The 57,671-nt window shown below is 34.8% G+C and carries 39 protein-coding genes (1 of these 39 running past the window's edge); 8 read left to right on the forward strand and 31 right to left on the reverse strand.

Annotation, left to right across the window (positions count from 1 at the left end; genetic code table 11):
* Positions 1-96 precede the first annotated feature (96 nt).
* From VB776_RS20455 to VB776_RS20485, 7 genes are all read right to left on the reverse strand, one after another.
* On the reverse strand, positions 97-891 hold the full coding sequence (locus VB776_RS20455) for a hypothetical protein (RefSeq protein ID WP_323698728.1): 795 nt from the start codon (positions 889-891) through the stop codon (positions 97-99).
* A 79-nt stretch (positions 892-970) separates the two neighbouring features.
* Positions 971-1,447, reverse strand: coding sequence for a hypothetical protein (locus VB776_RS20460; RefSeq protein WP_323698729.1), 477 nt, complete (start codon positions 1,445-1,447; stop codon positions 971-973).
* Between the two features lie 413 nt (positions 1,448-1,860).
* Positions 1,861-2,559, reverse strand: a complete 699-nt coding sequence (locus VB776_RS20465; protein ID WP_323698730.1) for an SH3 domain-containing protein — start codon at positions 2,557-2,559, stop codon at positions 1,861-1,863.
* Positions 2,560-2,697: 138 nt separating this feature from the next.
* Positions 2,698-3,231, reverse strand: coding sequence for a hypothetical protein (locus tag VB776_RS20470; RefSeq protein WP_323698731.1), 534 nt, complete (start codon positions 3,229-3,231; stop codon positions 2,698-2,700).
* A gap of 51 nt (positions 3,232-3,282) precedes the next feature.
* A complete protein-coding gene (locus tag VB776_RS20475) occupies positions 3,283-3,744 on the reverse strand; it encodes a hypothetical protein (RefSeq protein ID WP_323698732.1) in 462 nt (153 codons plus the stop codon).
* A gap of 396 nt (positions 3,745-4,140) precedes the next feature.
* On the reverse strand, positions 4,141-4,311 hold the full coding sequence (locus VB776_RS20480) for a hypothetical protein (protein WP_323698733.1): 171 nt from the start codon (positions 4,309-4,311) through the stop codon (positions 4,141-4,143).
* Between the two features lie 21 nt (positions 4,312-4,332).
* Positions 4,333-4,731 carry a hypothetical protein gene (locus VB776_RS20485; RefSeq protein WP_323698734.1) on the reverse strand — a complete coding sequence of 133 codons (399 nt, stop codon included), beginning with the start codon at positions 4,729-4,731 and terminating at the stop codon, positions 4,333-4,335.
* A gap of 142 nt (positions 4,732-4,873) precedes the next feature.
* Between VB776_RS20485 and VB776_RS20490 the strand changes: the two genes are divergently transcribed.
* On the forward strand, positions 4,874-5,350 hold the full coding sequence (locus tag VB776_RS20490; protein WP_323698735.1) for a YdeI/OmpD-associated family protein: 477 nt from the start codon (positions 4,874-4,876) through the stop codon (positions 5,348-5,350).
* A 77-nt stretch (positions 5,351-5,427) separates the two neighbouring features.
* A complete protein-coding gene (locus tag VB776_RS20495; RefSeq protein ID WP_323698736.1) occupies positions 5,428-5,982 on the forward strand; it encodes an NADPH-dependent FMN reductase in 555 nt (184 codons plus the stop codon).
* Between the two features lie 49 nt (positions 5,983-6,031).
* Here the strand turns inward: VB776_RS20495 and VB776_RS20500 are convergent, their stop codons facing one another.
* From VB776_RS20500 to VB776_RS20600, 21 genes are all read right to left on the reverse strand, one after another.
* Positions 6,032-6,286, reverse strand: a complete 255-nt coding sequence (locus VB776_RS20500) for a SemiSWEET transporter (RefSeq protein WP_323698737.1) — start codon at positions 6,284-6,286, stop codon at positions 6,032-6,034.
* A 294-nt stretch (positions 6,287-6,580) separates the two neighbouring features.
* Positions 6,581-7,528 (reverse strand): phosphatase PAP2 family protein, encoded by a 948-nt coding sequence (locus VB776_RS20505; RefSeq protein WP_323698738.1) that lies wholly within the window; start codon positions 7,526-7,528, stop codon positions 6,581-6,583.
* On the reverse strand, positions 7,509-8,045 hold the full coding sequence (locus VB776_RS20510; protein WP_323698739.1) for a DUF4833 domain-containing protein: 537 nt from the start codon (positions 8,043-8,045) through the stop codon (positions 7,509-7,511). The genes VB776_RS20505 and VB776_RS20510 overlap by 20 nt, the downstream gene beginning before the upstream one ends.
* Complete coding sequence (locus tag VB776_RS20515) at positions 8,035-8,739, reverse strand: CDP-alcohol phosphatidyltransferase family protein (protein WP_323698740.1); 705 nt, start codon at positions 8,737-8,739, stop codon at positions 8,035-8,037. The genes VB776_RS20510 and VB776_RS20515 overlap by 11 nt, the downstream gene beginning before the upstream one ends.
* A gap of 27 nt (positions 8,740-8,766) precedes the next feature.
* A complete protein-coding gene (locus tag VB776_RS20520) occupies positions 8,767-11,379 on the reverse strand; it encodes a DUF5686 and carboxypeptidase-like regulatory domain-containing protein (RefSeq protein ID WP_323698741.1) in 2,613 nt (870 codons plus the stop codon).
* A complete protein-coding gene (locus VB776_RS20525) occupies positions 11,360-11,773 on the reverse strand; it encodes a GtrA family protein (protein WP_323698742.1) in 414 nt (137 codons plus the stop codon). Before VB776_RS20525 ends, VB776_RS20520 begins: the two co-directional genes overlap by 20 nt.
* A gap of 3 nt (positions 11,774-11,776) precedes the next feature.
* Positions 11,777-12,238, reverse strand: a complete 462-nt coding sequence (locus VB776_RS20530; protein WP_323698743.1) for a phosphatidylglycerophosphatase A family protein — start codon at positions 12,236-12,238, stop codon at positions 11,777-11,779.
* A 59-nt stretch (positions 12,239-12,297) separates the two neighbouring features.
* On the reverse strand, positions 12,298-13,632 hold the full coding sequence (locus VB776_RS20535; RefSeq protein ID WP_323698744.1) for an inositol-3-phosphate synthase: 1,335 nt from the start codon (positions 13,630-13,632) through the stop codon (positions 12,298-12,300).
* Positions 13,633-14,133: 501 nt separating this feature from the next.
* Positions 14,134-17,277, reverse strand: coding sequence for an efflux RND transporter permease subunit (locus VB776_RS20540; protein WP_323698745.1), 3,144 nt, complete (start codon positions 17,275-17,277; stop codon positions 14,134-14,136).
* A 15-nt stretch (positions 17,278-17,292) separates the two neighbouring features.
* Positions 17,293-18,342, reverse strand: a complete 1,050-nt coding sequence (locus tag VB776_RS20545) for an efflux RND transporter periplasmic adaptor subunit (RefSeq protein WP_323698746.1) — start codon at positions 18,340-18,342, stop codon at positions 17,293-17,295.
* 31 nt (positions 18,343-18,373) lie between these two features.
* Positions 18,374-19,696, reverse strand: coding sequence for a TolC family protein (locus VB776_RS20550; protein WP_323698747.1), 1,323 nt, complete (start codon positions 19,694-19,696; stop codon positions 18,374-18,376).
* Positions 19,697-19,775: 79 nt separating this feature from the next.
* The gene (locus tag VB776_RS20555; protein WP_323698748.1) at positions 19,776-20,393 is read right to left on the reverse strand and encodes a TetR/AcrR family transcriptional regulator; all 618 of its coding nucleotides are present in this window, start codon (positions 20,391-20,393) and stop codon (positions 19,776-19,778) included.
* Between the two features lie 140 nt (positions 20,394-20,533).
* The gene (locus VB776_RS20560; RefSeq protein WP_323698749.1) at positions 20,534-22,699 is read right to left on the reverse strand and encodes a fibronectin type III domain-containing protein; all 2,166 of its coding nucleotides are present in this window, start codon (positions 22,697-22,699) and stop codon (positions 20,534-20,536) included.
* A gap of 112 nt (positions 22,700-22,811) precedes the next feature.
* Positions 22,812-29,048 carry a hypothetical protein gene (locus tag VB776_RS20565; protein ID WP_323698751.1) on the reverse strand — a complete coding sequence of 2,079 codons (6,237 nt, stop codon included), beginning with the start codon at positions 29,046-29,048 and terminating at the stop codon, positions 22,812-22,814.
* 19 nt (positions 29,049-29,067) lie between these two features.
* The gene (locus tag VB776_RS20570; RefSeq protein ID WP_323698752.1) at positions 29,068-30,759 is read right to left on the reverse strand and encodes a hypothetical protein; all 1,692 of its coding nucleotides are present in this window, start codon (positions 30,757-30,759) and stop codon (positions 29,068-29,070) included.
* A gap of 126 nt (positions 30,760-30,885) precedes the next feature.
* Positions 30,886-31,518 carry a response regulator transcription factor gene (locus VB776_RS20575; protein ID WP_323698753.1) on the reverse strand — a complete coding sequence of 211 codons (633 nt, stop codon included), beginning with the start codon at positions 31,516-31,518 and terminating at the stop codon, positions 30,886-30,888.
* A 133-nt stretch (positions 31,519-31,651) separates the two neighbouring features.
* Positions 31,652-34,585: a sensor histidine kinase gene (locus VB776_RS20580; RefSeq protein WP_323698754.1), complete on the reverse strand. Its 2,934-nt coding sequence runs from the start codon at positions 34,583-34,585 to the stop codon at positions 31,652-31,654.
* Positions 34,586-34,655: 70 nt separating this feature from the next.
* Positions 34,656-35,558: a carbon-nitrogen hydrolase family protein gene (locus tag VB776_RS20585; protein WP_323698755.1), complete on the reverse strand. Its 903-nt coding sequence runs from the start codon at positions 35,556-35,558 to the stop codon at positions 34,656-34,658.
* A gap of 10 nt (positions 35,559-35,568) precedes the next feature.
* Positions 35,569-36,162, reverse strand: a complete 594-nt coding sequence (locus VB776_RS20590; RefSeq protein WP_323698756.1) for a GNAT family N-acetyltransferase — start codon at positions 36,160-36,162, stop codon at positions 35,569-35,571.
* 11 nt (positions 36,163-36,173) lie between these two features.
* A complete protein-coding gene (locus VB776_RS20595) occupies positions 36,174-36,575 on the reverse strand; it encodes a nuclear transport factor 2 family protein (protein ID WP_323698757.1) in 402 nt (133 codons plus the stop codon).
* Positions 36,576-36,656: 81 nt separating this feature from the next.
* Positions 36,657-37,160, reverse strand: a complete 504-nt coding sequence (locus tag VB776_RS20600; RefSeq protein WP_323698758.1) for a rhodanese-like domain-containing protein — start codon at positions 37,158-37,160, stop codon at positions 36,657-36,659.
* Positions 37,161-37,340: 180 nt separating this feature from the next.
* On the opposite strand from VB776_RS20600, the gene VB776_RS20605 reads away from it, so the two are divergent.
* The 4 genes from VB776_RS20605 to VB776_RS20620 all read left to right on the forward strand — a co-directional run bounded on the left by VB776_RS20605 (position 37,341) and on the right by VB776_RS20620 (position 42,626).
* Positions 37,341-38,405, forward strand: a complete 1,065-nt coding sequence (locus VB776_RS20605) for a phosphatidylinositol-specific phospholipase C1-like protein (RefSeq protein ID WP_323698759.1) — start codon at positions 37,341-37,343, stop codon at positions 38,403-38,405.
* 401 nt (positions 38,406-38,806) lie between these two features.
* Entirely contained in the window at positions 38,807-40,615 is a 1,809-nt protein-coding gene (locus VB776_RS20610; protein WP_323698760.1) for a PAS domain-containing sensor histidine kinase, read from the forward strand.
* 405 nt (positions 40,616-41,020) lie between these two features.
* Complete coding sequence (locus tag VB776_RS20615) at positions 41,021-41,437, forward strand: response regulator (RefSeq protein WP_323698761.1); 417 nt, start codon at positions 41,021-41,023, stop codon at positions 41,435-41,437.
* 94 nt (positions 41,438-41,531) lie between these two features.
* Positions 41,532-42,626 carry a hybrid sensor histidine kinase/response regulator gene (locus tag VB776_RS20620; RefSeq protein WP_323698762.1) on the forward strand — a complete coding sequence of 365 codons (1,095 nt, stop codon included), beginning with the start codon at positions 41,532-41,534 and terminating at the stop codon, positions 42,624-42,626.
* Positions 42,627-42,695: 69 nt separating this feature from the next.
* Here the strand turns inward: VB776_RS20620 and VB776_RS20625 are convergent, their stop codons facing one another.
* The 3 genes from VB776_RS20625 to VB776_RS20635 all read right to left on the reverse strand — a co-directional run bounded on the left by VB776_RS20625 (position 42,696) and on the right by VB776_RS20635 (position 55,725).
* Positions 42,696-45,110, reverse strand: coding sequence for a carboxypeptidase regulatory-like domain-containing protein (locus tag VB776_RS20625; protein ID WP_323698763.1), 2,415 nt, complete (start codon positions 45,108-45,110; stop codon positions 42,696-42,698).
* A gap of 84 nt (positions 45,111-45,194) precedes the next feature.
* Positions 45,195-46,181 (reverse strand): PorP/SprF family type IX secretion system membrane protein, encoded by a 987-nt coding sequence (locus VB776_RS20630; RefSeq protein WP_323698764.1) that lies wholly within the window; start codon positions 46,179-46,181, stop codon positions 45,195-45,197.
* A 112-nt stretch (positions 46,182-46,293) separates the two neighbouring features.
* Positions 46,294-55,725, reverse strand: coding sequence for an Ig-like domain-containing protein (locus VB776_RS20635; protein ID WP_323698765.1), 9,432 nt, complete (start codon positions 55,723-55,725; stop codon positions 46,294-46,296).
* Between the two features lie 642 nt (positions 55,726-56,367).
* On the opposite strand from VB776_RS20635, the gene VB776_RS20640 reads away from it, so the two are divergent.
* A complete protein-coding gene (locus VB776_RS20640; protein ID WP_323254933.1) occupies positions 56,368-56,904 on the forward strand; it encodes an RNA polymerase sigma factor in 537 nt (178 codons plus the stop codon).
* A 133-nt stretch (positions 56,905-57,037) separates the two neighbouring features.
* On the forward strand, positions 57,038-57,671 hold the 5' portion of the coding sequence (locus VB776_RS20645) for a hypothetical protein (protein WP_323698766.1). Its footprint extends 572 nt past the window's final position; only the first 634 of its 1,206 coding nucleotides appear in the window; the start codon lies at positions 57,038-57,040; the stop codon falls past the right edge of the window.

Raw genomic sequence — 57,671 nt, forward strand, 5'->3', positions numbered from 1 at the left:
TTTTAGCAGAAACAAAATACAGAAAAACCCCGAAAATTGCCAGTATTGACACTTTCCCGGGGTTATTTTATTGGTAATATATTGATTATTAAATATTTACAAGATTAAAGGGAAGCCTACTATATCTTCTTTCCTTAGCCACCCTTCTATTTTATTAATTTTAGTTATTTTAGGGTCAGGATAAAATATAATCTGAACATATTTCCCTTCCTCATTAACGACTCTAGCTGCATCACCTTTAACAAGATATTTTTTAGTTTTCACATCTCTACTTTGGTATATGTATGCTTTAGGCACTTGAACATGCGCATATAAAACTTCTTTATATACTACATTTCGTAAATCTCCGAATAGTTTTTCAAAACTTGCTTCCGAAAAAGGTATGCGTTCTTTGGTAGGATAAAGTATTTGACGAACTAATTTTTTACGCTCAAAATCCTCCCCTTTTTCATAATAAGCTCTATAAACCTCTTGCTTACTAAGCAACCACTCATGGTTCTCTTCGGCATAAGTAAAATAACTATAATATCGGTTCCAATCTTGCTTAGTTGGTTCATTGATTACAAGAAATGTATTATTATCAATTGATTTGATTAGATTATATGTTAGCGATAAAAGTTTTTTATTGATAGCTTGAAATTGATAGTAATTATTGCCTTTGTTCACATACAAAGCCAAACTTCGAGCTACTTCTCCCGCAGGAACAGGATTGTTTTTATAAGATTTGTATTTCAATACTAATAAAACATCCTCTAATTTGTCATTATTAATATCCATGAATAAGGTATCAACAATTCTTGCGTTTGAAGCATTGGGAATAGAATCTAGTTTTATCTGTGAAAAGGCATTAATGCTAGTCAGCAAAAAAATTATATATACTTGAATCTTCATAATTTTATTTTAGCAATAACTTTATATCCCCCAGCGAGTCGTAGGCTTGTTACTAAGCCCTGTTGCAGATGACTCCCATCTATTGCATATTATAAATTTGGTATTTACCATTACGATAGAATACTATTTCACGGTTATTGCTAATCTTGGGGTCTCCGTAAATACGTATTTCTTTGATACTCTTACCATTGACAATAACCTCTGGAGCAGGTACAGACCTAGTAGGTACATATTCCTCTAGGATATTTCCAACTACCTTATCTATCTCTTCCAGTACTCCACTACTTCCTTTCAAAAAGTGAGAATTCAACTCTACAATAAATAAAACACCGTCTAAATAAAAGTACCCAGCCAAAGGATTCCCTGAGTACTTGTAGTAATTAGTCGGCGTAGTATATAATGAAAAACAATGATTGAGTAAACTATCTTTTTTCAAAGAATGCTCTTCCTCTCTTAGTACAACTATAAATTTCCCGTTAACTAAATTAGTGCTGTGATTTAAAGTTCCTAAATATTTTCTCAAAGCCTCTGTTCTTACCGAGTCTTTGATTGTCATTTCAAACTTTCCTATTTGAGCATTGATAGCGATACTTGAAATAAATGATAGAAATATCACTAATGATAGAATTGTTTTGTTTTTCATGTTGCGTTAATAATGTCGAAATTATTCTTACTTTAAAGTTTGGGGGTAATAAAAATAGCTTCCCCATAAATTCTACTTAACACCACATCAATGTTGATACTTTATTTTTCTATCCTTAGTTAGGTATAAAGTGTTACTTATCATATATACCCCCTCAAGTATATCTCCTTCTTTTTTGAAATACTTGATAGAGCTTTTGATAAAGGCAATCATAGAAGTGTCTTTTACCACCAACTGGGGTAAATCTGGTAATGAATCTGTTTGTGCTTTGCTTTGGCTTATACAAAACACAAAAAGTAAGAATATTATAAGGTGTTTTTCATGAATTATGTTTTTTTAATATTCCAGTAAGTTGGTTCAGCACTTTTATTTGTAAGCTGTTCAGCTTTAACCCAACCTTCTAATAATGCTTTTCCCCAATAGCGAACTTTCACCCACCCTTTCCGTCGAAATAAAACCTCTACTTCTTCATCCTTTTTTAGGGAATTAAATGAAGGTACATTGGGTGTAGTATTCAAATTGACATTATCTTCTTTACAAAAAAGATATTCCGATTTATCTCTTTCCAATAAAAACATTGTTTGGTCAATTCCGACTTTCAAATATTTTTGTGTTAACAAAAGCTGAAGAGAAAGGTAAGGCAAAGGCAGTCTTGGTGAGCGAAATTGATAAATCCCCATCCATGGCTGAGGATAAACTCCTGATTTTTGCAAAGCAATAGAATCTCTTTTATCTGTTGCACATATAAAACAGTTACCTCCATTACTTTCTAAGGTAGCTATGTTGAGACTAAGGTTTTCATACATTCCCATAAAGTTTCCATAAACTCTAGTTCCTTGTATATGAATTTTATGTCCTTGTTCTGGATAAGTTTTCGCTAATTCCTCTTTTGTAAAATCTGGATTTACTGCCATCTTAAAAACCCAATGCCCTTGAAATTGTTGGAGGGTATCTAGCTGTGTATGCTGCCCAATTACAGTATATGTAGTTAGTAGAATTAGCATTATAGTTTTTTTAATTTCCATCACATTCTGTATTAGGTATTGAAAAATTCACTCATTAATGTGGCTCAAACCTCTTACCACTGTTTATGTCTTCACAAACAATTAGACCGCTTTCCACTTAGTTGTTCGTGAGACACGAATAACGACAAAAATCATGTTCTAGTCCATTGATGATTCCTCTGTATGGATTTGAGCTGACTGTAAAAGTTTCTTTTCCTCTATTTCCTCTTTTATTCGCATGATATATTGAACTAGATAAACAGCAAAGAAGTTAAAACCCAAGGTTATTAGTTCTTTGTCAGTATTTATGTTGATTTGAAATCCTGAAAACGAGAATCTGGTATCAAATTTAAAATCATTGGTGTAATCAATACCAACTCCAAGATAAAGCCCTGCTACAAATTTGAAGGCGAAACCCATTAATGCAAAACTAAATATTTGTAAAGACTGATTGATAGTTGATAGTTTCAATCCTAGTTCATATTCTCCTTTCAGCAAAAGCCGTCCACAATAAATTGAAAATGAGTAAAGTCCGACTGCTAACAAATAAATTAGCAATACAAGTCCTGTTATTGTAACAGTTTGTGCTATTAGGTAAATTGTCAAAACAATACCTATTATCCCACCAGCAATTTGATAATATGCTAGTCGCTTTAATTTTGTTTTTAGTTTGTTCGGTAGTTTGATATTCATTGTATAGACTAGTGGGGAAGCTTTACTTAACACTTGAACAAGTAAGATAATTTAACCATCAATTAAAATTTCTTTAGCATCAAAGTCAGACATTGTCAACGTAAACGTATGATTTCTGTCGTGGTCTGTTTCAAAAGCAATCTCCCAAATTATTGGTTTGTCTTCACATCTTGGAAGTCCCAAATAAACTGCTTCAAACTCATTTTGAAAATTTTCTATTTTAAAACCTTCTTTCCAATTTCCAAATTCGTCCTCAATTAATGGTGTAATTGATTTAGTTATTACGGAATAATTAGTTTCAATACTTTTGAAAAAGTCAATTTGTTTTTGCGTTGGTCCAGTTTCATTTCCTTTAATTCCAATTTCTATAATCTTGTCAGTAGGTGTAAAATATCGTCTGCATTCATAATAACTTTTAAGAGGGTCTTTTTTGTCTATTAGAAAAAGCATTGTTCCAAAAAAGTCATTATTAATTTTTGTCGATTTACCGAAAATAAAATCTAAAATTCCCATTTTATGTGTTGTTTTTATAATTGGTAGCAGCCCACTATTACATGAAAGTAAAGTACTCCTTCTTCTATTTTCTAAATCTATTAAATCTCTTACCATTTTTTGTTCGTGAGACACGAACAATGGCAGACGTTTCAAATTATTTTCCTTCTATTAAAATCTATTAGTTACCTTAAAAACTCTCTAATCAATTCACTCCACAAACTACCATTTTCCCTTACATTTCCCAAACCTTCAACTAATTCATTTTCAAAAACTTATTAAACGGTATTTTATTTTTATCTTGTGATAAATTTATAAGGCTAGTTATTGTGTTTTCTGGCTTAATTGAGGCATTTTGCTATACCCTAAACTTATCTTTACTCTCATTACTTTAACGCCAATCCACTTATGGCTCAATCAATCTTTATTAGCTATTTTTTCAATTTCTTTTGGCACTATTTTAGAAGTACCTAAGCTTTTTACAAAAACATTTGAGTGCTTTGCAGGATTCTTTCCTGTCTTTGCTCCATCATTAGCGGGCTTCACAAAATATTTTCCCGTAATTTCAAAAACATTTGAGTGCTTCACAAAACTCTTTGCTATCTTTGCTCAATCATTAGCGTGCTTCACAAAATATTTTCCCATCATTTCAAAAATATTTGAGTACGTTGCAGGATTCTTTCCCACACTTGCTTTATCATTAGCGGGCTTCACAAGTTCACTTCCTACTCTTCCTTCATTATTAGCGGACTTCACAAGATTATTTCCTGTTCTTGCTTCATCATTAGCGGGCTTCACAAATTTACTTCCCACTCTTCCTTCATCATTAGCGGGCTTTGCAGGATTCTTTCTCACTCTTGCTTTATCATTAGCAGACTTCACAAGATTATTTCCCGCTCTTCCTTCATCATTAGCGGGCTTTGCAAGATTCTTTCCCACTCTTGCTTTATCATCAGCGGGCTTTGCAAGATTCTTTCCCACTCTTGCTTTATCATCAGCGGGCTTCACAAGATTACTTCCCGCTCTTGTTTTATCATTTGTAGGCTTTGTTTTGTTCTTTTCTCTATAAATTATTTAACCTTGCTGAATTTGCTTTTTGATACATTCATTAATAGCTTTATTTGTTCAATTTTATTAACCATCAAGCGTCTTGGAAAAGCCTTTAATTGATAAAAAATATTTACTTGAGAAGTTCCCAGGAAAAGGTGGATGGACTTATGCGGTTATTCCTGAGGTTTTACAGGATAAACATTCACATTTTGGTTGGGTGAAGGTTAAAGGCTTTATTGATGATTTCGAATTGAAAAGTTATCGTTTAATGCCTATGGGCAATGGGATGCTTTTTTTGCCTGTTAGGGCTGAAATCCGTAAAAAGATTGGGAAAAAAGAGGGCGATTGGGTACATGTAAAACTCTTTGCTGATAATGATGTACTAGAAATTCCTAAAGAATTGATGCTTTGTTTAGAAGATGAACCTCAAGCCTTAAAAAACTTTTTGACATATACAGAAAGTGAACAAAAAGCCTATATTGATTGGATATTAGGGGCTAAAAAAGAAGAGACAAGAATAGAACGTATGGCAGAAACCGTCAATAAAGTATTAAAAGGATTAAAATTCAGAGATTAATTGCTTAAAAATTTGTTATCAGGCTATAACAACAGCTCATTAACAATATTTACAGTGTCTAAAAGACATTTAATCTGATGAAAATTAAACATAATATTTTAGCCATTTCTGGTAGTACCCGAAGTAATTCCTCTAATCATCACCTTATCAACGCTTTCGCAAGTCTATTCGCTGATTCACTGATTGTTAACACATTTGATGGGATTGATAAGCTTCCTCATTTTAATCCAGATACAAAAACGGAAGATATTGATAGTATTGTTACTGATTTTAGAAGTCAAATTAACAAAGCAGATGGCGTTATTATTTGTACACCAGAATATGCACATGGAATTCCTGGCAGTTTAAAAAATGCAATTGACTGGACGGTAGGTTCAGGTGAATTTTCAGGAAAACCTACAGCTTTAATCACAGCATCAACCGATGGAACAATTGGGCATCAGGCACTTTTAGAAGTATTAAGAGTAATTGAAGCAAAAAATATTGAACAATTGCATTTGTTAATACAATTTATCAGAACAAAGATTAGTCAAGAAGGAGAGATAATTGATAAAGATACTTTATCTGCCGTGAAAGCATTAGGACAAAGATTTATTGAGACAATCGCAGCGTCTATTGCAGAGAAAGGATAATCAAAAAAACCTTTAAACACCTTTCTTATGAAGGTCGTTTAAAGGTTTTTTACATTGATTTTCTGTATTTATATTTAAAAAACAGAATTAATAAAGATAGCATTAAGGTAATAGCATTGGCAGCAATCACTGGTACAGCTTTTGTACTAATTCCATATACTAACCAAAAAGTAACGCCCAAAGTAAACAAAAGAAACATTGCTAAAGAGATGTCTTTTGCAGATTTAGTTTTATAAATCTGTATTACTTGTGGCACGAAGGCGATGGTAGTTAATATACCAGCGAAATAACCTACAGTTTCCATGTTTGTAATGATTTAATTTTAGTTCTACAACACAAACATAACGGAATTATTATATATATCGTTCACAATAGGCTTATTTTCTTCAAATAATACAATTATTCATTTTTTAAATTTAGCTTTTTTTTGTTTGTTAGACTTATTGCTGGAAGGTGGAGATGGATTTTCTTTGTTTTGAAACCTCACCCCCTGCCCCTCTCCTGTTGAGAGGGGAGCTTTCGACGCAAAAAAAGCCCCTTCTCAACAGGAGAAGGGGTTGGGGATGAGGTTATTATTCTTGTTTTCACCGCAATATCGCTACAGTGGTAGTATATACTTAATCATGGGTTTTCTAACAAAAAGGTTAAATAACACTATTCCAAGAACAGCACAAGTAATCCCAGCTAATACATCAATTACATAATGATGATTTGAATATACTGCCGAACACCATATTCCTACACAAAAAATAACGAAGAATACAATAAAATATCCTACTCTTTTCTTGGCTGCAAAGTATAAAACAATCAAAGGATAAGCAGAATGCAATGAAGGCATGGCGGCAAAAACATTGGCATTCTTCTCATAAATTCCTTTGAAGATTGGTGCACCTACGAGTGCATCAAAATGCTTTAAGTTTCCTACATTTCCCATAATGTTAAAATGCTCTATGAAACCATATTCTGCAACATACCAAGGCGGAGCAGCAGGATAAGTATAATAAACCACAAATCCGATTAGGTTTACAAAAAGGAAACAGTAGGTGAAGCTATAAATAAGGGCTTTGTCTTTCCAAAAAGCATAAATGCCAAATAAAAAAGGTACTGGTACCCAATTGATATAAAATAGACCCGAAAGTAAATCTAAAAAGGGCGTATGATACTTTGTAAAATACTCATTCAGCGTAAGTCTTACACCATTATCATTTACTCCGAATAAATACTTCTCAATCTCATAAGGTTGTTTGATATGCACAGGATTAACGGCATAATTGGGAATAATTCTCAGAGAATCATACAGTATCCAGAAGATGACAAAGGGTAACATCGCTTTGACGAAGCTACGAGTTACCCCATTGAGATAAAATAAAATAAGGATTAAAAAGTAAAGTGTTGAATGTTCAGGGCGATACGGCACTACCTGACTAAACCAAATAAAGTAAATAACCGAAATGGATAAAGCTAGGACAATATTTTGCTTGGTAAACCTTAAAAAATTCTGATTCTCTTCTATTGCCCAAAAACGATTAAGGTTTAATTTTTTCATAAATATCATCTCCAGTACTCAAATCTTTGCCAAATACTTCCACATAAAGTACTTTAGGACGAAGGTTACTTCCTTCTGTTTTCACAAAAACATGGTCTAGTTTTGCTTGTTTGTGGTTAATTTCTAATTGTGCAAATGGCTTTTTGTGTTTGTCAAAAGCGATTCTCAATTTCTTCTTTTTATAAGAAACTAACCAAGCCTCAAAATCATTTTCTCGGTTAGTTTCTTTAGAACTGATGCCGTAAGCAAGGAAACTCTGAATCCAAGTAAGCTCCTTTTTTTGCCCTTGTTCTTGATAACGCAACCAATATACGCTTACAGGATTTTCTTTGTCAAAATCCCCATTCGGCAATAAGTTTGCATCATACACAATGGTATTAGTGTTGGCACTTCTTTGGATATAAAATAATCTTACTGGTGAATCAGGTACTTTGGGATAGTTACTTGGTGAAAAGCTTGTTGATAAAGTGAATATTAAGCCAAGTATAAAGTAATTTAGCAATCGTCTATTTTCCATTTTCCTCCAAAGCCTTTTTGGTATGTTCTATTCTTTGTAAAGCAGTATAATTTGATAAAATTGCTACCAAAGTTAATGGAATTGTAAAGATTGAAATAGTTTCAAACCAAGGAATTCGTGGTGAAAAACCTTCTATTCTAAAATCATTTCCAATAATTGGTGCTAAAATGCCACATATCAATGCAGAACCACCAATGATGACGATTCTTTCTGGGCGTTGCATCCAACCAATATCACATTTCACACCTAAACCTTCAGCTCTTGAACGAGTATAACTTACCATTGAAGAACCAATCAAAGCCAAAAATGCGAAAAACGAACTGAATAAGTAATGATGAGAAATCAGGTAATAACAAATTCCTAGAAACATAAACATTTCGCTGTATCTGTCTAAAACGGAATCGTAAAAAGCACCAAATTTACTTGACATATTGCCTACACGAGCCAGCCTTCCGTCAATCATATCAAATACTCCTGCGAATAAAATCATCGCTCCACCCCAACCGATATAACTAAAGTCGCCTCTGAAAGATGCTTCAGCGGCATACACAAAAATACCAGCCGCCGCAATATTCAATACTAAACCAACTGTTGTAATAATATTGGGAGTTACTTTTAACGCAATTAATAGTTTTATAAAGGGATTAATAATTTGATAAATTACTTGTTGTCCCGCAGATTTTAATGTGTACATAGCTTTATGAGATTATTTTTGTTAGCATTAAAAATCAAACTTAAATCTACCACGAATACCATACTCAGATACATTAGGATTATCTAAATATGAAAGACGTTTCACTAAGTCTATTCTAAAGATTTTGAATATATTAGATACGCCAACGCTAGCTTCCATATAAGGCCCATTCGCCAATGAATTCGTTAAGATAGTACCATCTGCCGCTTGTGGAAAACGATACAAACTTAAATTATTCTCTGGTAAATTATTAGCACTTATTCCACCCCAAAGCCCTTTGAAAGTAATTACTTCTCTAAGCTTTAGTTTTTTAATTAAAGGTAATTTATTGAAAATAAAACCATTAAAGTAATGATCTACAAAAATCGCTGCATATTTATCTGAAGCAAATTCCAAAAAGTTCATTAAGTTATAAGATTCTAACTGATAAGAATACGATTGGTTAGCTCTGTGAATCATCAATAATGGATATGGCACTGTTCCAAAAATTTTTCCTCCTTCTGCCGTAATATCTGTATAACCAATAGGCGAAACAAAGAAACGTTTGTTGGCTCTGAAAGTAATATTATGATAATTATAATCGCCTTTCAAGAAATTGGCAATGCCTAAACTATAGCGCAATTGGAAAATCGGATACTTGTTGATAATCGGAATTCTATAGTTTTTACCTTGGTAGAATTGCTCGTTCGGAGCAAACTTTAAGTTGACCGATACTTCAGAACTTGTTAAATCTTTCTCATTATACAATTGCGTATCAGGCGAAGGAATTGAAGTATTATATCTTTCAAATTTCAAAGAACCTGCCGCTTCTTGTGTTAGATTTTTATAACCTAATTCATAACTGATACCATTTCTAGATTCATGACGATAATCCAAACGGAAAATCTTGTTATAAGTCATTTTATCGTTTACTCCTCTTTTGAAAGAAAGTAACACGTTATCTTCTTGAATAAACTGTAATTCCTGACCCGGAATCCTTACTTCTTCTTGATATGACGCTCTTATATAATGGTTTGGAAATTCATAAATCGAATTCTTTCCTAAATTATAGGTTGCTCCTAAATACCCTTTCCAACGTTCGTCTTTAAAACCATAAGCGGCGTAAGTTTCCAAATATAATTTTGGATTCAATTTTGCCATCGTTCTACCACCAAAACGTAAACGGAAGCCTTCAACAGGGTTGAAGCTATAAAATGCGTTAGCTGGTCCAATCTCAAAATCACCAAAATCTTTATAACCAAACAATACCAAACCTGCTACGGTCATCAATCTTTTGAAAGCAGGTACTTGTTGGATACTATCAGCCATTTTGTAAATGCCTTGTTCTACATTGTTCAAGCCTTGGTGCCTCGCATTTGCCCAGAAATCATCGCCTTGGTTTAAAGCCATATCCATCAAGATATTCTTTTGAATCGGCTTGAAAATACTGTTTTCAATTGGTTTGTTTAAAACATAGTTTTGATAGGAAACCGATCGTTTCCCTAAAATTCCTCTTTTGTTTTCTTTCTTGCTAAAACCAAAATCAATTGAAATTTCATCTTTAGTAAGCATCAATTTGTTATCTTCTACTGGGGCAAATTCTTGCTCTACTAAAAGCTCGTTCACGAAGTTTAGGTTGATACTTCTTGGTACGCCTAATTTTACTTTTCTAACTGAAAAATTAGAATCCAAGGAAATATACATATTGCCTACAAAAGCGAAGTCTGTTGGATTTCTTGGTGAAAAACCTAAATTCACACATTTCATATTTTGGAATTGAAGTGTATCCAAAATAACAAAACGATAAAAAGTAGGTGATAAATTAGAAATCGGGCTAATAAACTGGTTGGTCAATAAACTGATATTGCTATCGTAAATATTGATGTCTTCGTACAAACGATTGATGTATGAGGCAATACCGTTGTTATCAATATATTGGTCTAAACCAATTTTCTTTTCTCCTTTAATATATACTTTCTCTTCTTGTGGATTTTTTCTGAAATACACATCAGCAACAGTTTCTTTTAAATAAAGTGGTAAAGAAACATTGCCTGTTGTTTTTGAAGTATCAAGATTATCGAAGATAAATTGAAAGTTTTTAAAAGCTTTCTTCTTCTTATAATCTTCATCAATATTGTTAAGGTTTAATTGAATCTTCTCGTATTTCTCATATTGATAAAAAGCCATTCCTTCTTTGCGGTTTTCATCACGATGGGCAATTACCTTTCTAATTAAAACTACCGCTGGATTGTCTTTATTACGATACTTATCTTTTTTGGCTTTTACCGTTATTTCTGATAAATTTTGAGATTGAGGAATAAGTTTAATGGAAATAGTTTGGCTAATATCTTTTTTGAAAGTTTTTACTTCTGTTTTGTAGCCTATTGAAGAATATTGGATTTTTGTAGCTTGGCTATCTTGAATATCCATGGTATAGTTACCATTAATATCCGATTGAATTCCTTGCTTGGTACCCAATACAATAATGTTAACAAAGGGAACTGCTTCATTGGTTTTACTGTCAATGATTTTCCCTTTTACTTTAGTTTGTTGTCCAAATACGGGCGTCATCGCAACGACGCTGATGAATAAATAACAAACCACTCGTAAAGTATTACTAATGTTCTGATTTGTTATTTTATTAAATAGATATTTTTTCATGATTTCTTGCATTAAACACGAACCATCTGTTCAATCCATAACTATATACTACGAATACGAACGTTCCTACCAATGCTCTTATGATTAGATAATCTGCTGTTATAACTTTACTAAGGCCTAAAACACCGAGGGTATTCATCAATGAATTCCCGGCAGCTACAAGTATATATTTTATTAATTGCCAACGACTTTTCTCAGTTTTTGAATCTTGAAAAACCCAAAATCTCGACAATATAAAACCTACGATTCCACCTAAAAAATTGCCGAATACGGTAGCCCAAACATTTGAAAAACTTAAATAGTGGAACACTAAATAAGATGCCCCAAAATCTACAAAGGTTGCTAGACCTGAAACTGGAATAAAGCGAAAAAAAGGTTTAAAGAAGTTGGACATGGTTTAAAGGAAAAAGATGATAACCTGTAAACATCCATTTGCCCAAATTCCTGCCATTACATCGTCTAGCATTACTCCCCATCCATTATTATATTTTTCAAAACTGCGAATATTGAATGGTTTATAAATATCAAAGAATCTGAATAAGATAAATGCTAAGAGTAGATTTTGCCATGAAAATGGAATAAAGCAAATACTTAAACACATCCCAGCTACTTCGTCGATTACGATTTTAGAGGAGTCTTCGCCCCAATGGCTTTCCATCACAGCAGACGACCACCTTCCTACCAAAGTAAATACGATTGTTAACAGGATTAAGATTGAATGGTAATAAAAGACATCGTTCACCAATCCAAAAATGCCTGCAATCAAACCACAAGCTAACAATGCTCCAAAAGTTCCCGAACCTTTTGGGATAAATCCTAATCCGAGTGCGGAAGCAAAGATTTTATGAAAATTCAACATGATAGAAAAATGGCTCTTGAGATATTTAAAGCAAGAGCCATCTTTTATGGAGTCTGAAATTAGAGTTCTACTTCTGCATCAACATCTTCGTAGTAATCCATACCAAGATTGGTGATTAACTCTTCGCCCATGATATAACGAAGTGTGTTTTCTAATTTTTCCAATTGCTTGAAAATATCATGGATAGGTTCTAATTCTGGTAATGTTTGTGGAGCTTTCCAGTAGAAAGATAACCATTCTTGAATACCTGAGAATTGAGATCTTTTAGCAAGATCCATAAACAAAGCTAAATCAAGTACAATCGGAGCAGCTAAGATAGAGTCACGACATAAGAAATTGATTTTGATTTGCATTTGGTAACCCAACCATCCAAAGATGTCGATATTATCCCAACCTTCTTTGTTATCACCAAGTGGTGGATAATATTCAATTCTTACTTTGTGGTGAATATCGCCATAAAGTTCAGGATTGATGCTAGCATCTAAAATTCCGTCTAATACGTTTCCTTTAGATACTTCTTTCGTTTTGAAGTTCTCAGGAGCATCCAATACTAAACCATCTCTGTTTCCTAAGATGTTTGTAGAGAACCAACCTCTTACGCCTAAAGCTCTTGCTCTAAGACCTGGCGCAACGATGGTTTTCATCAACGTTTGTCCAGTTTTAAAGTCTTTACCAGCGATTGGCGTTTCCGTTAATTTTGCTAATTCTTCTAAAGCAGGAATATCCAAACATAGGTTAGGAGCACCCATTGCGAAAGGAACATTTGATTTCAACGCTGCATAAGCATACATCATTGAAGGAGCAATATCTGGGTCGTTGTTTAAAAGACCAGCTTCGAAGTTTTCTAAAGATGCGTGTACTTCTTTAGCTTCATGATAAATTTCAGTTGAACCACACCAAACCATTACAAGGCGTTCGCAGTCGTTGGCAATTTTGAAATTATCAATATCTTCAATCAAAGCATCTACTAAATCTTGTTTAGTTGCGCCAGTTTTTACGTTTGTGCCATCAAGGTTTTTCACATAACGCTTATCGAAAACCGCTTTCATTGGTTTAATCAATTCAAGTTCATCCTTCACTTGTTCGATTAACCCTCTTTCCAATACTCCTGCATTCACAGCAGCATCGTACATACTATCAGCATAAACATCCCATCCTCCAAATACTAAATCATTCAAATTTGCTAGAGGCACAAAATCTTTAATCTTTGGATTTCTATTTTCTGTGCGTTTTCCTAAACGGATGTTGGCTGTTTGTGTTAGAGATCCTGTTGGCTGAGCAATCCCCTTGCGACTCGCAAGAACGCCAGCAACAAAAGTCGTCGCAACAGCTCCCATCCCTGGCATTAAAATTCCTAGTTTGCCTGTGGCTGGTTGTACAATAATGTCTTTCATAAGATTGAAAATTTAAAATGCTACGAAGAAATTTCAAAAAAGCATACTGGCATAATCCTAACTCTTCGAATTATAACATTAACTATATATTATTAAAAAAAAGTATTTAGATAAATTATTACCCTATTTGGAATAAACTATGGAAACTTTCAAAAGGTTCAAAGTTTTTAAACTTTGAATTAAGATTTTTTTGACCTAAAAAATCAACTACTAAAAAATGGAATAATACAAAATACTCAGATTACCTAAAATTCAATTTTGAACATGCAAATTTATAAAACACATATCCGAAAAAATATAACTAAAGTTAATATTTAAGTAAAAATAAATTTGTATGATTTTACTTTCAAATAAACATTACAGCAGAACATCATTAAAAAAACTAATTAAACCTTATTATAACTCATTCATGTAAAGCACATTAATTTGTCATAATGTTAAAAAAACTATGCCAGCTGACTTAGACAAATAAATAATAATAAGGTTTAATTAAAAAATAAATTATTCTACAAGTTGTACAGCAGGTACTTCTTTTGAAGACTTCATTCTAAACTTAGTCCAACTCTCTTTTGTCCTATCTACTAGATAATATACCATTGGTACAAGATAGACTGTCAGAAGCATTGAACTGGTTAAACCACCAATCAATACCCAAGCTAAAGAGTTCTTCCATTCTGCTCCTGCACCCGTTGCAGTAGCAATTGGAATCATACCAATTACCATGGCAATCGTCGTCATTAAGATAGGTCTCAGACGTTCTTCTCCTGCATACAAAATAGCTTTTCTGTAAGGTACACCTTCAGCTTTTTGCTGATTGGCAAAGTCAACAATAAGAATAGCATTTTTCACAACTAAACCCATCAACATCAACATTCCTAGCATTGCAAATATCCCAATATTCGAACTTGAAAGTGCCAAAGCAAGTAAGGCTCCGATAATGGCAACTGGAATAGAAAGTAATACAACTAATGGGTAAATGAAGCTATCGTACAACAATACCATGATGAAATACACCAAAATCAAAGCGGCTAACATCGCCAAACCTAATGAACCAAAACCTTCATCCTGATTTTTCGCATCGCCACCCCAAGTTACAGTTACTCCTTCTGGAAGTGGATTTTTAATTAAATCAGCTTTGATGGTTGCAATTAATGTTCCTGAACCAATTCCTAAAGTATTTGCGGTTACTGTAACAGACGAGCGTCTGTTTTTTCTTTCTAAAACTGATGGCCCTGTACTTAAAGATACATTCGCAAATTCGGCTAAACGCACTGGACGTTTGGCTTGTGGACTATAAAAATTGATATTCTTTACGTCTTCAGGATTTTTACGGTCAAAAGCATCTAACATTACTCTGATGTCATAATCTTCTGAACCATCCTTGAACTGAGAGTCGTCGTTACCAGCAAAAGCATTTTGCAAAGTAGCTCCAACTGTCTGAATATCAAGACCTAATTTAGCCATTTTCTCACGATTTACTTGTACTTGTACTTCAGGATTTCCATCATCTACCGAAACATTTACGTCATTTGCACCAGGAGTAACTCTTAAACGATTACTTAAATCTTTCGCAGAAACTAATAATTGTTGTAGATTCTCTCCTCCAAGAAATATTTCAATCGGAGCAGTTCCTGAATTTACCATACCTATGATAGACGAATTAAATTCTACTCCTGCAAATTTCTGACCTAATACTTTACGTAAATCAATCATGAAATTCTCTGTTGCTAAATGATTTTCTCTTTCTTCAACTGGAACTAACTCAACTGTCAACTCACTTCTATTTGTTTCGCCTTGACCAGTACTATTCAAACCGGTACTTGCTCCACCAACGTTTGAGAAAATTGTTTTTACCGCTGGATTCTTGCGTAAAAAATTCTCTACTTCTCTTACTTTCAAGTTGTTTTGTTGTAGCGAGGCACTTTTATCTAATTTCATTGTCAGCAAAAACTTACCTTGGTCGCCTTGTGCTACGAATTCTTGTCCGATAATTCCAAGTGACATCACCCAACCTGTTGCTACAAAAAGTGAAACTAAAATAGCAGTAAATACAATCTTGTGTGTAAGTACCCATTCCAAGCTTCCGTGATACCATTTTATCAAAGCAGTTAAGCCACCTTCAAACCAAAGTAAAAATGCTTGGAAAGGATTTTTAGCATCTAAATGTTCCAGTCTTGCCAAACGTGAGGTCATCCAAGGGGTAAGTGTAAAACTTACCAATAAACTGACCATTGTTGCAAAAGCAACTGTTAATGAAAACTGACGAAGTAAATCGGCAATTACTGAACTCACGAAGGTAATTGGCACGAAAACCACCACAATTACAAGCGTAATAGCGACAGCGGCAAAACCAATTTCACTCATACCATCTAAAGTAGCTTCCCAGCGATTTTTGCCCATTTCTAAGTGTCTTTGAATATTTTCCAAAACCACGATTGAGTCATCCACCAAAATCCCGATTACTAAGGAAAGTGCCAATAAAGTCATTAAATTAAGCGAATAGCCCATTACAAACATGAACAAAAAGGCTGAAATTAAGGATGCTGGCACCGAAACCATTACAATAAAGGCATTTCTAAGACTATGCAAAAACAAAAGCATTACCACACCCACCAATATAATCGCTAAAAATAAATCGTGCGTTACAGCTTCCACAGAAGCCAAAGTAAAAATACTGCTGTCGAAAGCGATGGCGAATTTTACCTTATCTTTTGCATTTGCTTTTTCGATAACAGCTAATTTTTCTTGCACTAATCTGCTGATTTCTACGGCATTGGCATCAGACTGTTTTTTGATAAATAAACCAATTCCATTTGTTCCGTTATAACGGCTAATACTTTCAGTTTCACCTAAACCATCAGTAATATTGGCAACGTCTCCTACACGAATTGGGCTTCCGTTTGGTGGAGTGCTAATAACTAAATTACGAATTTCATCCAATGAAGTAAATTTACCTGCCAAACGCAAAGTCATGTTTTCAGCTTTACTTTTTACTTTTCCTGTAGGAAAATCTAAGTTGGCTTGACCAATTGCTTGCGTTACTTGGAGTAATGATAAACCATAATAATTCAATTTATCATCATCCACATTCACACGAATTTCACGTTTCTCCCCTCCAACCATCGTGATTTCGGCAACACCTTCAATCTGCTGAAGAACAGGCAAATACTTATCTTCTACTTGTTGATAAAAAACTGAATTTGGCAAACTTGACGTAGCCAACAATTGCATAATTGGCTGGTCGCTCGGTGAAATTTTTGAGAGTGATGGCGTTTTGGCATCCTCTGGCAAATCACTAATTACATTATTAACATCCCTTTGTGCATCTTCCAAAGCCTTATCCATATCGGTTCCAGCTTTGAATTGAACAATCACGATTGAGGCACTTTCTAAAGATTTTGAAGTAACAATGTCAATATTATCAAGCCCTGAAATAGCATCTTCAATCTTTTTACTTACTTCCGACTCCACTTCTGTGGGAGCGGCTCCCGGATAAATCGTTGTAATGGTAAGTGTTCCTACCGAAAATTCAGGCAATAACACATAACTCAACTTATTATACGATACAATCCCTCCTAATACTAACACGGCAAATAGCACAATGATAACAGAAGGGCGTTTTATGATGGTTTCTACGAATTTCATAATCTTATTTTAGATTTATTGAGCCACTACTGGTGTGCCATTTTGTAAGTTGATTTGTCCACTTACCACTACTTGGTCACCAGCTTTAATGCCTTGAGTAATTTCATAATATTCATTATTTGCTACACCAATTGTTACATCTTTCAAAATAGCTTTACCATTTTCAACCACATATACTTGTGCTTTTTTGGTAGAACCTACAATTGCTTGACGAGGTACTGATAATGATTGTGCTTTCAACTGATTATCATTTACAATCGAACCGTACATTCCTGCTTTCAGTGGATTTGTACTTCTGTTCTGAACAAGAATTTCAACTGGATAATTATGAGACGCATCGCCTGATACACCAACCATATTTACCTTACCGTTGAAATATACGTTAGGATATACTTGTGTTTCAATCGGAATCGTTTGTCCAACTTTAAATTGGTTAATAGATTTTTCAGGAATATTAACCACCAATTTCAAAGCAGCAATATCAGTAATGGTAGCAATCGGAGCACCTACAGAAACTACTGAACCTTTTTCAATCAATTTTGAAGTAACAATACCAGCAAACGGAGCAGTAACAGTTGTATTCTCTAATTGTTTCTTCAATTGTTTGATTTGTGCTTGCGTTCCTCTGATACTCAATTGTGTTCTTTCTAAATTCACTGCTGGCACGGCATCGCCTTTCACCAATACTTCATAACGTTTTAAATCGTTTTGGTAGCCTTCTAAAGTTACTTGTAGTGCTTCAATTTGGAAACGAATCTGTTCGTCATCCAATTTGGCAATCAATTGTCCAGCTCTAACGCCTTGTCCTTCATTAATTGGTAATTGAATTACTTCACCACCAGCCAAAGGCTTAATTTCGATTTCACGATTGGGTGTAAACGAACCCAAAAATTCATTTTCTTGAGATAAATTTCTCAATGCGGCCACCGAAGTAGTTACACCAACTTTTAGATTGACATCTGGTTGATAAACTTTCTTTTCAACTTTTTCTTTATTAGTAGATAATTTCCATGCCGTTAAACCAAGTGTGGCAAGAAGGGCGAATATGATAGTAAGACGTTTCATTGTTTGATATGTTGATTTTTATAAATGAAATTTATTGTTTAGGAATAATTGTTCCAGAGGCTTTTTTCCAATTCAAATCAGCCGAACGGAGGTTAATTAAAGTATTCAGATAGTTATTCTGAGCATCTTGTACTGCATTTTCTGCTTGAATTACTTCTGTCAAAGCAGTTGTTCCTTCTTTGAATTGTAACTGAGTTTGGGTATAAACTTTTTCCGCCAAAGCTACTTGTTCACGACTAGCAATAAGATTTTTCTGTTCTACATAAAACTTGGTACGAGCATTAGCAATGTCCATCGAGATATTTTCTTTGGTTTGGTCTGATTGAATCGACAATTTCTGACTTTCAATTTTTTGCTGAACCAGTTTCGATTTTCTAGCAGAACCATCATAAATATTCCAGTTTAGTTGCAAACCGACCCAATAACCCGGAACGTTTTTCAACACGCTATTTTCGCCATCTTTTCCAAAAAAAGTAGAATTAGCTACACCATAAGCCGAAAGTGTTGGTAAAAAACTGGCTTTTGTATTCAAGGTACTTTGTTCGTTTAAAGCTTTCTGACGTTCCAAAATCAAAATATCAGTTCTATTCACGGCATCATTAGCAATCAAAGCAGGTACAGAAGCATTTTGGTCGATGTCAATCTTTACACTTAGTGGTTCTGACTGCGACGTTCCTGTAAGATATTTCAAAGCATTAATTAATTCTTGATATGAACCTTGAAGTGACTCTAATTGCGTTTGCGACTGTGTACGATTGATTCTCAAACGGTCAACATCAATTCCTTGCGATAATTTATTCTTGTATAATAAATCTGTTACTTGAATCAGTCTGTCCAACGAAGAAATGTTACTTCTCAGAAATGCCATTTGTTGGGCGACGGTCTGCAAATTATAGTAAGTATTAGAAACACTGTAAGCTACTTCTTCTTGAGTTTTCAAAGTTTGTAAGCTTGCTAAGTCAACACTCAATTTGGCAGCTTTTAAACCGATATTAATTGAAGGACTGTAAAGAGCTTGCGAAACCTGAACCGAAGTAGATAAATTATAAGGCAAACCCAAAGCTAATACTTGATAACTTCCTTCGGCGCCCCCAAAAGTTGAAGCTGGAACTACTTGACCCGGAATTTTCAAATAACGTTTGTAGTCGCCAGTTAAATTTACTTGTGGTCTGGCTCTGGCTTTTACTTCACTGATTTGAGCATCTGTTTGTTTTTCATTCAGTCTTGACAATTGAACTTGTTGGTTGTTTTTTAAAGCTTGGTCAACTAATTGGTCGAGAGTAAGATCTTGAGCTTTCGTTCCTGATGCCAACAACATCATAACAAAAATGAAAGACCATTTTGCATGTATCATGATTTAATCGTTTAGTTTATCGTTTTGATTTATTGATTTGATTTAATCAATTGATTAAATTTTGAGCAAAAAAAATGCTCTATTTTTCAGAGACAAATAAGTACTGAATAATCATTTCTTTAATAATTACTTTATGATTTTCAGCAAACTCTTCAAATTGCGAATCATTCATATTCCAAATCTTACAAGTCATTACTTTACCTTGAAATACAAATTGTATATTCGATTTGATTAAAAGCAGAACATGTTCTATTTTAATTTCCCTAATCTCTTTACTTTCAACTGCAAGTTTCAACTGCTGAGCAAATACAGAATGAACTAATACTTTATCAAAGGAAATTACACTAAAGAAACGGTCTGGATTTCGGTGTAGCTCGTTAATAATAAAATTAGCTAAATCTGGTTTTGTTTTGAACATATCAAAATCATGATCAATAACAGCCGAAATTTTCTCTTTTAAGGATATTGGTCTATTCAAAACTTCAAGAAGTCCTTTAAAAAACAATTGAAGCATTTCCTCAAAAACACTTGAAAATAGTTTTTCCTTACTTCTAAAATAGTAATTCATCAAAGCACTATTCAAGCCAGCTTCTTTGGCAATATCACGAGTGGTTGTGCCGTCAAAGCCTTTTTCTAAAAAAACTTTTATGGCAGCTTCTTTAATTTTATCTTCTGCTGATTTTGCTAGGCACTTCATAACTCAATTGATTTGTATGACAAAGGTATAGAACAAAAAACTAAAAACAAATCTTTAATCAATAATTTTAATCAATTGATTAAAATTATTGATTAAAGAAAATTATCCCTTGGAATAATCTAATTGTGATATGAATTTGATTATTTCAACTGATAAATTTCACCCATTTTAGAAAGTTTCCCATCCTGATAAGCTACTTTGATAGCAAACTGATAAGTACTTTCAGCTTTAAAATCTTTGTCGGTATAATTATTTTCTTTGCTTGAAGCAATCATTTCTAAACCTCCGCCATCAACGGCTCTGTAAATTAAATAATGACTTACTGTTTGACTAACAATTGGCAACCAAGATAGATTTACTTGTTTTTTCTGTACATCAATTTTTGCATTGATTTTTGAAACAGTAGCATATTCTGTTTTCCTAAAATACTTCACCGGAATCGGGAAAGATTTTGGCGAAAGTAAGCCATCGTCATCTTTGGCAACTACGGCGTATTGATAAGATTTATTAGAAACCACAGATTCATCTTCATAAAGTAAAGTACTCGAAAGCGGATTCTTAGTAATTTCTTTGATAGTCATCCAATCATTATTCCCTTCTTTTCGGTAAATAATATGTCCGACAACATCTTCACTTTCGCTACCTGCGATGGATAAATTCACGCCTTTTTCTGTCACCAAAACGTCCTTAATTACTGGCGTGGTTGGTGGATTTTTATCAGGTAATTTTACGTTTAAGTATTCCGAAAAGGCAGAATGATTATTACTTAAATCAATGGCAACTACTTTATAATACACATTTTCGTTCAACATTTTATTGGCTAAAGTATCGGTAAAAGTATTACTCGAAATGCCGACAGGCGTTATTTGAGTGTAATACTTGTTTTCAGCTGTGTAAGAACGATATACTTTAAAAAGTGCAACATCAGGATTTTTAGGACTTTTCCAACTAAGTTTTACTCTTCCTAAAGAATCTGCCTTTCCGACTAAATCCGTCGGAAAAGAAGGCGGCAAACGGTCTTCAAAACCGCCAGCAATCGGCAAAGTATAAGCTAAATTGCCAGCAGTATCAACAGAAGCGATGATGTAGTAATCGCCAATGTAAGCTTGTGGTTCAGTATCTGTAAAACTTAAAGTATTAGGCGGAATGATATTTTGCGTTATCGGCTGAAAAGGACCGTTTACTGTTGGTCCACGTCCAATCACATAACCTTTAAAATCAGCTTCCTTTATTGTTTTTTTCCAAGTGAGCATAATCGCAGTATTATTGATATTTTTCGCTCTGAAATCATCAGGTGATTTTGGAGGCGTTAAATCTTTACCCATGGCAATAATGGTTTCAGAAGGCTTACTTTCTTCGCCGAAACTATCTATGCCACGAATGCGATAATAATACTTTTGGTAATTTTTAGCGAGACTGTCGATGTAAAAAGCTTTGTTTTCCCATTTGGCAAATTGTGCTTTCAATAAAGTATCTTTTGCTAATGTTTGTGGGTCGGGTTTTCCCATCACAAAAGGTGTTTGATTTACTCTCTTGAAGTTTTTGCCGTCATCGCTTTTTTCAATATAAAAAGCTGAAAAATCTCCTTCTGGACCTAATCTGTCCCAAATCAAGGTAGTTTTTCTATCGCCGTTTTCAGGTTTATCAACAAAAGGTGCGAAAGTCAAGAAACTTTGTCCAGCTTCCACAACCACTTGTGCGGTATCAAGTACAATTTTAATTTTGGTTGGCATTTCACTTTCCGCCAAATAGATTTTATAAGTATAAAGTGCCTCTTTTTTCTTGATGTTTTTATCCACAAAACGCAAACCTGCGGCATCAGCAGCCTTTTTTGAAAATTCAGCAGCCGTTAAAGTTGTGGCAAATCGAACATTTTGTTCTTGACTGATTTTTTTGATATTGAAAAAATCAGGCTTAAAATTTTTATCATTCGGATAACCGTACAACATTTCCCCGACGACACTTATTCCTTTTTCATCTTCTGCCAAACGACTTTTCATTTGCTCCAAAGTCCAAGGTTTTAAAGGTTTTGGCGTTAAAATTTGTCGAGTACCTTGTTGATTCTCTTTGCTATACTCAGTACGCTCGATAATGTAGCCACGCACAGTGCCAGCCAACCAGTAAGCAGGCATATTTGGCGACCAACGCAAAACCACAGAATCACGATAATTACGAGCCAAAAGCATGATTTTGGGCTTTTTAATCTTGCTTAAAGTATCTTTTTGTGTAGGATTTACTTTTTGAGAGAAAGCATTTTCCACAGATATAAAGCTGAAAAACAGGAGGATGAATGATATTTTTTTCATGTATATTTTAGCTTTGAGTTATCAGCCTTGAGCGATGAGTTTAATATTTTTTGATTTTCAAATTTTCATTAGCGAGCGAATAAATTCGCTCGCTAATGGAAAAGCATACAGCCTACCTATCACAATAAAAACAAGCAGGATTTGAAAAATAGCCAGCTACTCTTGCATTTGGAATATTGGCTGGAATTGCTTGATTAGACACAGGTGGGAGTGAAATTGGCGAAGCTCCCAACTGAATATCCTTCGTTACCGTTACTTGATTTGCTCCGGGATATGGCTGATAAGTTAAGTTTACTTTTACCGTTGAACCATTTTTACGCTTTTTGAAAATATAATAATCTACGGAAGTATAATCGCCAAAGCGGTCGAATGTGGCTGGATTATTCAGCAGTCCAGCATAAGAGGCTGTAATTCCAACGGTTTTACTGGCGAATGAAATTTCTGTATTTCCCGTTTTTCCCATTTGAGTTCTCCAGTTATTCCCAAAATATTGCTGATACATACTTCTTACTCTTTGTACTCTTTCGCCAAAACTTCGTACCGCCATAAAGTCATTGTAGGCAATAAAATCACTTTTTATGGTAAACTGATACGGTTTCGTTGGAGCGTCATTGATGGCAAAACCATAAATTCCTGATAAAAATACCATTTGCGAAGCCACCGTTTTACTGATGGAAGCATCCATCGAAATCATTTTACTACTGGCACTTCCGATTGACGAACCCAAACCATTTTCATCTTTTGTATTAGTATTATTGCCGTTGAGGATGTCTGAAATATTTCCATTAAAAGGGTCACGAACGCCAATATTTCCTAAAATGAAGGCTCTTCCCATCACAACACTTTTGCTGGGTTGATAGGCAATATTTCGTAAATCATTATAATTTGGACTTACTTGCCCGACATAACCATATTGAATTTCAGTAAGAATACTGTAAATATTACTATTCGCAAAGCGGTCAAATTCAGAAGTACCTTGACTAAACGCAGGAGTATTTACCGTTAGTAAAGCTGGTTGTAAAGCTCCTCGACTTGAGAATTTATGCTCTTTCATTTCTTCATCTTCAAAATTTTCAGTACCATCTGTTGGCACAGCTTTGATAAATAAATAAGCATTTGACTGTGGCGTAATTTCGTCTTCGTACTTACCGTTTTGGAAAGTTGTTGCAGCCATTTTCTCCTGAAAAGTATTGTATTGACTAGTTTTAAAAGCCAGTGAAAACATTACTTTATCGTTTTGTGCCGCTTTTTTATCAAGCGGTTTTAGGGCATTGAATCTAATCTGATAGGCGGCTGCATTGTTGCCAGAACCTGCATTTTGATAGGTTCTTTGAATAGCATTGGTAAAATTGGCGACCTCATATTTCTTTATTTTAATTTTATGCAATTCCAAACGATAGACTTTTGAATTTTGTAAACCCACAGGAATATCCGCTAAAATTTCACCCTGACTGCCTGCCGATGGAGCTTGGTATTGAATGGCTGTTTTCAAAGTATCACTGCCATTTTCGGCGATAAAGTAAGCTTTGAAATCGTACTCTTTTTGAAGAAAATTATTGGCATTAATGCCTTCTAATAATTCATCAGGAATATCGCCAGAAATGACGGCTTTGGTGGTTTGATTTTTCAAGAAGTAATTTTGCCCGTCCATCGGCCAAGTATAAGCCACATCTTCCCAACGAACAAAATCGGGTTGTTTGCCAGAAGTAAAAATATTTTCAGCTTCTTCAAAACGCTGTTCACGCACACCCGTTTCGTCAATATAAGGATTTTCAAGTCCGCCATTTACACGTTCCCAAAGGCGTACTTGTACTTTGAAAGCATAATTAGTTTCAGATTTCAAATGTCCGTTCAAAGGCAAAATCAATTGTTCGTTATTATTTACCCATTGTTTCGCACCAATTGCTGCAAATTTTTCATGCGTTTTCTGGTTCGTCAATGAATATTCTTGAGCGGTAAAGTAATACGTCCTCGGCTGACCGTCGGGTAGGGCAATGCTATAATCCGTATCCATACTCATATTGAAAACAGCTTGTAAATCTCCGTTGGTATCCACTTCTTTTTCTCCTTTTTTCGGACTCAATTCTGAAATTACTTTAATATCTGCCAAAGGGTCACCATTGAAAACAGGTTTACATTTTTGTCCGAAATCAAAATCAAAATCAGTATCAACTTTTACCAAACCAGCCAGTACTTCGCCTTTTACTCTGAGTCTGCCTTCGCCCCAAGTTGGCTCAGGCAAACCGCCCCAAAGCAAAGCTCCCGCCGTTAAATCCATCAATTTTACATTGAAACGTTTGCCAAAAACTTTGCCTGCTACTGATACTTTTCCGTTGGCATAAGCATAAATTTGAGCATTGGCATACCAGCCATAAAGCCCGACGATTTCTTGTCCGTTACATTTTAAACCTTTCGATAAAGCGGCATCAAAACCAGCAATCAAAGTAGCATCGGCTGATAATGGGCCAACGGCTACTTTCAAACGACCATCAACTCTTGCTCCTGCCAATAACCTAAAAGTCAGTGGATTTCCGATGGGTTCGCCGTCTTCGTTAAATTGCATTTCGCCTTTGGTTTTGGCGGCATCTACTACGTCGTTTCGGTTATCATTTACATTTTCTTTTGCCAATAAAAAGGTTTGTACTTCCGAAGGTAAATTTGGAATACCACCAATATCGTTTCCGAAAGCGAAGTAAGCTTTCGCTGCCAAATAGGCGTAAAGGGCATCATCTTCACTGCCCACTTGTAATAATTTAAACTCTACTTTTTGTTTGCCATCAGCTGGGTCGCCAATTTTTACGTGCCAAGTATCTGCAAAGTGCATTCTGAATGGAACAACTACTTTAGGAAAACCGGGAATTGGTTCTACTTCTACATCGGCATTCATATCAAAACTACTTGGCGTGATGGTTACAGAAGTTTGTGCCATTAACAAACATTGTCCGTTGCGAGTAGGGTCTTCGTCTAAACTCAATACTTTTGCTTTGCCCGAAGCTGTGAAATTACTGAACGCACCATTGGCGATACTTGCCTCAATACCCAAATTGGCAAGTATCATTTTTTTATCCGCCAAACTCATATAGACATTGGCTTTAATGCCATAACTTCCGAGCATCGGCGTATAATTGATGCCTGTGTTATTTGTGCCTGCACGAGTCGTTTGCGTGTTCGGAGCAACATCTTTAATCGTTTGCGACAAAGGCGTATTCATTTTCATATTAAAATAAATGCCTCCACCAAAACCTGAACACATTAAAGGAGGCACAACCGCAATACTTGGAGTGAGCAATACGCTGGCATCTACATATCCATAATAAAAACCTTTATTGCCAAATTGCAAAGTCGCTTTTACGGTGGCTACTTTCGGAATTTTTACTTTGGCAGAACCGATAAAACCTGTTCCATAAACGGCATCTTCATCAAAAAGGCGAAGTTCTCCTTCAACGGTTGCTGGGCCAACAGCCCCTTTTATCATGATTTTTTCGAGATTGACTTTAGAAAATGCGGGCGACATTTTTCCGTTTACGTAGCTGAGTTTTCCCAAAATTTCTACTTTGGTTTCAGCACCGACAATGGTATTATCATCACCGCCGACGTTTATTTTTACCCCAAAACCAAAACCGATGGCATCCAAACCTCGGTAAACAAATTTGGGTGGCGTTAATTCAATCGGGAAGCCTACTAAATTGGCTTTGTTTTCATCTTCAACAGGCGTGTAAGTAGGGAGAAAATCATCATTGAAAGACGGCCCGCTACTTTGTTTGCCTTTATCTTTTTCGTCTTTTTTATTATCCCACAAACCGCCCAAAAGTGTCCATTGTCCTTCGTCCAAATACAGTTCTTTTTCGCCCTGCATGGTTGGTTTTATTTTGGTATTCGATACTCTAAAATGTTCAAATTTCACCAAAGGAATGGCAATTGGGCTTTTTTGTGATAAACCAATACTGGCAGAACCGCTTAAATCTAAATCTATTTTTTTATTGTCTCCGTTAAATTCAAGCAAGAAATTAGAGTTTTTATCCAATTTCATTTTTGCCAACATTATCGGTACATCGTAGTTTTCTTTGGCATCAATCACAAACTGCATTGTATCTAAATTACTGCGGAGGTTGCAGGAATACGACAAGTAATCGTTACTAATCGGGAATTGAAGTTTGCCTTTCATCATGCCCAACTCAAAGCGATTTTGCACGATTTTGATTTTAAAATCATCAATTGAAAAACCCCAATCGCCAATTTTTCCCGTTGAATAATCCACCACTGGTTTATTGGTAGGTTCAATCACGGCAGTGATTTCGTTGCTATCGTCAATGATAAAATCGCTCGTGATAAAACCCAAACGTTGTTCGTTTGTACCTTTAAGTTTGGTGGGTAATTTTACTTCTGTTTTTTTCATGTAAAGCCCACGGAAAGTCATTCCACGGTCGCCTTTGTACTCGTCTGGCACATGAAAATCAACAGGATTTCTTTTATCTGAATGGTCATAAAAAGCATTTACGCCATTAATGGTAAAATCTTTTAGTCCATCTACCGTAAAACTTGGCATATTTACAGTAGCCACCCAATCGTTCCAAGTCAAGAAATCTGTGACCATTCTTGCCTTTACGTCGCCAGCGATTACTTTGCCTGTGCCGTCATCCAGTTTTAAGAATGAATCGCCAAAATTCAAATCCATCACGGCATGAACATGTTGTAAACTATCGCCTGCAATACGTGCATAAGTACCCGAATCGTCAGGATTTGGATATTTTCCTTGAATAAAATTGAAAGGTAATTCAGGGATTTTAAAATCATCTACCAAAATCAAATTGGCTTCACCTGCAAAAGCTTTGTTAGGAATCATGCAAACGTCCACTGCTGCCATTGAAAGAAATTGGTTCGCTTCGGGCATTTTTAGGTTGAACAATGCCCCCATATCTGCCCCATGCGGACTAAAACGCATATAATTGATTCCGATAAAACCTGCCTTTGTTGGTACGCCAACAGGCAATTTCACTGCCAATAAAGCATTTACTTTCTGGAGAGAGTTTTCCTCAATGGCATCCACATAACTACCAATATCAAAGCCTTGTCCGCCTTTTGCCAATTGTTTCCAAGTACTCATTTTGGTAATTTCTTTAGGGTCGGGGAAATTATATTGGGTATTATCGGCTTGGGCATCGCCACTGAAAATTTCATAAGCTACGTTGAAATTGATTTTCGTAAAAACCACTTTTATCGGGACTGAATTCCAAAATACTCGTCCTTTGCCATCGTAGCCATCTCCATTTTTACTGATTTCATCTACTTTCAGTTCAAATTTGCCCATTTTCAAGGTTTTGCCTACCAATTCTTCTTGTGGATAAATGGCAGTTTTATCAGCAGGCAATTGGGTGTCTTTACAAGAACTTGCTCCTACCAAAGCTACTTGTGCTTGGCGTGGCGGTGGTGGCGGTGCAGGAATCGCTGGTGGTATTTCTACATCAAAAGTACAGATTTGACTTTGCCCATCGTTTTGAAAAACTGCTTCGCCACTTTGGTCTTTTGCTACTACTCGCCAAACGTATTTACCCACCGTCAATTCTGGTTCGGCTTGGGTGTAATTCAATGAAGTACTTAAAATATCTTTTTCAGTGAAGGGATTTCCGACATTAAATTTAATGGCATTGTCCATCGCATCGTTCGGATTTTGTCCTTCAGGTACTTTCAGTAAATAAAAATCATATCGAATTTGAGCACCAGAAATATTCCCTACTGGTGGCGACCAAGTAAATACTTGTTGTTGTGGAACGTTCTCACGTTTGATCATTTTGTAACCACAAGAAGGCAAAGTAAGGCGTGGAGGTTCTACAAAAGTCAAAGGAATACTTTGGCATTGCCCCGAAAGATTTTGAAAACTTTCTACATTGGCATCATAAGGCACTGCGTAGACACAAAAATCATAATATCCTTGTGGAAAAATCCCTGAAAGTACAATTTGGTCTTTTGTTGCTTTATCAAAACCTACTACTTGCGTATTGTTAGCATCAATAAAGCCACTATTTTCTTGTCCAAAATTTACTTGTAAAGGTTGCCCAACTGGATTTAATAAAAGAGGAACATTGGGTTTGTAATTGGCGGACGTAAAAATCCGTCCTCCAGTAGAACGATTGGTGATTTGCCCCACAATTTTGATGGGCGTATTCACAGGTTCACCATTATTTGTGATTAAAACAATGGCCGCTTGTTTGTTAGGATTATCCACAAAGTCAACCACTCTGGGGCTAAATGGAGGCGAAAGTATCAGTTGAACTGTTACTTTTAATTGTTGAGCTTGCACCTTTTGAAAGCCCACAAGCAAGAGCAATAAGTAAATGAGTATTCGTTTCATCTTACTGTTGTTTATTATTTTAAAATGAAATACCATAACCAGCATTCATATATAATTCTGAGAAATTTCTGCGTTCGTTTTTATTGTCGGAATTGACAATCGTTGAAAGACTTACATTGAATTGTTGTTTTTTAGTCAAGCGATAAGTACCGTTCAAACGTGCATTGAAAGTACTTCCTGTATTTACTTGTTCCTGTGCATTTTGGGTATAATTCAGTGAAAGCGAAGTATTAAAATTATTCTTTTTACTTCCTCTTTGTGCAGCAAATGAAACGCCCATTGATGAGGTATTATAAATTGGCAAAAGGTTGCGAATGAATAATAAACCGGGCGTAAAAGTCATTTTCCGTGTCGGCATTCCATAACTGTAAGTCAGCGAGCCAAAGATGTTATTGAAGTCTGTGCGTACTTTTGAAATGGTGTTTAAATCGTTAGCATTTTGATAGGAAAGTACTCCATTTACGGCATGAGAAACCGTTCCAGAAGTTTTAAACCAACGGGGAGCAATCATCAAACTTTGGTTCAGTTGTGAGATTTTTACGGTATCAATAATCTGATTGGGGATGTTTTGTGAAGTACCATAATTTGAATAATTCACAGACAGACCGAGCGTTCGAGAAAACTGAATATTCAAATTGGCTGAACCAATATTGCGTGTAGTAGTGTATTCTTTTAGTTTGCTGACATTATCTTTCTGGATTCCATAAGTACCTGATAATTGTAATTTGCCTTGTAAAGCCGAAATGGAAGCAGCACCCGAATATTCTTCCATATCTGTATTAAAAAAATACGCTCCCATCGACTGGTAATCAGCAGAAATCAATTTGTATTGTCCTTGAATACTAAAAGTATTGAACTGCAAACCAAGCGTAGTTTCGCCAGCCCAGCCGAGTGAAGTACCTTTTCGGATGTCCACAATTTTGGTAATGAAGGAATACTTTTCTAAATCTTGCTGGTCAACCATTTCACGACGCACATCACGAGTGTATAAACTCACGCCAACATCACTTTTCCAAAAAAAGTGTTTGAAAAAAAGAAATTGCTGAGAAATACCAACTACTGTATTTTCATCAGGCGTTACTTTGCCGAAATCAGCAGGGAAAGTAACAGATTTTTCATTGTCTTTAATTTTTAAGAAAGTAATATCAAAATGATTTTGTGTAGTGCCAAAACCCAATTTTGCAGCAAACCCATTACGTTGATAAGCAGGCGTTAGCCCGTTTGGTAAATTTGGATTCGTTGGATTATTGCTGTCTAAATAGCCAATTTCTGCTTTTTGAAATTGTCCATAAATCACCGCAAAGCGAAGTTTGCCCGGATTCAATTCCAAACCAGCTCCATTAAAAAGCCTTCCACCCAAAGTATAAGGCGAAAACATCAAGTTTCTGTAACCCAAATGAAGCTTTGCCCATTTGTAGCTTGGACTTACACCAAATTGTTGAAATGGCCCAGCAAGCGAGCGAGATTGTTTGTTCAGTAAAAAGAAAAAAGGTAATTGAACGCCATAAAGATTGAGCGTTGGCGAAGCACTGAGTGTCCAAGAGAAAGGATCGAGACGAGTTTTTCCGCCCGATAAACTATTGTAAGTACCAATATTAACATTAATTCCTCCTGAAACCGAAATCGGTTTTTGATTTTTCAAGTTATTAAGGTCTTGTGAAAAACCTTTTTGCATGAAACACAGAAAAATAAAGAGGTATATTTTTTTCATCACCATTGATGTTTAAGCGTTGTTTTTACAACTGCAATACACATCAAAATTGAAAAATTAGCAGGAAGCTATCAATAGCACTTTTGGGGGATGACGGAGAATGAAAAAGAGAAGATTGGCTCAAATTTATTCAAAAAGTCGCATTCGTAAAGCTTTGGCAACGGCTTCGTTACCATTATTTACGTGCATTTTTTCATAAATATTTTTTAAGTGCGAGCGAACGGTTTCAACAGAAATAGAAAAGTCATGAGCAATCATTTTATAAGTATGCCCTTTTATCAGCAACTCTAGCACTTGCATTTCACGAGGAGTAAGCCCTAAATCGCTAGGAATTTTACGTTCTACTTTGAAGGTTTCTAATACTCTTCGGGCAATTTCTGGCGTCATCGGCGCACCGCCAGAAGCCACATTTTCGATGGCATCAATGATTTGTAAGGGTGAGGTTTTCTTCAATAAATAGCCATTTGCTCCCGAACGTAAACAAGCCATGAGTCGCTCGTCGTCGTCAAAAACAGTAAACATCAGCACAAATACTTCTGGAAAATGCCTTTTTACTTTTTCTACGCCAATAATTCCACCTTCTCCCGGCATATCAATGTCCATTAAAATAACGGTTGGCACTAGGTTTTTTACTTGTTCTATTACTTTATCACAATTTCCAAAACCGCCTACAACGTTCATATTGGGCATTCCTTTCAAGAGTAATTCTAGGGAATTTCTCAGTCTTTCATTGTCTTCATAAATCAAGATTTGATGCATTTTCTTGGCAGATTGTTTAAAATTAGGAGTCAGGATTATTGATGTGTTTTTGAATGATGATTCTTTTTCACTCAAAGTAAATCAATTTTGTGGTTTAAAATAAAAACAAATTACGCCATCAATATCGCCAAAGTCAATCCCCTATTTGTGTGAGAGAAACCACTAATTTAACCTCCGTACCAATACCTATTTTTGAGTAAACGGTCAGTTTACCTTTCATTTTACTGGCTCTGGCTCGCATATTTCGTAATCCGTTGCCTTCAATGTTGGTATTTTCGAATCCTTTTCCATCATCTCGAACAATTAATTCCAAATTGCCTTTTACTTTCAAAATCGAGATTTTCACTTGTTTGCATTCAGAATACTTGGCTAAATTATTCACGGCTTCTTTAGCAATGAGTAAAAGATTTCTCCTAAAATCCATTGAAAGTTTTAAATGACCGATTGAATCATCTACTTCAAATTCATAATTGATTCCTTTAGCTTCAAAAATTTCAGCACCAATTCTTCGGATTCTTGCTGTTAGCTGCCCAACTGTGTCACGGTCGGAACGCAAACTCCAAACAATTTCTTCTAATTTATTTTGTAGCGAAGACGTATCTTCCAAAATCGTATTCAAATATTTCTGAGCAGTTGGTGAGTCTTTTACTTGATGTTGAACTAAGGTAGAAAGAATGGAAATACTACTTAAAGTTGCGCCAACATCATCATGCAAATCTGCTGAAATTTCGGTTCTGAGTTGTTCAATTTTCAAGATTTGATTAATTCTGTAGCGATAAAAAACATAAGCTATCAACGACAAACACATCAAAATCAACAACTTAAACCAGATTGTTTCTATAAAACTCGGCTCAATGGTGAAGGTAATCAGGTACGGTTTTTTACTCCAAACGCCATGATTTGTACCAATTGAAACTTCTAATTGATAAGTATTGGGTTGTAAATCAACAAAAACGAGTCGATTATTCGTGCCATTATTCACCCAATTTTGATTAATACCAAGCAAGCGATACCGAAATTGATTTTTTGCTGCTGGAGCAAAATTTAAGGGTGAAAAACTCAGACTTAAATTGTTTTGGTAACGCAACAATTTAACTAAAGCTGATTGATTTGAAATCTTTGTACCACCCAGTGTTTCAAAAGTACTCAGGAATACGGCTGGCTCTTCGCTTTTGGCAAGTTCATTAATTTTTAAAATATTGATGCCATTCTTCTGCCCTATCCACAATTTACTTTCATTATCTAACAAAAAACCGTTGCTGGTATTATTACTAATTAAACCATCTTCTTCGATAAATTTCGCATATTGTTTGAAATCTGGACTAAAACGAAGTAAACCATCAAAAGTACCGACCCAAATACTTCCTTGACTGTCAACATCTATTTTGGCAAAATAATCATCAGGAAAATTATCTTTTGCTTTATTGACTTCCAATTCCGACAAAATTTTCCCTTCGTTATCCAGCACATTAAAACCACCGTAGCCTGAAGCAAATATTTGATGATTCCGATTAGCCAATGCCAAAAAGTAATCTCCAATAAATTGATTATGCCTTTTGATATTCTGCTTTAAATCAGCCACTTGTATAAATCCTTGTTTCTTTTCATCAAAATAACAGATTCCAAAACCAGGAGAATACCACGAAGCTAACCAGACTTTCCCATCATCTGATAGCAACATATCATTGACAAGACTTTTTGTCCAAAATTCATTCTTTACTTTATCGTTCCATAACTTCAACGTTTGTTGTTCAGGATAAGAAAATACTTGTATAGGCTGATATTCTGAACTTAACCAAACCTGATTTTTACGATTGATACAAATAACCTTAATATTGGAAGAAATCGAAGGAAAAATTCGTTTCAATGCTTTCCCATTTTTCGGTAATTGATAGATGCCTTTTGTGGTAGCAAGCAATAAATCACCTTCTTGCGTTATTGCCATTTTATTGACGGAAACTTCTGAAGGTAAATCTAATTTCGTGAACGTGCCATTTTGTTGATGATACTTCAAAATCCCCGAATGCGACAAACCCAAGTAGATTTCTTTGGAATTTGGTTTCAAAAAAGCATTAATCGTTACTGGTAGCTGTACTACTGAAGGAGGGATAAAAATTGTTTCACAACTTTTTTTCCCATTCTGATATTTCAATAAACCAGCGTCACTAGCAATCCATATTTTTTGTAATTGATTGTCTAAATAAAGAGCTGTAAATCGTGGTTTTATTTGACTAAATTGGTCGATATACGAAAATTTTTGGCTGAAAATATCGAAAGTATATAAACCACCCGAAGTAGCCACCAAACACTTTTGTAAACCTAAATCTTTATAAAAAAGCACATCATTGATTTCGGTATCGTTTAATCCTTCTTGATACTCCTGAATACTTTTCGTATTGATATTCAAGGCAATAAGCTTTTTTTGCAAAGTACCTAAGTAAAAAGAATTCCCATATTCTGCAATTGTCCTTAAAGTAATTGACTTAGGAAAGGTTTTAAAAAGTACAGGTTTTCTACGTTTTTCATCAAAAAAATAAAGCTTATTCAATGCCAAAATCCATACTTTTTGTTGGCTATCTTGAAAAAAACGAATAGAAGTAACGTCTTCAGCGGTATTGGTGAAAAGTCTGAATAAATGCCAACGTTTATTTTTTTCGTCATAAAACTTGGCGTGATGAAAATCACCACACCAAATTCTCTTTTTAGCATCTACAAAAACATTATTGAAATGGTCATTATCAGGATTATCATCCGACCATTTGGGAGAAGCAATTTCAGTAGCAGTAAGCGTTTCAGTATTAATATTAAAAATACCAGTTGATGAAAGCGAAACAATCAAATGCTGGTCATCAAGTAGGCTGATTTTTTCTGCAAAAGCTTTTGGACCAATACTCAAAAACTCATACCCATCATAGCGAAATAATCCTTTTCTGGTAGCCAGCCACAAAAAGGCTTTTTTGTCTTTCGCCAAATGATATACTTCGTTGGTTGGCAAACCGTCTTTGGTAGAAATAGTTTCAAGCTCATTGACCTTGATTTGAGCAACGTTTTTTTGTATATTTTTCAAATAGAAAAACAAAAAAAAGATTACACAAATAAAAGGCTTACTGTACATCATCTAGTTTTAAATAAAAACTTTACACTCTTTTCTTTATCACCTCAATCTCATTATCAATTAAACCAACAGCTAAACGCTGATGGTCTTTATAATTAAATACTTGTCCATCATTTCTTACTTTTCCGATGGCAGAAAAATCTAAAGTTTCAATCAACCAGCCAATTTCTTGTGGTTTTTTGGTTGAAATAATTCCTTCTTCAGGCATTTCTTTGTCGGGTGTGGTATAAAATCCTGCAAAACCGTAGTTAATATCCACCGCTGGCGACCAAGCTGCATTGCCAACCGTTTGCGAAACAATGGTAAAAGCCTGATTTTCCAAAGCCCTAGCTCTCGCTCCAACATGCACACGAGTAGCTCCACGAATGGTTTCGGTACAACTTGGGGCTAAGATTAAAGAAGCACCAGCCTGAGCAAGTAGTTGTGAACCCAAAGCAAATTCTACATCATAGCAAATCTGAATCCCAAATGAACCCCATTCAGCTTCGAAAAGTGTTAGAATTTTAGGTTCAGCAGCATCTATTCCCCATTCTTCATTTTCAAAACGAGTCATGAAAAATTTGTCTTGAAAACCAACCAAACCTTTTGGCGAAAACACAAAAGCACGATTAAAAATCTTCGAATTTTCGAGTACTGGAAAACTCGGTGCTACAATAATTACTTGGTGTTGAATGGCTAAACTTGCAAAAAAATCACAAAATTCTTCTTTCAAATTTTGTAATTCTCTTACCTGCTGATGAATATTTGCTTGAATTTCTTCAGCAAAAATGCTTACTAATTCCATCGAGCCATATTCAGGAAAAAGTAATAATTGTGCTTTTTGTTGAACAGCATTCAAAATCCAATTTTCAGTATGTTTACGCCAATCTTCTAGGCTTGCATGTTGGCTAATTGGATATTGTGCTGAAGCAAAAGTAACCTTCATAGATGTTAATTTATAAATCCCGTTTCCAATAAATCATCGTCTTGGGCGTTGAAACGCTTTCATTAATATCTGGCCATTCAAAAGTACTCTGTAAAGAAAAATCCTTTTGATAGCCTCTTTTCAACCAAAAAGCATCATTTGGACGATAGTTTTCAGGTTGTAAAGGATGATTTTCGCCACGGTCAACCGCACAAAAACAAGTAGTTTTAAAATTACCAAAGCTTCGGGCGTGAGCTTCACGCTCATCAAAAAAGCGATGTCCTAAGCCTAAACCTCTGTACTCTTTCAACAAAATACTTTCGCCAAAATAAAAGATTGAATCTATCGCTAAACCTGCTTTTTCAAAAGGTAAACGAACTTCTGGAGCTTCGTCTGTCAATGGAATACAGGTGGTCGCACCAACCATTTTAGTACCGTCGTAAACTGCAAAAAGCAATGCTTTTTCAGCTTGAGCATATATTTTCAAATACTCCATTTCATAAGCTACTGAACCTTCGTAAAGGTAAGGGAAGTCACGAAAAACGGTTATTCTCAAATTCGCTAAATCTTCAAAGACAGTTGTAATTTCTGCTCCTTTTTTTTGAATAAATGAAAGTGTTTGCATACAATTTTACTTTATTCAGAAACTAATTTAATCCACAATGGAAGATTGTAGTAAGTAGTTACTCGACTGATTTTACCATCTTTCAAACCCAAAAAAGCTGCTGCTGGTAAAATATATGTTTGATTATGTGCCTCTGGCAATCCTTCTTCGCCTTTTTTATAAATTCCGTTTACAACAAACTCAATAGCCACTCGTTCGCTCGTTGGCTCATTAAAAAATACCATTTCGGTTAGCGTTTCTTCGTAAGACTCATCCATGTGTTGTAGGAATTCTGTGAATAATTCTATACCAATTCTTGGCTCGCCTTGGTTGGGTTCGTGGCGAACTTCTGGGTGTAAAAGAGCTAGCATTCCAGCCCAATCTTTGTTATTAAAACAAGCGTAGTATTGTTTTACAATTTCTAAAGAAGTCATTTTTATAAAAGTTTAATGAATAAATGAATTACTTGTTTATGAATACAAATTATCTGTAATTAATGTTTCAAGCTACCAATACTAATATACTTTTTTCCCCTTTTTAAGCCAAATGCCCCAAGTTTTATCGTAAGCATGTACTTCATCCGTAACACCTTTATCGTTAACAAGTACTTGGCTTTGATTTTTCCATTCAAAAATTCCTCCGTACAAATTATGAACGTTGGTAAAACCTTGTTGCAAAAGTTTTTCAGCTACTTTCTCGCTTCTATAACCTACAGAACAATATACTACAATTGGCTGATTTTTGGGAATGTTTTTTAAATACGATAAATCTAGTTTTTCATAACCTATTAGTTTAGCATCTTTCAAATGACTGATTTGATATTCTTTGGGTTCTCGGGCATCTAATAAAAGTACTGTGTTGTTTTTCTTAGTCAATTCATTTACAGACATTTCGGGAACACTGTGTGAAAGTAAGGTTTTTAATAAAAGCTGATAAGCTGTATTTTCAACCTGAATACGCTGAGCAACTGAACAAAAATCTACACTGATAAAAAACAGCAAAGTAATTAGTTTTTTCATGCTATCAATAAAATTTGGGAAAACCATAATTATCAAAATATTACAAAATAAACATCATTGGATTAATTAAGATAAGACCTTACAAAGAATGTAGTTTACATTAGCTAATTTTAAAGAATCTGTAAAGGTCACGATTGTTAACACACAAGCATTATCTTCAATTTTTTATTAAAAGCCCTCATGAAACTTATACTCTGTACGTTTTTTATCATATTTTGTTTTTTAGTCCCGACAAAAAATTTAGACCAGCTTACCATCAATAAAGTTCAAGTAATTGGTTCACATAACAGTTATAAAGTTGCTATTGATTCAAAACTCTTTCAGTTACTTCAACGAAATAATGATAGTGATTTATCTGGTTTAGAATATAGTCATCCTCCTATTTCTAGTCAACTCGACTTAGGTTTAAGAAATTTAGAAATTGATGTTTATTCAGATTCACTCGGTGGAAAATATGCCAATCCGATGGGTTTAAAATTGGTTAAAAATCAAGCTCCCTTCGATACCGAAAAACAAATGTTAATGCCGGGTTTCAAGGTTTTTCATGTACAAGATATAGATTTTAGAAGCCATCATCCACTTTTCAAAGATTATTTAATCGAACTAAAAAACTGGTCTGATAAAAACCCAAATCACGAACCAATTTATATCACCATCAATGCCAAAGATGATGAAATTAAAAAAGCAGGATTTGTAGTGCCAGAAAAATTTACAGCAAAAACATTTGATGCTCTTGAAGAAGTATTAAAAAAGTACTTGAGCACATCAAAAATCATCAAACCTTCTGATATTCAAGGACATTACTCAACATTAGAAAATGCCGTGCAGAAGTTTAATTGGCCAAAACTAAAAGATGCACGTGGAAAATTTATTTTTATCTTAGATGAACAAGACGAAAAAAGAGAAATGTTTATCAAAGGACATCCATCACTAAAAGGAAGAATAATGTTTGCCAATGCTCTTCCCAATACTCCAGAAGCAGCCATATTAATTTTAAATGACCCCAAAAAGAATCAAACATTAATTAAAGAATATGTGTCAAAGGGTTACATCGTCAGAACTCGTGCTGATGCAGAAACCGTTCAAGCTCGCCAAAATGATTATTCTCAATTTGAAGCTGCTAAAATCTCAGGGGCTCAAATCATTTCTACAGATTATTATCTAAAAAGTACTCACTTTTTATCTGAATATAGAGTATCTTTCGAGCGGGATGCCTTTATCAGGAAAAATCCATTATTTAATTAGTAAATAACAATTGGGTAAATTAAGCTCAATTTGTAATTTTGAATTCGTAATTCTTCATTCAGTATCTCTACTATTAGTTTAATTGATTTCCCTTTATCAAATTAACAATTCTACATTTTTAAACACGAAATCTTGTTGGTTTCGGCATTATGTCATGAGTAAACGAAAAACTATTTTGATACCGCACAAGCTCAAAATTTCTTTTCGAAGTATAAAGTAAAACTGCCAAAAAATTAAATTATACGATTAGCAAATAATATTGTTAATCAGGTATTTGATAAAACCTATCGTATTTATTTTCGCTAAAAATGAATATCGTTTTGTTTTATCTCAATACAATAGCCGTCCGATTGAGTAGTGAGTTATCATCATTTTGAAAAATTAAAACCGCCATTTACCAGATGAAATCTTCCTCAATTAATTATCTATCAGAAGTAATATTGAATTCGTTAGAAGGCAATGTTTACATTTTAGATAAAGAATTCCGTTTCATGTATTTTAATGAAGCTTATGTAAAAAATTATGTCTATAGTTTTAACGAACTACCACAGCTTAATGAAGTTAGCAAGGTAATAACATCTCAGAAACAGTTTTTTATTTCTTTGACCCAAAACTACCAAAACGCATTTGAAGGACGTGAAATAAGTATTGAACCCAAAAAACTAAAACATAAGTTTACGCCAATTCAAGACGAAAATGGCGAAATTTCAATGATTTTAGTTCAATTTTATTTACCAGATGATATTAAGCCTTTTATTGTTGAAAACAGCCTTTATTCAGAAAGCCAATATCATGAAGTAATCAACCTTATTAGTGATATTATCTTTAAAACAGACGAACATTGGCGTTGGACTTTCCTAAATGATTCATGGAATAAAATTCTTGGTTATAGCAATGAGGAGTCGTTAGGAAAACCTTTCTACGATTTCATGCACCCTGAAGATGCTGCCCAAAAAGAACAACTTTTCGATGCACTTATTCGTGAAAAAAAACCTACCAGTAAACATCTCGCTAGATTTATCACCAAAACAGGTGAAATTAAATGGATTAAAGCTTCGGTAACTTTCATTTCAGATACTAAAGGATTTGTAATTGGTGCTACTGGTACTTTAAGAGACATTACCCGACAAAAGGAAAATGCTCATATCTACGAATTACTCTCCAACAATGTTAAGGATTTGGTGTGTATTCACGATTTAGAAGGCTCTTTATTGTATATTTCGCCTTCTATCAAACAAATTACAGGTTATGAACCTCAAGACTTAATTGGCAAAAAACTCTCGGATTATTATCATCCAGACGATTCTCAATTAGTTGATAAAGAACTATTACCTTTTGCTGGAACTACTTCATCCTACATTAGCTATCGTTTCAGAAATGCCGATGGCGAATACGTTTGGCTAGAAACAAACTCTAAAGTATTTTTTGATGATTACGACCTCACTCACCGCATCATTACTTCTTCAAGGGAAATCAACGACAGAAAACGTACTGAAGAAATTTTAATGACTTCTTTACAAAAAGAAAAAGAATTAAATGATTTAAAATCGCTTTTTGTCAATGTTGCATCACATGAATTCAGAACGCCACTTTCTACAATTCGTTCAAGTACTGAGATTATTCAGTTGATAGATCAAAACCAAAATCCGCATATCAACAAGCATGTTAATATTATCGGTAGCCAAATTGATAGAATCACGAGTTTGATGAACGAAATATTGATTGTTGGAAAAATTGAATCTAACAATTTGAGTTGTAACAAAGAACGTGTAAATGTTATCGAACTGGTAAAATCTTGTTTTGAAGGACAAAATGCCCTGCAAAAAGACGGTCGTACAATTGAATTTAAAGTAACAGGTACACCTACCATTGCAGAAATAGACCCACTCCATCTCAATCTCATCCTTGATAATCTGGTTTCAAATGCCTTTAAATATTCAAGAAATCGCCCAAATCCAATACTAAGTTTGTCATTCAATGAAGATTCCTTTGAAATTACTATTCAAGATTTCGGCATTGGTATTCCTTCAGAAGTACAAAACAAAATCTTTAATTCATTTTACAGAGCCAGCAATGTTGGGCGAATTGAAGGAACGGGTTTAGGTTTAGTAATTGCGAAGAATCTTGTTAGGCTAAATGGAGGTAAACTCAATTTTGAGAGTGAAGAAAACAAAGGTTCAACATTCATCCTTCATTTCAGCTATTTATAATAAAATGATGATAATAATTGTCGGAGTAAAAAAGAGGTGAACAATCAAAAAAGAGCATTTATAATTTTTGTTATTAATGAATAAATAAGTAATTTAGCCAAAAGCGTATTTCTTAATAATTATCAAAAAATGAGTAACATTTTCCTTAGTATAAATTTATAAATTACTGAATAAGCTATAAATATTAATCAATTATTTGAGGGTATTTACAGTATTTGAAAGAACTCCATTATTAAACTTATTATTTAAATCTACTGATTGCATAATACAACCTCAATCAGTCAATAAAACAAATTGAGTTATTAAGTTTTAAAAACTTAGGTACTCGGTACGATATTAATAATTCAGTCTCTTTAGTATTATTAAAAGAGAATCTGATTTCTATTAATAAAATTTTGAAACGAAATGAATAACATTCCCCAAACCTTAATTGTAGATGACGAGCATCTCAACAGAATTTTACTTTCTCGTTCACTGCAATCATTTAATATAACTTACAGCGAAACCACCGATGGTCAAGAGGCTATAGCTTGGATAAAACAATCTACAGAAAAAAAACTCATTGTTTTATTAGACTTGAATATGCCTGTAATGGATGGTTACGAATTTCTATTTTACTTAGAAAGCAATCCTGAAGAATTTTTAGATAAACATATTGAAATCATTATCGTATCAGCAGCCAGCCAAAATAGTTTTGATGAGTTGTGTAATCTAGCTGGAATAACTTTAAAAACTGCAGCATATCTCGAAAAACCTGTAAGTAAAAACAGATTACAAGAAGCCCTTCTTCTTGCTTCTAATAATTTCGATTCAGTTCTCTAATCAATATAACATAGATGTTCTTCTACATCAAAAAGGCTCTTAGACAAAAGTGTGGTTTTTGATTTATGATTAACAATATTTTACAAAAACAATTATGACTAAAATCGTATTGATAGAGGATGATTTTTTACTTGCAGATAATACAAAAACAATTTTAGAAATAAGCGGATTTAGTTGCTTTGTTGCAGAAGAAGGAGAAATCGGGATTCAATTAATTGAAGAAGTTAAACCTGATATAGTTATTTGTGATATTATGCTTGGCGAAATGGATGGTTATGAGATTCTCAGAATCATCCGTTATGAAAAAGGGTTGGTCAACCTTCCTTTTATTTTTCTTTCAGCTAGAGCAGATATATCTGACAAAAGAAAAGGAATGAATTTGGGTGCTGATGATTTCCTGACGAAACCATTTACTACCAAAGATTTAGTAGAGACAATTAATTCTAGGTTAGAAATTAGTTCTCTCAAAAAAGCCTCCGCAGATGTAGAAATCAGAAAAAATGCTACTGATATTTTTCTGAGTATCTCTAATCATGAATATCTTACTCCACTAAATGGTATTGTCAATTTCACAGATTTGATGTCTGAACATATTGATAATTCTGATCTATTAGACATCAGCGAGCTTCAAGTACTGATTGATGGCATTAGGCTTTCTGGAAGTAGAATGCTCAGAATTACAAGAAAACTACTTTGGTACAATCAATTAATCAGCGGTATAAACCCTTGGAAACATGCCGCTAAAGAACAAGTAGATATTGTAAAACTTGAAAATAAATTATTCAATCAACTTAGAAAAAGTAAACCTACAGATTTCCATCTGATTGCTAGTCATAAAGCCTTGCCACTTGAAGGCTACGATAGCATTTTTCTTGAAAACATCCTTTCAGAACTGTATCAAAATATCATTCAATTTGCGAATGTAGATTATAGAATTTATTCTGAAATACTCACTACCGATTCAGAATTGATATTGAATTTGAAAAATCACTTTCTGGGTATTTATGAAATGGATACTTTGGCGATAAAACCTTTTTACCAAGCACATATTACCAAAGATAAGAATGGCACAGGTTTAGGTTTATACATCGTAAACGAATGGGTAAAAAGTATTGGAGGGCAATTAGAAGTAACCTGCACGAATAGCATTTTTGAAGTAAATATTACTTTGCCAAGAGTACTGAAATAGTTTTCAGAAGGATATATCAAAAAAGGCTAACCAGAATATCTGATTAGCCTTTTTTGATTATTAATCCACTTATTTTAACTGAATAATCTTAAACTCCGAACGTCTGTTGGTTTGATGTTGCTCTTCAGTACATTCTATTCCGTCGGCACATTCGTTTAATAATTGCGTTTCGCCATAACCTGAAGTTTCAAATCTGTTAGCAGCAATACCTCTTTTTACCAAGTATTGAACTACCGAAGCTGAACGATTTTCAGAAAGCGTTTGGTTGAATTCTGTTGTAGCTCTACTATCAGTATGAGAACGAACTTCGATTCTCATATTCGGATAACGGCGCATCAATAACAACAATTTATTCAATTCTTTAGCAGCATCAGGACGAATATTATACTTGGTATAATTGTAGTAAATGTTGTCGATAGCAATGACATCACCTTCTTCAAACATGGTTAAATTAGTGTTGATTTCTTGTGGGTCGTCTTTTCCTAATTTATCTATTTTATTCCCTTTTGAAGCAAAGTTATCTTTAGAAGCATCTATCGTATATTCACAACCTTCACAAATTTCAAACTGATAACGTCCACTTGCGCCAGTCACAACAGTTTGTATCGTTCCGTCGCATTCATTGGTAAGTGTGACTTTTACACCAGCTAACGACGATTTATCTTTCGTAGCTGTTACTCTTCCTTTTACAGTTTTAGTGGCAGGGCAAGGAGAAGTATTCTTAGAAATCGCAACTTCAGTACTGTCAGTCATTAGTACTCGCATCAAGGGAATCTCAAGCGCTCTCAGCATATTACTTTCTGTACTTGTAAACGAAACACTATTGGGCAAATAACTATCTCTACTTGCATTAAAGGCAAATTCTTTGTTCAAATCAATACAAATTCTAAATGAACCATTTGAATCTGTCTTTTTCATTACTGTTTTGCCATTTTCAACTACAGCAACATCAGTATTATCTAAAGGCATTTTTGAATCTGCATCATATACAATTACTTGCAATTCTTGACATTCTGGTTTTTCATCACATTCACGAGTAAAACGGTAAATATCATCATCAGTTCCTCCACGTTTGCGGTTTGAAGAGAAATAACCTGATTTACGTTCACCATCTGTAATCAATCCAAAATCATCTTTACTTGAATTGATTGGCATTCCCATGTTTGAAACAGTACTCAATACTTTTGTTCCTGAAAGTTTCACATAAAAAATATCTAAATCACCTAACCCGGGATGACCATCTGAAGAAAAATATAAATTTCCTCTTTCATCTACGAATGGAAACATTTCATTTCCTAAAGTATTAATGGTTGGCCCCATATTAATAGGTTTTCCAAATTTTCCATCATTGTATTCGCAAACATAAATATCAGTTCCACCATAACCTCCTGGCATATCCGAAACAAAATACATCAGTTTATTATCTTTTGTAAGCGAAGGATGCCCTGTTGAATAATCGTTATTATCAAATGGAATTTCTTTGATATTTACCCATTCTCCACTTTTTTCTTCGGCAGTATAGATTTTCAATTTGTTAACCTTATCAGTTGAAGTTTTGTATTTACCGTTATTATAATTGTTTCTGGTAAAAATTACTCTTTTGCCATCACTGGTAAAAGTCATTGGGCCTTCGTGATATTTGGTATTTAAGCTTTTGCTAAAACTTTCCGTTTTTACGCCCGGAGTTTCTACAAAATTTCGGTAGATATTTGAACCACTGAATGTTCCAATTGTTCTGGTATCATTGGCAGTTGGTGCAGTATATTCATCTTCGCCAATGGCTTTTGTTTTTTTCCCAATTTTCAATTTATCATCCGCAGAACTTCCTAAACCAGCAGGGGTTGTCACCGTCAATTGGTTAATATCACTTAAATAATACATATCTAAGAAATGTGAATTATCCCAAGAAAACATTCTTTTTAAACCAATTTCATTTACTCTGCTTGAATTAAAAACCAATCCATTTTTATAATACATCGGACTAAAATCAGCATGGTCTGTATTAATTGACAAGTAATCTACTTTATAACAAGTAGCATTTCTGTTTAAAACATCAACATTTTTATATAATTTCTGGAAACCTCCGCTTCTTTTATCTGCGATTTCTACTTTTGAATATTGTTCATAAACATCTTGTGCTTCCTTGTATTTTCCATTAGATGCCAAGGCTTGTGCATAATATAAATATACTTTAGCGTCAGCACCAGAAAATGCAGTCCCTTTTGATACCAGTTCATGATAAACCCTCTCTGCGTTTTGTGAATCACGCATTTGTCTGTATGAATAAGCTAATTTTATCATCGCAGCCTGTCGGTCTGCATCCGACAGTTTACCTTTTAACACCTGTTCGAACAATTCAGAAGCATTTAGGTAACTCATCTGCTTGAAATGATACTCCGCATCTTTTAATGTCTGAGCAATCGTACAGGCTGTTGCAAGCAACACCATACAGAAAGTGAGTATAATTTTATTCAAATTAATCATCGTTTTAAATGTTTTACTAGCTATGGTTTTTACTAGAAGGTTTCTCTTTGGTTGTGAGTTTGTAACTCTTTCAGTATTGATTTTTTAAAAATAGCGTGGTGTAAGAATTTTCGTTTTACGATAACCAAATTCATAACGAAGCATAAATTCATGCGAACCTTTTTGTAAGCTTTTTAAACCATTAATTGCATAATCATAAGCATAGCCAAAACGAATTTGGTCGGTAGCTTGTACTTCCAACATACCAATAACTGCATCACCATTTTGGTTAGTAAATGGTGAAGAGAATTTCAAGTTATTGGTTCTCCAAGAGCAACCTAAAGAAATTCTATCGTTATACCAAAGGTTCATGTTTAAATCAAAAGAAGCTGCATCACGAGTAACTTTTGATAAAAAAGAAGGCTTTAAAGTAAACGAACTCCCCAATGGAAACACATAACCCAACATGACAAAATAATGACGTTCCTGGCGAGAGGCTGAATCGGTAGCTGTACCAGTCTGCGTACTTGTCAACTTATTTCTCATCAAACTAGGACATGAAAAACCGATATAACCACGGTCGTCACTCAAAAATACCCCAGCTCCAAAATTTGGGAGCCATTTATTAAATGAATAAGTAAAAGCTTGATCACCAGTTTGAGTCGTTAATGTTTGTGTTAGATTTCCAGAAATACTAGTTGCGCCAGCCTGAATGCCCATTGCCAAAGTAGCTCTTTGAGTAACTTTTACTCTGTAGGCATAAGAACCATACATTCCAACATTCCTATAATCCCCGATTCTATCATTATAAGCTTGGAAACCAACGCCAACTTTTTCTCCATTGATTGGGCTATCTATTGAGAAAGATTGCGTTGTAGGTGCACCAGTAATATTTATCCATTGCTGTCTGTGGACAACTGTTGCACTGAGTACATCACGGCTACCAGCATAAGCAGGGTTCAAGGGTAGCATATTGAACATATACTGAGAATATTGAACCTCTTGCTGGGCCCGAACCGAATGTACAGCGATTATTAACAACAATGGGGCTGTCACATATTTAATTCTTGAAAGCAAACCTTTGAACTTCATGTGATTCAAATTTAAGTTTTTTATGTTTTAACAGAATTTCAATTCTGTTCTAAGATTAATTGGATTTCATTTGTTGCCATTCCATATTTGAAATGGCAACAAACGTGGTGTTCTATCGAGAAATTGTCATGTAACGTACTGGTTCAACATTTACAGGCAATGCTACTTTATCACCTGATACTCGTTTGTAAACCGTTACTACATAGAAATAAGTACCAGAAGGTAAACCATCGCCAACTTCTATTATTCTTAGTCCAGTATTTGGCATTCCGTTCCAATCATTTTTATAGTCTGTAGAAGCATACACCAAACTTCCCCAACGGTTATATACTTCTAGGTTGGCTCTTTCATCTGGGTTAACGCCATCAATTACAAATGTATCGTTGATACCATCACCATTTGGCGAGAATCCATGAGGAATTGATATTACCGTAATTTTCTTAGGGAATACCATTGGCGTTGGCGACGATTCCAAAGGTTTATCATCTTTATTTGGATCTGGATTAGCACCATTTACTGATAAATCTGTTACATCAACTGGAGTACTTTCTACACTCACAGCTTTTGCATGAGCAAAAGTGAACAATGTATCAATCAAAGGTTTGGTAACATTTACCACATAAGTTATCACAATGCTGTCTCCTACTGCCAAAGCCGTATTTTCTGCCATTGTAAGAACTGTGTCTCTTCTTCCATTAAAAGTAGTATTCAAAACAGCGTTTACTCCTCTCACAAGTGTTGGTCTTCCTAAAATAGTCCATGACCCAACTTGTTTGCCAATCGTCGTTTCTAAATCATTACTCAATGTAACTTTATTCAATAATACAGAACCGTAATTTTTAGCAACCAACGTTAAAGTAACATTGTATGAACCATCCGATTGAGCTACAGTATCTGTTACAGCAGCTAAAGCAAGACCTATTGAAGCTTGAGAATTTAAACCATTTTCTTTTTTGAGGATTACTGGCGTTGCAACGTTGTCATTATTTGGATTAGCATCCTTGTTTACATCAGGACTTACCCCATTGGTTGATACATCAGTGTATAATTTATTATCAATTCCAAGTCCTATTCCAACTGCAACGTTATTGAAAACAGAATCTGTAGCAGCGGCAACATTAACTCTTACCGTTAAATTGATGATAGCAGAATCTCCTCTGAGCAATGTACTTAGTGAATCAACTAATAAATTGGTATTAGTGCCTTTACCAGTATAATTTGGATTGATAGTAATACCAACTTTCGTACTTGTTACGATTGGATTTCCTATCAATACTGCACCTTTAAAAGTAAATACACCATCCAAACTATCTTTAACACTCAGTTTCTTAATATCAAAAGCACCCATATTAACTACTCTGATTCGGTAAGGAACAGTCCAAACATTAGCAGAATCACGTTTCAAGCCAGTTGATACAAGTTCTTTCGCTAAACCAATTATTGTACTTGGCGGGACTAAAGGCACTCTTGTAATACTTGGAATCGCATTCACATTTGTACCATCACTAGATTTTGCAGTAAGTACTTCAGTATTAGGGCGAGTTCCAGTAATTAATGCTTGGCTATTGTATGGACCAGTATTGCCACCAGTTACCACTTGAACAACATAAGTAATTGTATCAACAGCATTTGGCAACATTAAGCTAGTAGCTTTATTAACCAAATTAGAATCTAATAAGCCAAAACCGTTATTCAAAACTAATTTTGAACCTACACCTAGAGCGGGTCTCTGAATAAAAGTAAATGTAACTGGGCTTTTAAAGGTATTAGCTAAATTGGTGGCTAAATTGATATTTTTAAGCGTATCGCTACAGAAGTTTTTAGCGATTAAACGATATCTAACGTTGTAAACTCCTGAACTTACAATTGAAGTATCAGCTACAGACATCGCTAAACCAATTTTACAATCCAATAAAGTCTTACCTAATGTTACAGAGGTTGCTGTTCCGTCATTTGATGGGTCTAAATCTCTATTGGCATCAGGATTAACTCCAGTTGTTGAAATATCGGTATATGAAATATTATTTGTCCCAAGTCCAATACCAAGGGCTAAATTGTTAAATACAGAATCGGTAGCAGCAGTAACATTTACTCTGATTGTTAAGTTAATAATAGCGGTGTCAGCAGTAGCTAATGTACTTGTTGAAGCAATTAACAAATCAGTATTCAAACCTAAACCTGTGTAATTTGGATTGATTGTAAGACCAGCCTTGGTAGTCGTCACAATTGGATTTCCAACCAATACTGCTCCTTTTGAAATAAATACTGTATTCAAATCATCTTGCACTTTTAATTCTTTAATATTAAATGCACCCATGTTCACTACTCTGATTCGGTAAGGAACTGTCCAGATATTACCATCACGTCTCAAACCTGATGTTACAAGTTCTTTGGCTAAACCTATTCTAGTACTTGGTGGACCTAAAGGAACTCTTGTAATACTTGGAATTGCATTTACATCTGTTCCACTACTTGATTTTGCTGTAAGTACTTCATTGTTTGGTCGTTTACCAGTAATTAATGCTTGGCTATTGTATGGACCAGTATTTCCTTGAGTACTTATTTGTACAATATATGTAATTGTATCAATCGCATTTGGTAACATTATACTTGAAACAGTATTTACCAAATTAGAATCTAATAAGCCAAAACCATTATTCAAAACTAATTTTGAGCCTGTTCCTAGAGCTGGTCTCTGAATAAAAGTTAATGCAACTGGGCTTTTGAAAGTACTAGCTAAATTGGTAGTTAAGCTGATATTTTTAAGCGTATCGCTACAGAAGTTTTTGGCGATTAAACGATAAACAACGTTATAAACTCCTGGTCTTACGATAGAAGTATCAGCTACCGACATGGCTAAACCAATTTTACACTCTACACCAGTGTTTTCTCCATTAATTGTAACAGAAGAGTTATTATTTGTAAGATTACTATCTCTAAATGATGTAACAGAAGCTGGGTTTACAACAGTTGTTGTTACTTTCATTTTGGCTACATAAGCAAATGTTTTTACTTGTCCTCTTTCAAGTGAATCAAGATTAATCAAAATTTGTCCGCCTGAAATTGTCAATCCTGTTGAGCTAGAAACAAAGGTTAAACCAGCTGGAAGTGGATTGGTAATCACTAAATTTCTTGCAGTGTTTGGTCCATTATTGGTCACAGAAATCAAGAAATTAATGTTCTCATCCAATTTTGCGGTAGTTCTATCTGCTTCAATTTTAATCGCAACATCAGCTTCAAGACTAGTACTTCCATTATCCACAATAATTCTTGCACCAGCAGAGAAACAACCATCAGCCGATTGATAGAAGGCAAAATAAGTACCTACACTAACATTTGTTGGTGTTAATACAACATTTGATATTGGTGAATTTGTAGTTCTAAATACTAAAATTGTACCTGTTGGTGTACTACTTGTAACCAATTGAGTCAAGTTGGCAGTAGTACCCGTTGCAATACTTGCATTAATAACTACTGGTGCAGCAATTGTTGAAGTAGTATTCACCACAAATGATAATCCATTTGACGTTGGAGAAACACACACTCCTCTTTCACAAGTAGCCGTAAATGCCACATTGGCACTTGGTAAAATAACTTTATTACTTCCAGTTGAACCATCCGACCATCTAATTGTTCCAACACAACCCGTAGCATTTAACGTAATGGCTTGTCCTAAACAGACAGTTGTTTTATCAGAAGTAATCACTGGTGCTGTAAGATTACACAATTCTGACGCTACAATTGTTACTGAACTTCTATCATCTTCGGTATTACTCGTACCATTAGCAGGAGTTGAATCTGGATCTGGCTGGTCTGATTTCGTTACTTCAGCTGCACTGGTAATTGTTCCTGTAGAAACAACTCTTGCTCGATAAGTAAATACTTGTGAAGAACCAACTGGAATACTAGCAATCGTTCCAGTGATAACCCCAGAAGTATGTGTCGTATTGGTACTTGATATAAATGTTACTCCTGTTGGAATAATATCTTTGATTTCAACATTCGTCGCAACGTTCGGTCCAGCATTACTTACCGTTAAAGTATAAGTAAGCGTATCTCCAACAGTTGGAGTAAGGTTTGAAACCGATTTTACCAAACTTAAATCTGCATTTTCACCAATAATTGTTACTGAGCCATTATTGTTTGTTAGATTGCTATCTTTAAATGAAGTAACCGAAGCTGGATTCACAACACTTGTTCTTACATTCATTTTAGCAACATAAGCGAATGTTCTGACTTGTCCTCTTTCAAGTGAATCAAGATTTATCACGAATCGTCCACCCGAAATCGTTAATCCACTTGAACTAGAAACAAATGTTAAACCAGCTGGAAGCGGATTGGTAATCACAATATTTCTCGCAACATCTGGTCCATTGTTAGTCACAGAAATCAAGAAATTAATATTCTCGTCCAATTTAGCAGTAGTTCTATCTGCATCAATTTGAAGTGCAACATCTGCATTCTGTGCGTTGCTTCCATCATAAACAATGATTCGTACTCCTGCTGAGTAACAACCTTCAACAGATTGATAGAAGGCAAAATAAGTACCTGCACCAACAGTAGTTGGGGTTAAAACAGCAGTCGATAATGGTGAATTCGTAGCTCTAAATACTAAACTAGTACCCGTTGGAGTGCTACTGGTAACGAGTTGAGTCAAATTAGCACTTGCTCCTGCGGCAAGGATTGTATTAATCGTTACTGGTGCATTAATCGTCGGAGTAGTATTTACGACTAATGATAATCCATTAGAATTTGGAGAAATACAAGCTGAACTTTCACAAGTAGCTGTAAATGTTACATTAGCACTTGGTAAAATAGTTTTAGGATTTCCCGTTGTACCATCCGACCATCTTACTGTTCCGCTACAACCTGTAGCCGTTAAAGTAATACTTTGTCCTAAACAAACAGTTGTTTTGTCTGAAGTAATTACTGGTGCTGTAGTTCTTGTAACAGTAATTGTTCTGCTCAATGATGCCGCACTTGTACATTGTCCGATACTACAAGTTGCAGTATAAGAAGTTGTAGTCGTTGGCGATACTGATACAATTGTACCTCGCTGACCATCCGACCAGTTAACCGTACCAGCACAACCTGTAGCTGTAAGTTGTACAGCACTACCCAAACAAATAGTTGAAGTAGCAGAAGTAATCACAGGAATAGCAGGATTTTCAACGGTAACAACTACTTGTTGTGACCTTACCGAAGTACAGAATGCTGTACTACAAGTTACTGCGTAAGAAGTTGAACGAGTTGGCGTAATCGTAAGGTTTGCACCAGTAGCCGTTCTATCATCAAAATACCAAGTAACAATACCTGTACAACCACTTGCTGATAAAGTAGTAGAAGCACCCGGGCAAATCGTTAAACCCGTTGTATTAATCGTTGGTGCTGGAATCGGTACTACTCTAATAATCCTAGCACTTGAAGCATTACTGATACAACCATTTACAGTACAAGTAGCGGTATAACTTGTTTCTACTAATGGTGTCACTAAGATAGAAGTTGTTGTTTGACCAGTATTCCATCTTACCGAACCATTACAATTTAAAGCTGTTAAGGTTACAGATTCTGAAGGACAAATTTCTGTTTTCTCTGCTAAAATTTCTGGAGCATTTGGTTTTTGAGTAACAATGATACTGATTGAAGCCAAAACACTTTCGCAACCAGAAGCTTTACATTTTGCTGTAAATGTTTGCGAAGCAGAAGGTGTTACTGTTAAAGTATTTCCTGTTGGTAAACCTGCTACTTGCCATTCAACTACTCCACTACAACCCGTTGCTGTTAGTACAGAAGATTCTCCCACACAAATTGACCCTTGAGATGAAGTTAAACTAGGAGCAGCAATATTCGTAACTGTAATGCTGATAACATTTGAAGAAGGACTTTGACAAGTTGTCGTCTGACAAGATGCCGTGTAAGTTCTTGTACTTGTTGGACTCACTGTGATTGATGACACATTCGTCTGACCAGAACTCCATACTATCGTTGAACCAGTACAGCCCGTTGCGGTTAAAGTAGTTTGTCCATTCAAACAAATTGTGCTATTTGTTACCGTAATTACTGGTGCAACCAGATTACACAATTCAGTCGCTATAATTGTTATTGAACTTCTATCATCTTCGGTATTACTCGTACCATTGGCAGGAGTTGAATCTGGATCTGGCTGGTCTGATTTAGTCACTTCGGCTGCACTGGTAATTGTTCCTGTAGAAACGACTCTTGCTCGATAAGTAAATACTTGTGAAGAACCAACTGGAATACTAGCAATCGTTCCTGTGATAACACCAGAAGTGTGTGTCGTATTGGTACTTGATATAAATGTTAATCCTGTTGGAATAATATCTTTGATTTCAACATTGGTCGCTACGTTTGGTCCAGCATTATTTACAGTTAAAGTATAAGTAAGCGTATCTCCAACATTTGGAGTAAGATTTGAAACCGACTTTACCAAACTTAAATCTGCACGCTGAGTTACCGTTACAGTAGCTGTTGAAGTATTGTTAGCTAATGAATTAGGGTCATCTTCAGTACCAGTAATTGTTGCAGTATTGGCAATAGAACCTGTTCTAGTTAATCTTACATTAATTAAAAGTATTTTATTTGAACCTTCTGATAAACTTCCCACATTCCAAACACCTGTTGTACTATTATATTGCCCTGTAGGAATAGCACTTACAAAAGTGGCTCCTTGTGGTAATAAATCTGTAACTGTTACATTGTTAGAATTTAATGTGCCAATATTTCTAGCATCAATTGTATAGGCAATCTCTTGCCCTAATAAATAAGAAGGCGATGTTGAAGCATCTGGCGAAGTAATAACAGTTTTTACAACAGCTAAATCAGTAAAACATTTTTTTACTTTGAATGAAATTGAAGTACGGTCGCTCACACAACCTTCTGGACTTGTCGCTTCAGCAAAATATGTAAAAGTACCTTCAGTAGTTGGGCTTACAGCAAAACCTAAATCAGAACCAATACCGATTGCTGTTGTACTTGTTGCCGAAGTGTACCACTGAATAGTATTGCCTACACTCACTGCAAATAATTTTGTTGAACTTCCTAAGCAAATAAGCGTGTCACTCTTCAAATTGAAAGGTGCTACTGGCTTTGCTTTAATTGTTAATATCGTATTAGCAACAGCAGCATTACAAACTGAAACTGCTCCGTCTGGGTCATTCGATGTAAATGTTAAAACAATTGAACCGTCTGTCATATCAGCCGCAGAAAGCGTATATTTTGCTGTTAAGCTATTGGCATTATCAAAAGTTCCAGTTCCATCTGTCGTCCATACACCGCTTGTTGCACCACCACTCAAAATCGCATTTAATTGTACAGGACTTGTAATACCTCCGCAAATTGGTAAAAGTGCCGTTAAACTAACTACAGGAGGATTAGTACATTGACATGAATTAATATTCACAGCAACCGTTGCACCATCGCTATAACAACCATTGCTTGATTTTTCGAATAGGAAATAAGTTCCTGCAACTACAGCAGTAGGATTTGAAATAACTGGCGAAGAAGTTGAATTAGCAGTATGCCATTCAAAAGTTCCACCTGCCGAAACAGTACTTGTAATGGCATCAGCCAAATTCACAGTAGTAGCATTAATAGCACAATTATTGGCAATGCTTGCAATTACTGATGGCGTTGTAGGTTTCGGAGTAACTGCTATTTCAACAGAAGCTTTTTCACTTGGACAAGCACTACCCGTTGTACTAACAACACTTAAAAAATAAGTAGTAGTTTGCGTTGGCGATACTGTTATTGAAGAAGTAGTAGCAAATGGAGTGGTAGCAGTTGCAGAAGTAAACCATTGGAAAATTGGATTTGTAACACCAGGAGTTCCTATTGTTACTGTTCCACCCGAACAAACAGTTGTTCCTAATATAAATGGAGCAGCTAAAGTAGTTTTCACTGTAAAACCAATGCCTACAGCATCTAATTGCGCACATTTTCCACTTGTATTAATAGTCGTTATTAAATCACTTGCTTTAGTAACCCCAAAAATTACGGATGATAAATTCAAGAAATTGCCATTCGCCGAATTAGCATCATATACTAAAGTAAATATTTTATAATCATCAGGAAGTCCAACAGTAAATGAAGGCGTACTGCTAATTTGTTGAATTGTATTAGTAGTCCCTTTTGTTAAAATATAACTTACAGAATAATTAGCAGGTACTGTTGGCGACACGCCCGTTGTTGCAGTAAGAACAACCGTTCCTCCTGCCGCTGGCAAACACAAACTTGTATTAGTTGCAGTTAAAGTTCCAGTTCCAATAATACAGTCTGAAACCAAACCAGCACCAATTGTTAGATTATCTCTACCAACATCACCAGTAGGTTTCGTTACATCAATTGCAATATTGTTTGTAAAACCACCTGTTCCTGCATCAGAATCATTATTAACATTACTTCCAGGGGCATTAGGTGTTACAAATGTTCTTCCAGATGGTAAAATAAATTTCACTTTGTAAGAACCAGACATCAGGTTACTGAATAAGTAAGCACCACCATTTGCTGTTGTATCCGTTGCTAAAAGTGTATTATCAGTAGCATCATACAATTCAACTGTGATACCGTCGAAACCTGCTTCGCCTGTATTTCTAATTCCATTTCCATCAACATCATTCCAAACGATACTTCCAATCGAACCAAACCCACCCGGTGTAAATTTAATAGCACAACATCCATTTACTGGACAGCGTCCGTTACTTGCTGTAAAAGCAAATTCTGTATAATCTGTGATTGCTGTTATGCTGATGTTTCCATCTGGCAAAAGCGTTACACCTGAAGTAGTACTGGTTACAACTGTTGGAGTACCAGAAACACCTACTTTTTTAGTCCAAACGATATTTGTGAAACCTGTTGGCAGATTCGTTGTATATTCATCTCCCTCATAAAAATACTCTTCGATTGAAAAACAAGTAGCATCTTGATCATCCTCTAAAATCAAATGATTATTTGGCGTAGAATCGGTGTCTTGTTCAGTCTCTTTCGTAATTTCTGCAGTATTGTACCAAAAACCTCTTTGAGTAACAGTTGCTACGATGGTCATCGTAAGTTCTACTGTATTTCCTGGTACTTCGCCAACATTCCAAATTACACTCGTAATGCCCGATGTTGTACTGGTTGTAGCAGAACCAACACCATTTACATTCAATGATTTGAACGTAACACCTTGTGGCAATACATCTGTCAATTCTACTCCTGTAGCTTTATCAGGATTGATATTTGTGATTTTTACGGTATAAGTAATATCCGTACCAACAGTTGGGCTTTGATTACTGACGCTAGTACTAACAGATAAATCTGGCAAAGCGGCAACAGTCTTGAATGATGAAACCAGTGTTAGAAATATTACTCCAACAAAAGCACGACAAACAACCATTGCATAACGGTTTTGTGCGCCTGTATTGCTAAATAATGATAACACAGCCCAAAACGATACTAAAAAGTTAGTAGCTATTTTTGGTGCACGATTTTGGGCAACTACTTCAAACGAGCAGTCACTAAACCAATTCAACAGTGTTGTTTTCATTAGTTTTTTGCTTTTATCAATCGAGTTGCTTTGGTAAAAATATTGATTCATTATTCGTACAGTTAGTAGATTGTCCATTTTTATATCCTGAAATACTCCTCCTGAATGTGTTTGATGAACAATTGAGTGTCTAATCAAATTGATTAAAATATATTTAAACTCGCTTCAATTTTTAGTTTTCTGATAAAAATCACTAAAAGAGCTTTCTGAGTTATTAAAAATTACGCATTAAATAAAAAACAATTAAAATATTGATTATCAACACATTAAATAAAAACAAAATACATTTACAGAAAAATCAGAGTAGTTTTTATCGTCAAAAGGTTGATTCACATGCAAAAAGCATCCAAAATTGTGCCAAAGAACGAAAAAGTATAAACTATTTTTAACACTAAAAATATCGACTTTAAACCCATAAATGGGCATTTATCAATTCGTTGAATATTTTTTTAACAAATTAGAATAAGCACGTTTTGCAAAAACAAAACAGGAAGTAAATCGTCGTTTTTATTTCCATAAAAATTCAAGTATTTTCAGAAAGTATTAAAGGATTTACCATTTATAGCGAGCGATGAAGAAAAAATAAAAATATTTTTCTGATAGAAGCAATACGGAGAAAACAATCGGTGTATTCTGATACAGATGAGGACAGAACAACTACTACATACATTAAAACAGTGCCGAAAGAATGACCGTAACGCACAGCGTGAGCTCTATGAAAGCTTTTACAGGTATGGGCTATCGGTTTGTGTACGCTATGTGGCTGATATTGATACGTCTAGAGAATTGTTAAATGATGGTTTCATGAAAGTGTTTAGTAATATAGATCAATACAAGCCTGATTATCCCTTTGTCAACTGGTTCAAAAGGATTTTAGTGAATACTTGTATTAATCATCTTCGGAAATCACATCAAGAAATTCCTACTGCTGAATTAGTGGAAGCATCGGAAATGGGCATGGAAATGGATTTGTTTGGAAAGTTTTCGGTTGAAGAAATTGCTATCCTCATTCAGCAATTACCCCCTGCTTACAGAACGGTTTTCAATCTACACGTCATTGAAGGTTATGAACATAAAGAAATTGCTGAAATGTTGAATATTTCTATTGGCACTTCGCTTTCTAACCTTCATAAAGCCCGAAAAAAATTACAAGAATTGATTTTAACTAATAATTTTTAAATAAGCTCAACGATTATCTCTTAAATAGTGATTAGTAAATAGCAATTGGCGATTAGTATTTCAAATATCTAATTGTCAGACATTTATAAAAACTAAAACGATAATCATTTTTAGTTAATAAAGCACTAAAATCATGGATGAACAAGATTTTGACCGACTGTTTGGTTCGCAGCTCCCCAATTTTGCGGGAAGTGACTGGCGAGAAATGGAAGGGCGTTTGGAAAGACGAGATTTAAAACGAAAAATAACCAGATTAATGTGGGCTATCCCCTCAATAGCAACTATTATGTTTGGTGTTTCTGCGGTATTGTATCATTATTTGAATCAGACTCAGCAAAAACTAGCAGCATTAGAGAATCGTTTGGTAGAAGTTCATGCTAAATATTCAAGCAAACCCGATACCATTTTTCAAAAAACAGTGGTGTACGATACCATTTACCAAAAAGTATTCGTCACTAAAACAATAATACAAGAACCCAATACTGCTGAAAAATTTACCAATAACCAAAACAAAGCTTACTTCGAAAAATATGATAATAAAACTACTGAAGAACAATCTTTAATGGAAAGAGAAAAGTATATGGGACTTAATAAATTGAATTTTAAAAGCTCAATTTTATATACTTCATCATTCGATAAAAAAAATATGATTGAATCTTTTAAATCAGTGGAAATTGAAGAAGATTCCTTTATTACAGAAAATCGTTTTTCGTTGATACCAAAATCTGTTTCAATTGGGGCTTTGGCTGGTGTTCAAAAACCAATTG

The sequence above is a fragment of the Arcicella gelida genome, from assembly GCF_034931025.1.
Taxonomy (GTDB): Bacteria; Bacteroidota; Bacteroidia; order Cytophagales; family Spirosomataceae; genus Arcicella; species Arcicella gelida.

Excerpts from the sequence above, each read along its gene's own strand:
- VB776_RS20625 (WP_323698763.1), bottom strand. The coding sequence starts at position 45,110 with ATGATTAATTTGAATAAAATTATACTCACTTTCTGTATGGTGTTGCTT.
- VB776_RS20535 (WP_323698744.1), bottom strand. The coding sequence starts at position 13,632 with ATGAAAGACATTATTGTACAACCAGCCACAGGCAAACTAGGAATTTTA.
- VB776_RS20595 (WP_323698757.1), bottom strand. The coding sequence starts at position 36,575 with ATGACTTCTTTAGAAATTGTAAAACAATACTACGCTTGTTTTAATAAC.
- VB776_RS20605 (WP_323698759.1), top strand. The coding sequence starts at position 37,341 with ATGAAACTTATACTCTGTACGTTTTTTATCATATTTTGTTTTTTAGTC.
- VB776_RS20570 (WP_323698752.1), bottom strand. The coding sequence starts at position 30,759 with ATGAAAAAAATATACCTCTTTATTTTTCTGTGTTTCATGCAAAAAGGT.
- VB776_RS20515 (WP_323698740.1), bottom strand. The coding sequence starts at position 8,739 with ATGTACACATTAAAATCTGCGGGACAACAAGTAATTTATCAAATTATT.
- VB776_RS20620 (WP_323698762.1), top strand. The coding sequence starts at position 41,532 with ATGACTAAAATCGTATTGATAGAGGATGATTTTTTACTTGCAGATAAT.
- VB776_RS20590 (WP_323698756.1), bottom strand. The coding sequence starts at position 36,162 with ATGCAAACACTTTCATTTATTCAAAAAAAAGGAGCAGAAATTACAACT.
- VB776_RS20460 (WP_323698729.1), bottom strand. The coding sequence starts at position 1,447 with ATGACAATCAAAGACTCGGTAAGAACAGAGGCTTTGAGAAAATATTTA.
- VB776_RS20600 (WP_323698758.1), bottom strand. The coding sequence starts at position 37,160 with ATGAAAAAACTAATTACTTTGCTGTTTTTTATCAGTGTAGATTTTTGT.
- VB776_RS20575 (WP_323698753.1), bottom strand. The coding sequence starts at position 31,518 with ATGCATCAAATCTTGATTTATGAAGACAATGAAAGACTGAGAAATTCC.
- VB776_RS20525 (WP_323698742.1), bottom strand. The coding sequence starts at position 11,773 with ATGTCCAACTTCTTTAAACCTTTTTTTCGCTTTATTCCAGTTTCAGGT.
- VB776_RS20555 (WP_323698748.1), bottom strand. The coding sequence starts at position 20,393 with ATGAAGTGCCTAGCAAAATCAGCAGAAGATAAAATTAAAGAAGCTGCC.
- VB776_RS20640 (WP_323254933.1), top strand. The coding sequence starts at position 56,368 with ATGAGGACAGAACAACTACTACATACATTAAAACAGTGCCGAAAGAAT.
- VB776_RS20470 (WP_323698731.1), bottom strand. The coding sequence starts at position 3,231 with ATGAATATCAAACTACCGAACAAACTAAAAACAAAATTAAAGCGACTA.
- VB776_RS20510 (WP_323698739.1), bottom strand. The coding sequence starts at position 8,045 with ATGGAAAATAGACGATTGCTAAATTACTTTATACTTGGCTTAATATTC.
- VB776_RS20630 (WP_323698764.1), bottom strand. The coding sequence starts at position 46,181 with ATGAAGTTCAAAGGTTTGCTTTCAAGAATTAAATATGTGACAGCCCCA.
- VB776_RS20475 (WP_323698732.1), bottom strand. The coding sequence starts at position 3,744 with ATGGGAATTTTAGATTTTATTTTCGGTAAATCGACAAAAATTAATAAT.
- VB776_RS20610 (WP_323698760.1), top strand. The coding sequence starts at position 38,807 with ATGAAATCTTCCTCAATTAATTATCTATCAGAAGTAATATTGAATTCG.
- VB776_RS20465 (WP_323698730.1), bottom strand. The coding sequence starts at position 2,559 with ATGGAAATTAAAAAAACTATAATGCTAATTCTACTAACTACATATACT.
- VB776_RS20615 (WP_323698761.1), top strand. The coding sequence starts at position 41,021 with ATGAATAACATTCCCCAAACCTTAATTGTAGATGACGAGCATCTCAAC.
- VB776_RS20635 (WP_323698765.1), bottom strand. The coding sequence starts at position 55,725 with ATGAAAACAACACTGTTGAATTGGTTTAGTGACTGCTCGTTTGAAGTA.
- VB776_RS20565 (WP_323698751.1), bottom strand. The coding sequence starts at position 29,048 with ATGAAACGAATACTCATTTACTTATTGCTCTTGCTTGTGGGCTTTCAA.
- VB776_RS20560 (WP_323698749.1), bottom strand. The coding sequence starts at position 22,699 with ATGAAAAAAATATCATTCATCCTCCTGTTTTTCAGCTTTATATCTGTG.
- VB776_RS20455 (WP_323698728.1), bottom strand. The coding sequence starts at position 891 with ATGAAGATTCAAGTATATATAATTTTTTTGCTGACTAGCATTAATGCC.
- VB776_RS20505 (WP_323698738.1), bottom strand. The coding sequence starts at position 7,528 with ATGAAAAAATTAAACCTTAATCGTTTTTGGGCAATAGAAGAGAATCAG.
- VB776_RS20540 (WP_323698745.1), bottom strand. The coding sequence starts at position 17,277 with ATGAAATTCGTAGAAACCATCATAAAACGCCCTTCTGTTATCATTGTG.
- VB776_RS20585 (WP_323698755.1), bottom strand. The coding sequence starts at position 35,558 with ATGAAGGTTACTTTTGCTTCAGCACAATATCCAATTAGCCAACATGCA.
- VB776_RS20500 (WP_323698737.1), bottom strand. The coding sequence starts at position 6,286 with ATGGAAACTGTAGGTTATTTCGCTGGTATATTAACTACCATCGCCTTC.
- VB776_RS20520 (WP_323698741.1), bottom strand. The coding sequence starts at position 11,379 with ATGAAAAAATATCTATTTAATAAAATAACAAATCAGAACATTAGTAAT.
- VB776_RS20545 (WP_323698746.1), bottom strand. The coding sequence starts at position 18,342 with ATGAAACGTCTTACTATCATATTCGCCCTTCTTGCCACACTTGGTTTA.
- VB776_RS20495 (WP_323698736.1), top strand. The coding sequence starts at position 5,428 with ATGAAAATTAAACATAATATTTTAGCCATTTCTGGTAGTACCCGAAGT.
- VB776_RS20550 (WP_323698747.1), bottom strand. The coding sequence starts at position 19,696 with ATGATACATGCAAAATGGTCTTTCATTTTTGTTATGATGTTGTTGGCA.
- VB776_RS20530 (WP_323698743.1), bottom strand. The coding sequence starts at position 12,238 with ATGTTGAATTTTCATAAAATCTTTGCTTCCGCACTCGGATTAGGATTT.